Annotated in this window: 44 protein-coding genes (1 of these 44 only partly in view); 16 read left to right on the forward strand and 28 right to left on the reverse strand. The window is 71.2% G+C overall.

Features of this window, described 5'->3' with window-relative positions; genetic code table 11:
• Nucleotides 1-93: 93 nt before the first annotated feature.
• Nucleotides 94-684 (forward strand): sigma-70 family RNA polymerase sigma factor, encoded by a 591-nt coding sequence (locus tag BMZ82_RS13525; protein WP_093775244.1) that lies wholly within the window; start codon nt 94-96, stop codon nt 682-684.
• Complete coding sequence (locus BMZ82_RS13530) at nt 681-1,919, forward strand: maleylpyruvate isomerase N-terminal domain-containing protein (protein WP_107487660.1); 1,239 nt, start codon at nt 681-683, stop codon at nt 1,917-1,919. The genes BMZ82_RS13525 and BMZ82_RS13530 overlap by 4 nt, the downstream gene beginning before the upstream one ends.
• A gap of 49 nt (nt 1,920-1,968) precedes the next feature.
• Here the strand turns inward: BMZ82_RS13530 and BMZ82_RS13535 are convergent, their stop codons facing one another.
• The 7 genes from BMZ82_RS13535 to BMZ82_RS13565 all read right to left on the reverse strand — a co-directional run bounded on the left by BMZ82_RS13535 (nt 1,969) and on the right by BMZ82_RS13565 (nt 15,896).
• The gene (locus BMZ82_RS13535) at nt 1,969-2,376 is read right to left on the reverse strand and encodes a hypothetical protein (protein WP_256251896.1); all 408 of its coding nucleotides are present in this window, start codon (nt 2,374-2,376) and stop codon (nt 1,969-1,971) included.
• 41 nt (nt 2,377-2,417) lie between these two features.
• Nucleotides 2,418-3,014, reverse strand: coding sequence for an RDD family protein (locus tag BMZ82_RS13540; RefSeq protein ID WP_143098852.1), 597 nt, complete (start codon nt 3,012-3,014; stop codon nt 2,418-2,420).
• A 67-nt stretch (nt 3,015-3,081) separates the two neighbouring features.
• Entirely contained in the window at nt 3,082-3,507 is a 426-nt protein-coding gene (locus BMZ82_RS13545) for a hypothetical protein (protein WP_143098853.1), read from the reverse strand.
• Nucleotides 3,500-10,426, reverse strand: coding sequence for a polymorphic toxin-type HINT domain-containing protein (locus tag BMZ82_RS13550; RefSeq protein WP_093775252.1), 6,927 nt, complete (start codon nt 10,424-10,426; stop codon nt 3,500-3,502). Before BMZ82_RS13550 ends, BMZ82_RS13545 begins: the two co-directional genes overlap by 8 nt.
• A 75-nt stretch (nt 10,427-10,501) precedes the next feature.
• Nucleotides 10,502-14,029, reverse strand: a complete 3,528-nt coding sequence (locus tag BMZ82_RS13555; RefSeq protein WP_107487661.1) for a LamG-like jellyroll fold domain-containing protein — start codon at nt 14,027-14,029, stop codon at nt 10,502-10,504.
• Between the two features lie 379 nt (nt 14,030-14,408).
• Entirely contained in the window at nt 14,409-15,293 is an 885-nt protein-coding gene (gene purU / locus BMZ82_RS13560; RefSeq protein ID WP_093775256.1) for a formyltetrahydrofolate deformylase, read from the reverse strand.
• Nucleotides 15,294-15,449: 156 nt separating this feature from the next.
• Nucleotides 15,450-15,896: an SCO4402 family protein gene (locus BMZ82_RS13565; protein WP_093775258.1), complete on the reverse strand. Its 447-nt coding sequence runs from the start codon at nt 15,894-15,896 to the stop codon at nt 15,450-15,452.
• Nucleotides 15,897-16,068: 172 nt separating this feature from the next.
• Here BMZ82_RS13565 and BMZ82_RS13570 point away from each other — a divergent pair, with 172 nt between their 5' ends.
• A complete protein-coding gene (locus BMZ82_RS13570; protein ID WP_093775458.1) occupies nt 16,069-17,403 on the forward strand; it encodes an ABC transporter substrate-binding protein in 1,335 nt (444 codons plus the stop codon).
• A 21-nt stretch (nt 17,404-17,424) separates the two neighbouring features.
• Here the strand turns inward: BMZ82_RS13570 and BMZ82_RS13575 are convergent, their stop codons facing one another.
• Both BMZ82_RS13575 and BMZ82_RS13580 read right to left on the reverse strand, forming a co-directional pair.
• Nucleotides 17,425-19,242: a hypothetical protein gene (locus tag BMZ82_RS13575; protein ID WP_093775260.1), complete on the reverse strand. Its 1,818-nt coding sequence runs from the start codon at nt 19,240-19,242 to the stop codon at nt 17,425-17,427.
• Nucleotides 19,243-19,458: 216 nt separating this feature from the next.
• A complete protein-coding gene (locus BMZ82_RS13580; protein ID WP_093775262.1) occupies nt 19,459-20,844 on the reverse strand; it encodes an NsdA family TPR-like regulatory protein in 1,386 nt (461 codons plus the stop codon).
• A 416-nt stretch (nt 20,845-21,260) separates the two neighbouring features.
• Between BMZ82_RS13580 and BMZ82_RS13585 the strand changes: the two genes are divergently transcribed.
• The 3 genes from BMZ82_RS13585 (at nt 21,261) to BMZ82_RS13595 (ending at nt 24,404) form a co-directional block, all read left to right on the forward strand.
• Nucleotides 21,261-21,923 (forward strand): bifunctional DNA primase/polymerase, encoded by a 663-nt coding sequence (locus BMZ82_RS13585; protein WP_093775264.1) that lies wholly within the window; start codon nt 21,261-21,263, stop codon nt 21,921-21,923.
• A gap of 115 nt (nt 21,924-22,038) precedes the next feature.
• Nucleotides 22,039-22,809, forward strand: coding sequence for an ABC transporter ATP-binding protein (locus BMZ82_RS13590; RefSeq protein WP_093775266.1), 771 nt, complete (start codon nt 22,039-22,041; stop codon nt 22,807-22,809).
• Complete coding sequence (locus BMZ82_RS13595; RefSeq protein WP_093775268.1) at nt 22,806-24,404, forward strand: transporter; 1,599 nt, start codon at nt 22,806-22,808, stop codon at nt 24,402-24,404. The genes BMZ82_RS13590 and BMZ82_RS13595 overlap by 4 nt, the downstream gene beginning before the upstream one ends.
• Before the next feature lie 51 nt (nt 24,405-24,455).
• On the opposite strand, the gene BMZ82_RS13600 is transcribed toward BMZ82_RS13595, so the two are convergent.
• Together BMZ82_RS13600 and BMZ82_RS13605 are read right to left on the reverse strand one after the other, a co-directional pair.
• The gene (locus BMZ82_RS13600; protein ID WP_093775270.1) at nt 24,456-25,457 is read right to left on the reverse strand and encodes an alpha/beta fold hydrolase; all 1,002 of its coding nucleotides are present in this window, start codon (nt 25,455-25,457) and stop codon (nt 24,456-24,458) included.
• Nucleotides 25,458-25,936: 479 nt separating this feature from the next.
• Nucleotides 25,937-26,629: an iron-dependent transcriptional repressor DtxR gene (locus BMZ82_RS13605; protein ID WP_093775272.1), complete on the reverse strand. Its 693-nt coding sequence runs from the start codon at nt 26,627-26,629 to the stop codon at nt 25,937-25,939.
• Nucleotides 26,630-26,907: 278 nt separating this feature from the next.
• On the opposite strand from BMZ82_RS13605, the gene BMZ82_RS13610 reads away from it, so the two are divergent.
• Entirely contained in the window at nt 26,908-27,663 is a 756-nt protein-coding gene (locus tag BMZ82_RS13610) for an SIS domain-containing protein (RefSeq protein WP_093775274.1), read from the forward strand.
• Nucleotides 27,664-27,685: 22 nt separating this feature from the next.
• On the opposite strand, the gene BMZ82_RS13615 is transcribed toward BMZ82_RS13610, so the two are convergent.
• Nucleotides 27,686-29,140 carry a PAS domain-containing protein gene (locus BMZ82_RS13615; protein WP_093775276.1) on the reverse strand — a complete coding sequence of 485 codons (1,455 nt, stop codon included), beginning with the start codon at nt 29,138-29,140 and terminating at the stop codon, nt 27,686-27,688.
• Between the two features lie 98 nt (nt 29,141-29,238).
• Nucleotides 29,239-29,733, reverse strand: coding sequence for a GNAT family N-acetyltransferase (locus BMZ82_RS13620; protein WP_093775460.1), 495 nt, complete (start codon nt 29,731-29,733; stop codon nt 29,239-29,241).
• 630 nt (nt 29,734-30,363) lie between these two features.
• Here BMZ82_RS13620 and BMZ82_RS13625 point away from each other — a divergent pair.
• Nucleotides 30,364-31,380, forward strand: a complete 1,017-nt coding sequence (locus BMZ82_RS13625; protein ID WP_093775278.1) for an isopenicillin N synthase family dioxygenase — start codon at nt 30,364-30,366, stop codon at nt 31,378-31,380.
• Between the two features lie 34 nt (nt 31,381-31,414).
• On the opposite strand, the gene BMZ82_RS13630 is transcribed toward BMZ82_RS13625, so the two are convergent.
• Complete coding sequence (locus tag BMZ82_RS13630) at nt 31,415-32,515, reverse strand: citrate synthase 2 (protein ID WP_093775280.1); 1,101 nt, start codon at nt 32,513-32,515, stop codon at nt 31,415-31,417.
• Nucleotides 32,516-32,862: 347 nt separating this feature from the next.
• Between BMZ82_RS13630 and pdxH the strand changes: the two genes are divergently transcribed.
• Nucleotides 32,863-33,543 (forward strand): pyridoxamine 5'-phosphate oxidase, encoded by a 681-nt coding sequence (gene pdxH / locus BMZ82_RS13635; protein ID WP_093775282.1) that lies wholly within the window; start codon nt 32,863-32,865, stop codon nt 33,541-33,543.
• 27 nt (nt 33,544-33,570) lie between these two features.
• Here pdxH and BMZ82_RS13640 read toward each other — a convergent pair whose 3' ends face one another.
• The 10 genes from BMZ82_RS13640 to BMZ82_RS13685 form a co-directional block, all read right to left on the reverse strand.
• Nucleotides 33,571-34,191, reverse strand: a complete 621-nt coding sequence (locus tag BMZ82_RS13640; RefSeq protein WP_093775284.1) for a TetR/AcrR family transcriptional regulator — start codon at nt 34,189-34,191, stop codon at nt 33,571-33,573.
• On the reverse strand, nt 34,179-34,922 hold the full coding sequence (locus BMZ82_RS13645) for an enoyl-CoA hydratase family protein (protein WP_177244482.1): 744 nt from the start codon (nt 34,920-34,922) through the stop codon (nt 34,179-34,181). The genes BMZ82_RS13640 and BMZ82_RS13645 overlap by 13 nt, the downstream gene beginning before the upstream one ends.
• 66 nt (nt 34,923-34,988) lie before the next feature.
• Complete coding sequence (locus tag BMZ82_RS13650) at nt 34,989-36,116, reverse strand: acyl-CoA dehydrogenase family protein (RefSeq protein WP_093775286.1); 1,128 nt, start codon at nt 36,114-36,116, stop codon at nt 34,989-34,991.
• A gap of 80 nt (nt 36,117-36,196) precedes the next feature.
• Nucleotides 36,197-38,056: an acetyl/propionyl/methylcrotonyl-CoA carboxylase subunit alpha gene (locus BMZ82_RS13655; RefSeq protein WP_093775288.1), complete on the reverse strand. Its 1,860-nt coding sequence runs from the start codon at nt 38,054-38,056 to the stop codon at nt 36,197-36,199.
• 5 nt (nt 38,057-38,061) lie between these two features.
• Nucleotides 38,062-39,678 (reverse strand): acyl-CoA carboxylase subunit beta, encoded by a 1,617-nt coding sequence (locus BMZ82_RS13660; RefSeq protein ID WP_093775290.1) that lies wholly within the window; start codon nt 39,676-39,678, stop codon nt 38,062-38,064.
• Nucleotides 39,675-41,393 carry an acyclic terpene utilization AtuA family protein gene (locus BMZ82_RS13665; protein WP_093775292.1) on the reverse strand — a complete coding sequence of 573 codons (1,719 nt, stop codon included), beginning with the start codon at nt 41,391-41,393 and terminating at the stop codon, nt 39,675-39,677. Before BMZ82_RS13665 ends, BMZ82_RS13660 begins: the two co-directional genes overlap by 4 nt.
• On the reverse strand, nt 41,390-42,205 hold the full coding sequence (locus BMZ82_RS13670; protein ID WP_093775294.1) for a TIGR03084 family metal-binding protein: 816 nt from the start codon (nt 42,203-42,205) through the stop codon (nt 41,390-41,392). Before BMZ82_RS13670 ends, BMZ82_RS13665 begins: the two co-directional genes overlap by 4 nt.
• 118 nt (nt 42,206-42,323) lie before the next feature.
• The gene (locus BMZ82_RS13675) at nt 42,324-43,280 is read right to left on the reverse strand and encodes an EamA family transporter (protein WP_093775296.1); all 957 of its coding nucleotides are present in this window, start codon (nt 43,278-43,280) and stop codon (nt 42,324-42,326) included.
• Between the two features lie 153 nt (nt 43,281-43,433).
• Complete coding sequence (locus tag BMZ82_RS13680) at nt 43,434-44,558, reverse strand: lipid II:glycine glycyltransferase FemX (RefSeq protein ID WP_093775298.1); 1,125 nt, start codon at nt 44,556-44,558, stop codon at nt 43,434-43,436.
• Between the two features lie 92 nt (nt 44,559-44,650).
• Nucleotides 44,651-47,548, reverse strand: a complete 2,898-nt coding sequence (locus tag BMZ82_RS13685) for an FAD-binding and (Fe-S)-binding domain-containing protein (RefSeq protein ID WP_371271210.1) — start codon at nt 47,546-47,548, stop codon at nt 44,651-44,653.
• Between the two features lie 233 nt (nt 47,549-47,781).
• Between BMZ82_RS13685 and serC the strand changes: the two genes are divergently transcribed.
• From serC to BMZ82_RS13705, 3 genes are all read left to right on the forward strand, one after another.
• A complete protein-coding gene (gene serC, locus BMZ82_RS13690; RefSeq protein ID WP_093775302.1) occupies nt 47,782-48,900 on the forward strand; it encodes a phosphoserine transaminase in 1,119 nt (372 codons plus the stop codon).
• A gap of 78 nt (nt 48,901-48,978) precedes the next feature.
• Nucleotides 48,979-49,521 (forward strand): hypothetical protein, encoded by a 543-nt coding sequence (locus BMZ82_RS40210; RefSeq protein ID WP_143098854.1) that lies wholly within the window; start codon nt 48,979-48,981, stop codon nt 49,519-49,521.
• A gap of 177 nt (nt 49,522-49,698) precedes the next feature.
• Nucleotides 49,699-50,190, forward strand: a complete 492-nt coding sequence (locus BMZ82_RS13705; RefSeq protein ID WP_093775308.1) for a hypothetical protein — start codon at nt 49,699-49,701, stop codon at nt 50,188-50,190.
• Between the two features lie 27 nt (nt 50,191-50,217).
• On the opposite strand, the gene BMZ82_RS13710 is transcribed toward BMZ82_RS13705, so the two are convergent.
• Together BMZ82_RS13710 and BMZ82_RS13715 are read right to left on the reverse strand one after the other, a co-directional pair.
• Nucleotides 50,218-51,777, reverse strand: coding sequence for a cellulase family glycosylhydrolase (locus tag BMZ82_RS13710; RefSeq protein ID WP_093775310.1), 1,560 nt, complete (start codon nt 51,775-51,777; stop codon nt 50,218-50,220).
• A 253-nt stretch (nt 51,778-52,030) separates the two neighbouring features.
• Nucleotides 52,031-53,068: a TolB-like translocation protein gene (locus tag BMZ82_RS13715; protein WP_093775312.1), complete on the reverse strand. Its 1,038-nt coding sequence runs from the start codon at nt 53,066-53,068 to the stop codon at nt 52,031-52,033.
• Nucleotides 53,069-53,175: 107 nt separating this feature from the next.
• On the opposite strand from BMZ82_RS13715, the gene BMZ82_RS13720 reads away from it, so the two are divergent.
• Both BMZ82_RS13720 and BMZ82_RS13725 read left to right on the forward strand, forming a co-directional pair.
• Nucleotides 53,176-53,856, forward strand: coding sequence for a GDSL-type esterase/lipase family protein (locus BMZ82_RS13720; RefSeq protein WP_093775314.1), 681 nt, complete (start codon nt 53,176-53,178; stop codon nt 53,854-53,856).
• A gap of 70 nt (nt 53,857-53,926) precedes the next feature.
• Nucleotides 53,927-54,514: a Uma2 family endonuclease gene (locus BMZ82_RS13725; protein ID WP_093775316.1), complete on the forward strand. Its 588-nt coding sequence runs from the start codon at nt 53,927-53,929 to the stop codon at nt 54,512-54,514.
• Between the two features lie 45 nt (nt 54,515-54,559).
• On the opposite strand, the gene BMZ82_RS13730 is transcribed toward BMZ82_RS13725, so the two are convergent.
• Nucleotides 54,560-55,507 (reverse strand): nuclear transport factor 2 family protein, encoded by a 948-nt coding sequence (locus tag BMZ82_RS13730; RefSeq protein ID WP_093775318.1) that lies wholly within the window; start codon nt 55,505-55,507, stop codon nt 54,560-54,562.
• Between the two features lie 123 nt (nt 55,508-55,630).
• Between BMZ82_RS13730 and BMZ82_RS13735 the strand changes: the two genes are divergently transcribed.
• Nucleotides 55,631-56,620: an aldo/keto reductase gene (locus tag BMZ82_RS13735; RefSeq protein ID WP_093775320.1), complete on the forward strand. Its 990-nt coding sequence runs from the start codon at nt 55,631-55,633 to the stop codon at nt 56,618-56,620.
• 163 nt (nt 56,621-56,783) lie between these two features.
• Here the strand turns inward: BMZ82_RS13735 and thpR are convergent, their stop codons facing one another.
• A complete protein-coding gene (gene thpR, locus BMZ82_RS13740) occupies nt 56,784-57,356 on the reverse strand; it encodes an RNA 2',3'-cyclic phosphodiesterase (protein ID WP_093775322.1) in 573 nt (190 codons plus the stop codon).
• Nucleotides 57,357-57,407: 51 nt separating this feature from the next.
• Here thpR and BMZ82_RS13745 point away from each other — a divergent pair, with 51 nt between their 5' ends.
• Nucleotides 57,408-57,671, forward strand: the 5' end (the start) of a protein-coding gene (locus BMZ82_RS13745) for a GNAT family N-acetyltransferase (protein WP_093775464.1). 264 nt of this gene lie beyond the right edge of the window; only the first 264 of its 528 coding nucleotides appear in the window; the start codon lies at nt 57,408-57,410; its stop codon lies off the right edge, out of view.

The following is a 57,671-nucleotide window of genomic DNA, read 5'->3' on the forward strand; positions in this document are numbered from 1 at the left end:
TGGACGCAGTCTGGGCACAAGCACGGACACAGGTACACGCACGGACACAGGTACGGGCACGAGTGCAGGCATGGGCAGGGGTGAGGGGGCCGCATGGCGAAGAAGGACGCACCGCCCCGCTGGGACCGCAAGATGCAGCAGCGACTCGCACGCGGTGAGGCGGCCGCCCTCGGCGAGCTGTACGACCGTTTCGCCTCCCTCGTGCACGGTCTCGCCCACCGCGTGCTCGGAGACGAAGGGGCGGCCGACGGCGTCACCCGCGAGGTCTTCGCCCACGTCTGGGAGAACCCCGACGCCTACGACCCCAAGCAGGGCCCGTTGCGCACCTGGGTCGCCGCGTTGACGCACCGCCTCGCCGTGCAGCGACTGCGCGCCACCGAGACCGCCGCGCTGGCCGAGACCAGCCACGGCTCCGCCGCGGCCACCGAGGAACTGGAGCGCAGGGTGCGCCACGCCTCCGTCGCCGCCCGCGCCGACTACATCGTCCAGGCCATGCCCGCCCCGCTGCGCGCCGCCCTGGAACTGGCCTACTTCCAGCGCCGCGACTACCGCCAGACCGCGGCCGACCTCGGCGTCACCGAGGACGAGGCCCGCCGCCGCCTGCGCCTCGGCCTGCAACTCCTCTCCACGGCCCACGACACCGCGCCCCCAGGGTCACCGCCCGGCTACGGAGGTGCGGCGTGACCGGCCCGACCGACCACGCGCCGCGGCACGACGGCGAGCAGGCGGCGGCCCCGCAACCGCTCCGGCTCGAGCACCCGGTGCTCAAGGCCCTGCTGGGCGCGTGGGCGCTGGCCGCCTGCTCGGCCGAGGAGACGGCGGCCGTCGAGGACCACCTCGGCGACTGCGGAGCCTGCGCCGACGAGGCACGGCGACTGCGCGAGGCGGTCGGCCTGCTCCAGCGCCCGGAAAGCCTCGACCTCGACCCCGGCCTGCGCACCCGCGTCCTGGACTCCTGCCTGGGCCGCCGCCCGCCCCGCATCCCGGTCCCGTCCTGGGCGACGCCGTACGACGCCGAGACCGCCCGGCTCGACGCCCTCCTCCAGGACTTCGGCGACGCCGAGTGGCACGCGCCCGTACGGCTGCGCTGGTTCCGCGGCGACGGCGAGACATACCGCCGCACGACCGTCGCAGGCGTCATCGCCCACCTACTGGCCGTGGACGGCCTGGTAGCGGCGGCCCTGGGCCTGGACGACCCGATGGCAGCCGCAGAAAAACCACAAGACGGAACGCCGGAAGGGACGACGGAACAGACAACTGGACAGGGGGAGGACAGGGAGGACAGGGAGGGCCCGGCGGAACGCACGGAGGCGCTCTGGACGGGCTCGCACTACCCGCCCACCCGCTCCGTGCGCGCCCCCTGGCGCGAACAGACCCACGCCCTCGTCCGCACGGTGTCCTTCACCGGCGACGGCCCCGGCACCCTGCCGGTCTCGTACGGCGACTTCGAACTCCCCCTGCGGGACGCGATGTTGGACCGCGCCTTCGAGTGCTGGGTACACGCCGAGGACATCGCGGACGCGGTCCACTACCCCTACGCGCCGCCCGCCCCGCGCCACCTGCACAGCATGATCGACCTGGCCGCGCGCATGCTGCCGGAAACCCTCGCGGCCCGCCGCCGAGCCGGCCTGGCCACCCCCTCGTCCACCCGCCACCTGGTGACCGCAGGGCGCCCCGGCCGCAGCCTCCGCCTGGAGATCGAGGGCTCGGGCGGCGGCCAGTGGCTGATCCCCCTGGACTCCCCCGGCGCGGTCGGCTCCGCCGCCCACGAGGTGGCCCACGTAGCCCTGGACGACGTCGAATTCTGCCGCCTGGCCGCCGGCCACGTCTCCCCGGAGGAAGCGGCGGCGGGCCAACTCGGAGACCGAGACGCGATCAGAGACGTACTGTTCGCGGCAGCGGCACTGAGCCGGATGTGAGAGCGACGCCGTGCGGCGAAACACGCCGTCACCGACCCCGAGGGGCCCCTCACCCCCGCGCCGCACCGAAGACGAACCGCACCAGCGCGCCGTCCTTCTTCGGAACCGCCACGTCGTACGTCCCGTCGGCCGTGGCCAGTTCATAGCGCTCGAACTTCGGCGCCATGGGCATTTTCTCGCCCGTAGGCTCAAGCCGGAAGGGCGGCCTCAGGGCCACGCTCCGCCCTCCCCGACGATCGGTCCAGACCGGCGCGTCCCCCACGGCAAGACGCAGGTATCCCTGCCGAAGCCGCACGATCTCCTTGCCCCTGCCGATCGAGGCGACGGCCGCCCCGCCGATGCTCTTGGTGAACCCCACAACCTGAAACGGCTGCCCGTTCCTGAAGTCCTCGATGTCCTGCGCGGACGTACGCCGCCGAATCCAGACCCAGCGCAGCAACACATCCACCACAGTCACCGTCCCCACGGAACGCCGAACTGCCTTCACTCCGTCCCCCATCAGTTCCCTCCTGCATACGCCGGCCACCGCACCACAACCGTCCGGGCGGCGCGATCGGACTTGCTCTGGTGATACGCCCCCCGGTCCTTCACCATGTACGCCAGCAGGATCGCGCCGACCAGCAGGTTCAGCACGGGAATCGCGAGGAAGGCACCCCGGTCGAACTCCCGGATGAACGTGTCCTTCCACGACGGCGGAAGAGTCCCGTCCGACCACAGCCGGGCAACCCGCAGCCCGAATATCCGCTTGCCGACGGTCGTGCCCCACCAGTGCACCAGGGGCAGGTAATAGAGCAGCCCACCGGCCACGAACCCCACCGGCAGGAGAACCACGAGCGCGACGCCGTCGGTCGAGGCGGCCTCCACGAAGAAGCCGAGGCACGCGAACACGGTCGCGATCACCGTGTCCACCACGCGTGCCGCGATCCTGCGCCCGTCCGGGGCCAGCACGAGCACCGGATTCCCGGTCGCGCCCGCCACTGCACCCACATCAACGACGTACTCGACCAACGCCCCCTCAGGCCGTACGCCCCGCACCGGATCCATGCCATCCAGATGCTCTCGGTACCAATCCCGCCCCATCGCCCTGGCGACCATGGAGGGGACACCCTCCACGCCCTCGCGATTCACCACTGCCTCAACGCTCACTCTTCCATCCTATTTCTCAGAGTTCATCACCCGGCCAAGCTTCCATGTATTCGACGATCTCGGTAAGTTGCATCACGAAATCCACCTCAGAAATCCTTCCTTCGTCGAAACGAATCCACAGGTCGGGGATCTGCTCTACGGCCGATCCAAAACCTTCGATCAACTCCGCAAGGCGCATGGGGTCCGGGACGCTCTTCCCGACCCTCAGCATCCAAGCCTGAGCAGCCGCATACGCTGCGATACCCCTACCCGCCAGCAAGATAGCGTCCCATCCCAGACGGCCGTCAGAGACCATGTGAACGAAGGGCGCAAAATAGGGAGAACTTTCCTTATTCACTTCGCAAACCTCGATAAAATAATCTGCGCCAGCCGGCTCGGCCGCCGCTGCGTACCAGAGATAAGAACGGGGCGACGGCGCGCCACTGAGCGTCTCATCAGTCATCTCTAAAAGCGGACTGTAGACCGCGCCTTGCCCAAGCAGCAATTCGCACGCCAGTATCCGGGAGGTCTGTTACGCCTCCTTTCTGCAGGACATCACATACGTGGGTCAGGCAGCTGTTGGTCAAGAAATCATACCTCCCTTGCCCAGTTCCGATTTTCTGCGCCTGGAAGGCTCGCGCCGCCCCAGAATTCGGCAGCCTGAACGAGAACGTGCTCGTCCCGGCCAGTCCCTGATAGTCACGGATAGCAGTCTGAGTATGGCCAGCATTGGGCATCAGTTCAGAGTGCGTGATGTTTCCCCCACCGTCCATTACCTCAACAGTGAAGTGGACGTTGTTTCCATCGCCGACGTGAGCATGAACGAGCGCCGTTCCCTCATCCCCGCCGCAATTGTGCACCAGGACCGGTGTCGAGCCGGCCAGCACATAGTACGTATGGTTAACCGAAACAGTCAGATCATGAGTGAGATGCTCCTCGTGCCAGACCTCGACCGAGGAGATCGCGACGGCAAGCCCCGCGGCGGCATGCAGTCGCATCCCAGCTTTGAGGTGGCCGGCGTCGACCCACGCACTCTTGGAATCCACCCAGAACGGATGGGTCACCGTCGCCACGATCTTTGACGACTTGCCGCCGTCGCGGATCGTGATGGTGGCGAAGTCCTTGTCGTCCTTGGTGGTGATCAGTTTTTCGACGGTGCGGGGCTGGCTCTTGCCGGTCTCGGGGTCGGTTGCCCTGACCTTGTCCCCAGCCTTTATGTCCTTGATCTTCTTCTCGTGGCCGTCGGCCATGAGGACCTTGGTCGCGGGCAGGAAGCTGTGGTTGCACTTGGCTGCGCCGCTCCGGGGCGCAGCCGCCTCCGCGCGCTGACCGCCCCTGGCCGCGCCCGCGGCTGCAGTCCCCTCCGCCGCGGTGTCCGCCGCCTTGGCCCCGGACCGGGTCGCCGCCTTGGCCGCGGAGGCTGTTTCGGTTCCCTTCGCGACGGCTGCCGCTCCCGCTCCGGCGATGCCCGCCGCCCCCGCGATGACGGCACCGCCTTCGGCCGCCACCCCCACGGACGCGCCCACCAGAGCTCCGCTGAGGCTGCCCGCTTCCGCACCGGCGGTGAAGCCCTCGGCGCCCGCCGCCAGTACGGCTCCGCAGCCGCCCGCTGTCGCGGCGACGCACGCCACGACGCCCACGACGACGGCCGTGGCCACAACAGCAGCGATCACCGGGTGCTGCTGAACGAGGTGGTAGGCCTTGTGGGCCAGGCCGGACACGTGGCAGGAGAAGGACCAGCCGCAACTGTGATGCGAGCCGCCACCACCACTGTGGTGGGAGCCGCCGCCCCCGCTGTGATGGGTCCCGCCGTCGTTGACCGAGCCGGTGTCGACCAGCGTGGACTTCTGATCGCTCTGTGCGCAACTGGAGCCGGCGCACCCTTGGTCGGCGGGCATCTGCAGACCGGAGGGGTCGCTGCCGCGGACAGGGTTGTCGGCCGCGTACGTGTATCCGTCGATCTGCTGAGCGTCCGTCAGTTCGAGGATCGGGTCGTCCGAGACGAACCGGCCGATCGTCGGGTCGTACTCCCGTGCTCCCAGGTGGGTCAGGCCGCTGGTGGTGTCCTGGATGCCGGCGACGAAGCCCTTGTCGCCGAGCCATGCGGCCGAGGTCGGCTGGGTGCCGCGTGTGTTGCCGAACGGGTCGAGGCGGCGGCGGGTGATCGCCTGCGTGGTGGCGTCGACCGCTGTCTCGGCGGTGTCGTGGGCGTCCGTGACCTGCCACTGCAGGCTGCCCGAGCTGCTGCGGACGGCTATCGTCTGCCCCGCCCAGGCGTAGTACCGCGTGCCCGTGGTCGTCGTCGTGCCCTTGACGAGGTGGACCTCGGTGTCGCCCAGGTAGAGCGTCGTTCCCGAGGCGTCCCGGGAGAGCAGTCGGTTGCCGCCCGCGTCGTACAGGTAGGAGGCCGAGGTGCCGTCCGCGTTGGTGACCTTGGCGAGATGGCCCTCGTCGTCCCAGTCGAGGGTCTGGGTCTTGCCGTTGAGCGTGCGTGTGCGGGTGTTGCCGGACGCGTCGTAGGTGTACGAGTTCGCGGTCGTCGTGCCCGCGGTGACCGTGGTCGAGGAGGTCAGGGTGTGGGCCTGGCCGGTGCCCGGCGTCGGGTAGACGAAGGACGTCGTGCTGTCGTTGCCACCCGTCGTCGTCGCGTGGTCGACCTGCGTCTTGCGGTTGCCGAGGTCGTCGTAGGCGAAGCTCTGCCAGTACGGGGCCGGGCCGCCGAGGACGGCCGTGGACGGGTCGGCGGAGCAGCCGTCGGTGGCGGTCCAGGCCTCGGAGAGGCGGTCGTGGCCGTCGTAGCGGTAGCACTGGACGTCGTCCGTGGCGTCGGCGTGCGTGGCGACCTTGGTGGGGTTGCCGTAGTCGTCGTAGGTGTAGGCGGTGTCCTGGACGGGGGCCGTCTGGGCGTCGTCCGTGACGAGTTCGCGCTTGAGGCGGTGGGTACCGTCCTCATAGGTGTTGGTGATCTGGAGCCACTTGGCGGTGTCTGACGCGGACACCCCCAGCGTCACCTGCCCGATGTCGCTGAGCTTGGTGTAGCTCGTGTCCTGGACGTATCCCGTGGCGCCCTTGAGCGTCGTGGGCATGCTCAGGTCGTTGTAGCCGTAGGTCAGGGACTCGGAGGGCAGTCCGCCGGCCGCCGGGTCGGAGGTCACCTGGACGGTGCCGTCGAGGTTGTAGCCGATCGTCGACGTGTACGAGCCCGCCAGGGCTTCCTCGCCGGTGACCGAGGGGATCGTGACCCGTGTCAGGGTCGGCCGGTACAGGGAGTCGTAGGCGCCGACCTGGCTGATGTACGCCTGGCCCGTACTGCCGCCGACGTAGCGGATCGCCGACGTCGGCTGGCCCTTGGCGATCGAGTCGTACGTCCATCTGGCGAGCTCGTGGGCGGCGTCCTTGGTGGTGCCGTCGTACATGTCGGTCTGACGGCCCAGGACGTCGTAGGAGTAGCTGAGGGTCTTCACCTCGGCGGTGCCCACCGCGGTCGTCGTGGCGGCGACCTGGTCCAGCTCGTTGTACGCGGTGGTCGTCGTGCCGGCGTCCGGGTCTGTCGCGCTGGTCCTGCGGCCCATCAGGTCGTAGCCGTAGGACCAGGTGTTGCCGTCGTCGTCGACGACCGACTTCAGGCGGCTCTTCGCGTCGTACGCGTACTTGATCGACGTGTACGAGCCGGAGGGGCTGCCGCTGTCGTACTGCCGGGTCTCGGTCGTACGGCCGAGGGTGTCTGTCAGGGTTGTGGTGGCGATCCCGCCGTGCGGCGGGGTGACCGTCGTCCGGTCACCGCCGTACGACGTGGTCGTGGTCCACCGCTTGGCGCCGTCGGCGTAGAAGTCGGCCGCCGTGGGACGGCCTGCTCCGTCGTAGGTGGTGAGGGTCTGGGCGGGGACGGCGGAGGTGATGGTGGCGAGGGTGCCGGACGGGTTGGACGTGTCCGTGTAGTCGGCGTCGGCCTCCACTGCCAGGCCTCGGCTGTCGTACTTCGTTTCCGCGATGACGCGGCCGCCGCCCGGTGCGGGGGTCTGCGTCTGGCGGGGGCGCAGCAGGGCGTCGTACAGGGCGTATGTGGTGTCGTAGGTCGTGCCGTCGTTGTTGAGCTTGCCCGTGGAGACCACCGAGGCGGCCGTGTTGGAGACGGCGTAGCTGTAGACGAGGCTCGCGGGCTGGCTCGCGGACTTGGACCTGTTGGCCAGCCACAGTCCGGTGACGCGGCCGAGGCCGTCGTACGCGTAGTCCGTCCGCTTGCTGTTCGGGTCGATGACGGAGGTGGCGATCCCGCGGGCGGGGTCGAAGTTCGTCGTCGTCGCGTAGCTCTTGGCGTCCGTCGTGACCGTGGCGGTCAGCGGGCCGCCGGTGGCGGGGGTGTACTTGGTGGTGCTGACGGTCGCCGCGTTGGTGTCCTTGACCGAGTCGACCCGGCCCTGGCTGTCGTAGTGGCTGGTGGAGACCGTCTGGTAGACGGGGCTGCCGCCGCTGTAGGAGGACAGCCGCTGGGTGGACGTCTCGTCACCGAGCGTCGGCGCGGTGCCGTACGCCTGGCTGTCGTAGAGGGTCCGGACGTCGGAGACGACGTCGTCCGGGCGGGCGGTGGTGGAGTCACAGGCGACGTCGACCGTCTCGACGCGGACCGGGAAAGCCCTCAGCCAGGCGGAGGTGTTGTCGGCGAGGGTGGTGCGGGTGCACTGCTCGTCGCCCGTGACGGCGGCGTCGCCCGAGTCGTCGACCGTGAGCGCCGCGCCGGTCGTGTCGTCGTAGGTCGTGGTGACGGTGGTGTCCCGCGTGCCGCCGGAGGACAGGTCGGTGCGGTCGTGGACGGTCTGCGCGCGAGTGTAGGCGGAGGCGCGGGTGCCGTCCGTGCCGGTCTGGCGGATCCACGGGTCGGTGATCGTGCCCGACACCTCGGCACTGCCGTTGTAGGCGATCGACTCGCGGACGGTGCCGGCGAGCGGATCGGCGTCCGTCACTGCCGTGCCCGTGGAGTCGGTGACCTTGGCGGTGCGCGTGGTGCCGTCGGACTGCTTGTCGCCGTCCATGCCGCGGAAGTACGTCGAGACGGTCTTCGTGCGGGTGGACTGCGCGTCACCCGACGTCGACGTGACGCTGCCGTAGCCGCGCCAGACCGACCAGGTCTTGCGCTTGGCGGGAGAGGTGACGTTGTCGGTGTCGTAGTGCCAGGCCGGGGAGCCGTTGTAGGTGTAGTCGGTCTCCTTCAGCGGGGCGTTGCCGGTCGGGTCCGACTCGGTGACCTGGGTGATGACGTACTTGTGGAACCAGTCCAGTTGGGGATCGGCCGTGAACGGCGGCTGCCAGTACGTGGGGAAGCAGCGCAGGGTGTCCGAGTCCGGGCTGCTCGGCATGGTCGTTCCCGCGACGCACTGCGGGTCGGAGTAGTTGACCGTGAGGACCGAGCCGGTCTCCGAAGTGATGCTGCGGACACGCCACTTGACGAGGGCTGCGATGTCGTCGTGCGTGGTGTCGACCCGGTTGAAGAGCTGGATGCCGTCGAAGGTGACCGGCGGCATGGCCGTGGTCGCGCCGTCCTTGCCGGTGCGGGTGATGGACTTGAGCCACAGTCCGGCGGAGGTGCCGTCCCCGGGGTCGGGGAAGGAGTGCGCGAGCGCCCAGGAGTCGACGTCCCGGTAGGCCGGGGTCGCCAGGCTCGCGTCCCAGATGCTCGTGGTGACGCCGGTGAGGCGCTTGCGGGAGAAGAACGTCGGCCCGGTCGCCTTGCAGACCTTGCCGGAGGCGCAGATCTGGTCGAACGGCACGTCCGGCCAGTGCGCGGCCGTGGTCGAGGTGAGCGAGGAGCAGTCCTCGCCGCTGGTCACCAGGCAGCGTTCGGCGGTCGTGAAGGTGACCTTCTCGGGCGCGGTGCCGAAGACGGTGGCGGACGTGATGCCGTAGTCGATGCGGCTGAGGTAGCCGCCGCGGTCGTACGCCGTGCCGTTGTCGGTCGTGGTGCCGCTCTTGGCGTAGTAGTTGGTCTCCTTGGTGTACCAGTACGACATCGCGTTGCCGTGCGGGTCGACGACGTAGTCCAGGTTCCAGCGCCAGGCCTGGGTGAGGGCGCGGCCGGAGAAGGCGGTGCCCTGGTCGTAGCCGGGTTCGCCGGAGTCGTCGCCGAAGACCGGTGCGGTGTAGGTGGAGTTGGTGACGGCGGCGCCGGTGGTCCAGCCGGGGAGGCGGTTCTTGCCGAAGACGTACTGGGTGCCGTCCTCGGTGGTGACGGTCCAGTACTCGCCGTCGTTGTCGCCGTTCGTGGCGCCGGTGGAGCGGACGACGCGCTCGCCGTCGTCGGTCTTGGGGTGCCAGTCGCCGCTGGTCCTGTCCTTGATGAGCGGGCTGGACTTGCCGCCGAGGACGAGGGTGGCGTTGTCGTTCGCCCAGCACTCGTCGTTCTTGTCCTTCTGCCCGTCGTCGTCGCAGGAGTCGTAGGAACGCTCGATGTAGGACGTCGAGAGGTCGAAGCCCTCGCCGACCCAGGACGGCTGGTTGTTGGTGGAGGGCAGCCGGCCGTCGACGCTCTGCGAGTCGTAGGTGATGGCCAGGTTGGGTGCCGGGCCGCCGTTGGACGGAGGCACGTACAGCGGGTACGACCAGGTGAAGTCACCGCTGGAGCCGCCCGCGTTCCAAGCGGCGGACGGGTTGAGCGAGGTCGCCTGGTAGGAACCGGCGCCCGAGGTGGCAGCAGCGGCGGTCGCGGCGAAGGCCGTGACGGCGGAGGAGTTCACGGGGGCGGTCGTGGTCAGGGTGTGGTGCGCGACGTCGTTCGTCGTGGCGACCGGTGTCGTGGTCCGGCACTTCTTCACGGCCGGGGTGGTGAGCGCGCAGGCCGGGAGACGCACCAGGGTGAGCCGGGAGGCGTAGTCACCGCCGTAGGCGTTCGCGAAACCGGAGTAGTCGAGGGTCAGCCGGGTACTGGCCGCGCCCTTGCGGCCGTCGGCACGGGCCACGGACAACACCGTGCCGTTGATCCCGAGCGCCGTCGCGGTCTGGTGCGCGGCGACCTTGACCGCCACCTTGGCCGGGGCCGCGCCGGTGGCCGGGGCGCTCACCTTGACCGGCAGCTTTCCGACCGAAGTGGCCTTGGCGGGAGTGATCCTGCCCGCCACGGGGAGCGTGGCGGCGGACGCGACGGGCCAGACGACCGGCTTCGCCACCGCCGCCGCCGTACGGGCGGCAGCGGCATTGGCCTGGTTCTTCTTCGCGAACCTCGTGGCCGTGAACGGCACAGCGGTGCCGTTCCTGACGTCGGGCACGTCGGCCGTGTTGTGCCCGTGCCGCTCGGTCGCCCACACGGCCGGGGCCGCGCCCAGTCCCGTGGCCACCAGGGCACTCGCTGTGACGGCGACGACCCACAGCCGTGTCCGCCGTAGCCCACCCATGACTGCACTCCCGATCGTGTGACGTGTGAAAAGTCCGCTGCTGGTCTGTCGCGTACGCCGTTTCGGCGGGCGGTGTTACAGAGGGATGGGCACTTCGTTGACGTACATCTGGTCGATCGCGGTGTCGGACATGACGCCCGTCCACACCCGTACGTCGTCCACGAGGCCTTGCGCGTAGTCGCTGTACGCGCCTGTGCTGGTGCGCCCGCGGCCGATGTTGAAGGTGCCGGTGGCCTGCCAGGGCTGGGTGAAGACGATGCCGTCGCCGGTGTCGTCGCCCGTGCCGGTGTCGCCCTGGGCACCCTGCCGGACCCCGTTGACGTAGAGGAAGAGCTGGTGGTGGGCGCCGTCGTAGACGCCGGTCACGAGGGTCCAGTGACCGGGATCGACCAGTTGGGCGGAGGCGATGTCGGCGGGCACGGTCACGACGGAGCCCCCGGTGGTGTCGGCGGTGGTGCGGCCGAACACCCACATACCCTGCGTGGAGCCTGCGGCCTGGTCGTACCACAGGCCCCAGGAGTCGCGGACACCGCCGGACTGGGTGGCGATCCTCATGTGGTGGGCCACGGACGTGTCGGACAGCGCCGACGCGTCGAGGTCGGCCCAGGCCGCGACCGTGAAGTCGCCCTGCGAGTCGACGATGGGGCCGGTCACGGTGGCATTGGCCGTCGACGTCCCTGCCAGGGAGAGGACGTTGCCTTTGCCTCCGTCGGCGTCGGTGGCCCAGGTGCCGCCGGCGGCGACGGTGGCCAGGTGGCCGTATCCGGAGGAGTCGGCGGCGGTGGTGCCGGACGTCTCCTCTATGCCCCACTCGGCGGCCGGCGCCGGCCGGGCCTGGCCGGTGCTCGCGTCGGTCATGGCCTGGAGATCGGCGATCTCCTCCTCGGACAGGATGCGGTTCCAGACGGTGACCTCGTCGATCTGGCCGGCGAAGTAGTCGGAGAAGCCGCCGCCGTGCTGACCGCGGGCGAACTGCAGGCCGCCGGTGCCCTGCCAGGGGGTGGTGTAGGAGACGGGGACGCCTTGCGGGACGCCGTTGACGAAGAGCTGGATGGTCTGTTCCTGCGCGTCGTACACACCCATCAGGTGCGTCCACACACCGACCACCGGCAGGGCGGTCGAGGTCGAACGGACGATCGTCGGCGCCACGACATCGGATGCGTACCGGTTGAAGACCCAGGCGTTGGCGGCGGCCGAGTAGGACAGGGCGAAGGCGGATCCGTTCGCACCCGCCTGGGCCAGGGCCACGGAATCGTGGGAGTTGCCGGTCAGTCGGACCCACGTGGAGGCGGTGAAGCTCTTGGTCGTGTCCAGTACCGGAGAGGCCGTGGCCGCGTACGACGAAGTGCCGTCGCCCTGCACCGACTTGCCGAGCCTGGCGTGGTCGGACCAGGTGGCCGACCCGAACAGGGCCGCGTTCCTGCCGCCGACCGCGTCGGCCGCCGTGGTGCCGGCACCCTCGTCCATGGACCACTGGGAGAGCGGGCCGGCGCCGGGCGCGACCTTGAAGGTGTAGGTGTAACTGGCCGAGACGTTCCCCGCCGAGTCCCAGGTCTGGACGGTGAGGGTGTTCACGCCGCGCACATCGGGGACCAGGGACAGGGCATAGGAGGTCGTCGCGGTGGTGAAGGTCTTGGTCCGCACCGGGTTGTCGTTCAACTGGTAGGTGTACTTGACCACGTCCGAGGCCCCGTTGGCCTTGAGAGTGAAGGCTGCGGCCGCCCCGACGCCGCCGTAGGCCGTGCAGTCGTCCGGAGTCTCCGGGCTCGCGCACTCCTGGTACGTCGTGGAGTCGACGTCCGGCTGAACGGGAGCCGAGCTGTCGATCCGGAACCAGCAGGCCGGGCTCCAGGCCGAGTACATGAAGCCGGTCGTGCCGTTGAAGGTGTACTTGTACTGGCTGCGGGCGCGGAACCAGTACGTCTGCCCGTTGGTCAGTGCCGGAGTCGTCCACGTCCCGGCTGTACCGGAAGCCGTGTATGCCGACGGGTTTCCCGAGGCGATCAGGGGATCCCCGACCTTCGCGTCGTACCGGTACAGCTCGAAGTTCGGGCGCAGTGTCGACTGCGAACCGTCCGCCGACTTCGGGGCAGCCGTCACCGTGGGCGTCGTGTCCCGGATCACGGCGGCGGTGCCGAGGCCCGCGGCGCACGCCAGGCTAGGGCTGGACGTCTTCACTCCGGTCGGAGCGCTCGGCTTGGAGACGAAGGTCACCGACAGGGTGGGCTTGGTGTCCGACGGCGAGGCGAACTGCTTCCAGGCGAACGCGTCGTCCTCGTTGCCGGGGGCCCGCAGACCGAGCGTCGTCGTCGAGGAGGACTGGCCCGCGGTGTAGGTGACGGCGCTGGTCGCGTCGAAGGAAACGTTTCCGCCAGGGCAGGAGGACGAGTAGCCCTTGGCGGCAGTGACCGAGTCCACCTGCGCGGCCCAGGACGGCTGCGCCGACCACTTCGTCGACGCCGAGATCGCCCCCGTGCGCCACAACTGCACGGCCTTGGCGGTGCAGTTCGCCGACCACACCTCCAACGCGGTGAAAGTCGCCGAGAGGATCTTCTTACCGCCCAGGGTGTGCGTGTCGAACTGGTAGAGGGAGCGGGCCTTCTTGTTGTCGACCCATGCGTCGTAGCCGACGCCGAGCGAGTGCGACGTCTTCCAGAAGGACGTTGAAGGCGAACTCGACCACACCGTCGTCCAGCCCGACAGCGAGGCGCTGGTCGTCTGCGGGTCCAGCACCACGGGGTAGGTGGTGTCAGGGTCGTCGAGGAACGAACGGTCAGGCTTCAGGGTCAGCGCGTCGTCAGAAACCGTCACATCCATGACCTGCGACTTCGACCCCGGGGCCGGACCGTCCAACGCGCCGTCCCCGGAAGCCTCAGCCTGGCCGGATGCAGCGGCCCCCACGACGTACGAAGCCTTCAAGGCGGTAGCCGAGCCCGTTGCCTGTGGGGCCGTGGCGATCGCCGACGAGTCGTACATCAGCGCGGTACCCGTGGTGAACACCGGGCGCCCCTGATCGTCCACGAACGCGGCTCCACCGGCCTGCGTGTCATGCGCGGAGACACCGTCAGCAGAGACGGGGAACGCGATGCTCGAGAGTTTCTCGTTCTGAGCCGCGTCGCGGGACTTGACCACCAGGTTCTCGCTGAAGCCGTCCGGCGTGGCCTGCACCACCAGGTCCGTCCCGGGCATGACATCCGAATACGTCGCGGTGGAACCCGACAGCTTCGGCACCGGCAGCGTCCACGGCGAACCCACGCTGTACGTCTTACCGTCCTGCGTGATGGCGGCAAGGGGGTCGCGTGAGCCGCCCCCGGAGAAGGCGACGTCCACCGCGGCGGCTTTCGGCACGACGTCCCCGGACGAGGTGGTCGCCAGGTCCGTGTCGACGGGAACCCACCCGGACGCCTTCTTCACGCGCACCGGAGTCGGATCGAAGTCGACCGTGAAGGTGCCGTCCGGCTGCGCCGTGACGAGTTGCGTGGGGGTCGTCTCCGCACTTACCTCGACGGGCGAGCCGGACTCCGCGGCTTTCCGCGAGGCCGCCGCTTCGGGTGACAGGTCAGCGGCGTCGGCAGTCGCCGATGAGGCTTCCGACGGCGTCACAGCGACCGCTCGGGCTACTGGGGCACCCAGCATGGGTACGAGCAACCCCGATGCCACCAGCCAGGATCTACGTCCTGGCGCACGCCTGCCCCACCTCATGGCCCTCACCCCGTGTTTACAGACTCCTTACAGTCGGGTGATCAAAGCCCGAGGGGTGCCACGTGTCAATCAGCTACGAGCGCCACTAATTCGACCAAATACACACACAGTTCGCACCGGGTAGGCAAAAGAAACGAACAGGATGCCTCATCGAGGGGCCACCAAAAGGCAAAAGAGAGTCAAAGGAGAAGCCCGAAACACCCAGTACGCCAGAAAGTTCGGCAAGGAGTGGGAAAAATCTGCGCCTACTCTCGACCAAGCGGTAGGCGACGCCGGGTGGCTACGCGAAGACGACTGTTCGGCGGCCGTTGAGGAGGATTCGGCGTTCTGCGTGCCATTTGACTGCTCGGGCCAGGGCCTGGCATTCGACGTCGCGGCCGATGGCGACCAGTTGGTCCGGGGTGACGCCGTGGCCGACGCGTTCGACTTCCTGCTCGATGATCGGGCCCTCGTCGAGGTCGGCCGTCACGTAGTGCGCCGTGGCACCGATCAGCTTCACACCGCGGGCGTGGGCCTGGTGGTACGGCTTGGCGCCCTTGAAGCTCGGGAGGAAGGAGTGGTGGATGTTGATGATCCGGCCGCTGAGCTGCTTGCACAGGTCGTCCGACAGCACCTGCATGTAGCGGGCCAGGACGACCAGTTCGACGTCCTGTTCGCGGACCAGTTCCAGGAGCTGCGCCTCGGCCTGCGCCTTGTTGTCCCGCGTCACCGGGATGTGGTGGAAGGGGGTGTTGTACGAGCCCACCAGCTCGGCGAAGTCGGTGTGGTTGGACACCACGGCCGCGATCTCCACCGGCAGCGCGCCGATGCTGGCGCGGAAGAGCAGGTCGTTCAGGCAGTGCCCGAACTTGCTGACCATGAGGACGATGCGCATCTTCTCGTCGGCGCGGTTGATGTGCCAGTCCATGTGGAAGGAGTCGCCGATCGCCGCGAAGCTCGCGCGCAGCTTGTCCACGGTCACCGGCGGCTCGGCCGAGAAGTGGACGCGCAGGAAGAACAGACCCGTGTCGCGGTCGCCGAACTGCTGACTGTCCTCGATGTTGCAGCCGGTCATGAAGAGGTAGCTCGACACGGCGTGCACGATGCCCTGCTTGTCGGGGCAGGAGAGGGTGAGGACGTACTGGTCGGCGAGGCTCGCCGTCGCTCGGGTGGACTGCTCAGTCATGCGGGACAGGGTCTCATGTCCGTGCAGGGCGAACAGAACGGCGTCCGATACGCGGACCCGGTCATGCCGACCCGGTCACGCCGACCCGGTCACGCCGACCCGGTCACGGCCCGGACATGCTGACCTCGTCATGCCGACCCCGTCATGCCGTTCTCGTCATGCCGTTCTCGTCATGATGCGCAGTACCTCCAGGGTGCGGGGCGGTGCGTCGGGGTCGTCGCCGTCGCTCGCCGCCATCCGCACGTGCGCGTCCCGCGCCGCCCGTACCGCCTCCGGCCAGGCCTGGTGCTCGACGTACGCGGAGACCGGGGCGTCCGGCCCGACCTGGTGCATGATCCGCAGGACGCGCAGTACGGCGGTGTCGACGAGGGCCGCCTCCTGCGAGTCGCGGAAGATCGTGCCGACGTACTTCTCGGCGGACCAGTTGTCGAGCCAGGTGTCCTCGACGAGGCGGTACACGGCGTCGGTGACGTCTCCGTACCCCTCGACGCCGGCCAGCCAGACGTTCTGCTGGAACGCCTGGTCGGAGAGCATGTGCAGCGCGGAGCGCACATTGCTGCGCCAGCGCCACCACGGCATGTCGTTGTGTGGCATGCCGCCCATGGTGGGGGAGCGACGGCCGCGACGGGAAGTGTTCTCCGAACCTTGCACGGTCGCCGATCGTACTTTTCCCCATCACAGGGGCCTCACGCGCCCCTGTAATTCACCTTGCCGTCACTACTCGTCGACCGTAGGTCACCCCGAGGTTGGTGATGTGACGGAATCGTGCATGTCCATGACCGGCAGGCGACGCACGTTCCCGCGAAGCACCTTCCTCCCCAGGTCCTTCCGCTTCACCAGGGCCGTCAGAGCGGCCGCGCTCTCGGCCGCCTGCGCGTCGCTCGCCGTCGGCTGCGGGGTCCTCCCCGGTACCTCGGGGGGTTCCGGGGACGACCCCATCGTCGTCATGACGTGGGCGCCCGAGGGGACGTCCGCGACCAACAAGCCGGGCATGCCCGCCTTCGCCAGCACCTACGCCCGCTGGGTCAACGCCCACGGCGGTCTGAACGGCCGCCAGCTCAAGGTCCTGACCTGCAACGATCACAACGACACGGTGTCCGCAGCGAAGTGCGCCCGGCGCGCCGTCAAGGAGAACGCGGTCGCCGTCGTCGGCTCCTACAGCCAGCACTCCGACGCCTTCTTCCCGTACCTGGAGGGCGACGGCATCGCCTACATCGGCGGTTACGGCGTCACGAACGCGGAGTTCACCAGCCCGTTGTCCTACCCCGTCAACGGCGGCCAGCCCTCGCTGCTGGCCGGCCTCGGCAAGGAGCTGGCCTCGACCTGCGGCCCCGTCACCCTCGTCCGCCCCGACACCCTCGCCGGCGACGCGCTGCCCACGATGCTCAACGCCGGGCTGAAGGCCGGCGGGCACCACGCCGCCGAGGACCAGCGCGCGCCGGAGGACTCCACCGAGTACGCGACGCAGTCCGAAGCCGCCCTGGAGAACTCGACCGGCAGTAAATCCGGAACAGGCGCGGGGAGCCGGGACGGCAAGGGGTGCGTGGTGCCCGCGCTCGGGGACCGCACCAGCACCTTCATGGACTCCTTCCGGCGCGCCCGCACCGACTACCCCGCCGTGAACACCGCCACCGTCCTCGGCAGCGTCGACCAGACGGTCGTCGACGCGGCGGGCGGCGGCTCCGGGCCGTACGAGGGGTCGTACGTCACCGGCTGGTACCCCGTGGCGAGCGACCCCGCGTGGGCCCCGATGAAGAAGGTCATCAGCGAGCAGGCGTTCTCCGACACCCGGATCGACGCCGGCGACACCGGGGTGCAGACCACCTGGATCGCCTACAACGCGTTCCGGCAGGCCGTGGAGTCGCTGGCCGGCGGCGAGGTGACCTCGCGCTCCGTGCGCGGCGCCCTGGACAAGGGGCTGAAGATCGACACCGGCGGGCTCACACCGCCGCTCCGCTGGCAGTTCACCGACCGGCTCGCGTCCATCGGCTTCCCCCGCCTGGTCAACGCCGACGTCACCCTCCAGGCCGTGCAGAAGGGCCGGCTGGTCGCCGCCAAGCAGGGCTTCGTCGACGTGACGAAGACCCTGGAGCAGGCGGACGTGAACTGACCTGCGGGCGGTCGCGGCGGGCTAGAGCTGGGTGGGCTGGCGCTGCGTCAGGCCGTACGTCTTCGCGATCTCGTTCCACAACGTCGCGGCCTTCGTCTTCTGGGCGCTGGCGGTGCCGCTGGCGCGGTTGCCCTGCTGCGTCTCGGAGGTGGTGCGGGCCGAGCCCTTCTTGCAGCTCTTGTTCTTGCTGCCGGCGACCTGGTCGGCCCAGGCCGCGTAGTGCTCGTCGGCGGCCGCGGACGCCTGCCACGCCTTGGTGAGGGCGGTGGTCAGCGCCGCGTGGTCCGGGAGCTGGTCGACCTTCACCGCGGACAGCCTGGTGACCAGGTCGGTGCGCTGTTTCGCCGCGTCCCGCAGGTCGGTGGCGGCCTGCGCGAGGTTGTCGCAGGCCTTCACGTCGGCGACCGCGCTGATCACGCTGGCCCGGCTGCTGCCGCTGTCGGCCAGCAGCTTGTCCAACTCGGTGGCCTGCTGCTCGGCCGCGCCGCCGGACGCCGACGCGGACCCGTCGGCAGCGGGCGCCGACGCGGCGACGGTCCGGTTCTCGCCGCTCTGGCCGCCGCCGCCCCCGCCGGAGAGCAGCGCGCCCGCGCCGACGCCGACGACCGCGAGGGCCACCCCGACCGCCGCGAACAACGGCACCCGCGAGCCGCTACGACCGCCCCGCCCGCCGTCGTCCTCATGCGCCCCGCGCCGCCCGCCCGCCGCCGGGTCACCGGTCGGGGACGGGTAGGCGGGCTGCGGGGAACGCGCCGCGTATCCGGGGGCTCCGGCGTATCCCGGGGCTCCGGTCGTCTGCGGCTCGGCGAAGCGGGGTAGCTGTTGCGTGGATCCGGCCGGGCTCTCGCTGCCCGGCCCGCTGCGGAACAGGTTCTCGAACTCGGCGGGCGGCTGCCGGTCCCCGCCGGGCTGCGCGGGAACGGGCGGGATGTACTGCGTGGCCTCGGCGTCGGAGTGCCCGCCCGGCTGGGCACCGGGGACGGGCATCGGACCCGGCCCGGAAGCGTTGTGCCGCGGGGTCCGGCCCAGGAACTGGGTCGACTCGGCCGGGGACTCGGGCGGCAGCGCGCCCGGCCCGACCGGCGGCAGAAGCTGCGTCGCACCCTCGTCGACGGACGCAGCGGCGGGAACGGGCGGCAGGTACTGGGTAGCGCCCTCGTCGACGGCTACGGCGGCGGGGACGGGCGGTATGTACTGTGTCGCGCCCTCGTCCACCGGCGGCAGCGGTGCGCCCGGCAGGCCCTGGCCGTACGTCGGACCGGCCGGGGCCGGTGCGCCCTCCGGCGGCAGCGGACCCGCGCCCGCGCCCACGCCCGACTGGGCACCGCCGTTCCAGGCCGCCGACTGCGAGCCGTTCCACTGCTGCTGCTGGTCCTGCTGGTACTGCGGCTGCGGCTGGTGGGCCTGGTCGGCGGGGAGCGGCCAGCCTCGGGACGACGACGGCAGCGACTGCTGCTGCTGCTGCGGTGCGGGCGTCTGCTGGTCGGGCCCCCAGGACTGGCCCCAGGTCTGCCCGCCCGCCGACGCCTGCTGTCCGTACCCCGGCTGCGGCTGCGGCTGCCCGTACTGCTGAGTGCCGTACGTCTGCTGCTCGCCGTACTGCTGCTGCCCGTACCCCTGCTCCTGGCCGCCGTACTGCGGAGCGCCGTACTGCTGCGCGCCGTAGTGGCCGGACAAGGGGCCGGGCGGCGGGCCGGACGGTGGGCCCTGGCGGGGGTCCGGGCGGGGTGTGTGTGTCGTCATTCCCGGCAGCAGGGGTTCCCCACCGTCCGAGGGCAGCACGATGCCTTCGCGCGCGGGCTGCGCCGAGGGCTCCTCGCCCTGTCCACTCTGCGTCACCGGGACTCCTACGAATGGGGGACCTTCGGAATCGTCGGTTCACGCTACCGGGTCCCCGGAACCCCGGGCTACGCGCAGCTCAGAACGTGATCTCCCTCCCAGCGCGGACGCCGAGGTCGGCGAGGCCCGCAGTGACGTCGGTAACAGATCCGGAGCGCCGTACGCCCGCGCGTCCACGCATCGGCGCCCCGTCCCTTCCTCTCCTCTCCTTCCGGTTCACGCCGCCGTCTGCAACTCCAGGCGCGCCCCGAACTCCCTCACCACCGACTCGTCCCGGAACGGTTCCAGTCGCTGCTGAAGATCCTCCAGGTACTCCGCGCCCCGGTTCGAGCGGAGCGTCTCCAGCAACTCGACCGCTTTCAGGCCCGTGTTGCAGGCCTGCTCGATCTCGCGCTGCTGCACCTGGGCGGTGGCCAGCAGGACGTACCCGATCGCCCGCCGGCGCGCACGGCTCTGCGGGTGCCCGGCCAGGGACTGTTCGGCGCAGCGCGCCGCCGCCTCGGCCTGGCCCAGGTCGCGGTGGCAGTGCGCCAACTCGTCGGCCAGATAGGCCTCGTCGAAGTGCGCGATCCACGCCGGGTCGTCCCCGGCGGCCGGATCGGCCGTCTCCAGCGCCGCCACCGCCCGCCCGGACGCCGCCTGCGCCCCGCGTACGTCACCCATCAGCGCGTGCCCGCGCGCCTCCGCCGCGAGGAACATCGCCTCCGCGCGCGGGGTCACTCGTCCGCGCGCCCCTTCCTGCGCCGCGCGCGCCAACTGGGCGATCTCGCGCGGGTTTCCGAGCTGGGCCGCGAGGTGGCTCATGGAGGCGGCGAGGACGTATCCGCCGTACCCTCGGTCGCCGGCCGCCTGGGCGAGCCGCAACGCCTGGATGTAGTAGCGCTGGGCGAGGCCCGGTTGGCCGGTGTCGACGGCCATGTACCCGGCGAGTTCCGTCAACCGGGCGACCGCGGCGAACAGTTCGCGGCCCACCGCCTCCCGGTAGGAGCCGGCCAGCAGGCCCGAGACCACACTGTTGAGGTAGTGCACGACGACCGGGCGCACATGCCCGCTGCCGTACTGGTGGTCCAGGTCGACCAGCGCCTGCGTCATCGCCTTGACGGCGGCGACGTCGGACAGGCCCACCCGGGGTCCCACCGCGCGCGCCACCTGGGCGTCGGGTGAGGAGATCAGCCAGTCGCGGCTCGGCTCGACCAGCGCCGAGGCGGCCACGGACGACCCGGAGAGGAAGTCCCGCCGGCCCACGTCGCTGCGCCACAGCTCGCAGACCTGCTCGATGGCCCCCAGCACCGTCGGCGAGAACTGGAGACCCACGCCCGAGGCGAGGTTCTTGCCGTTGGCCATGCCGATCTCGTCGATCGTGACCGTACGGCCGAGCTTGCGGCCCAGTGCCTCGGCGATGATCGCCGGGGCGCGTCCGCGCGGCTGCTGTCCGCGTAGCCAGCGGGCCACGGACGTCTTGTCGTAGCGCAGGTCGAGACCGTGCTCCGCGCCGCACATGTTGACGCGGCGGGCGAGCCCGGCGTTCGAGCACCCCGCCTCCTGGATGAGCGCCTGCAGCCGTTCGTTGGGCTGCCGCGCGACTAGCGGCCTTGCGGCCATTGGCACTACCCCCTGTGGAGTTCCGTACCGAAGAGTCCGAAGAGTCTGAAGAGTCCGAAGGAATCCGTACCGAAGAGTTGCGAAAAGTTCCGGCCGAGCAGATCAATGCCCACCGACATGACGAAAATGCGAGCCATGTGAGATTTGCTAAGGATTGCCGAGGATTGCCGATTATTTCCGGGTTGCCGACGGGAGCCCGCCCCGCTCCCGCCCGTCCCCCGTCCGGCTCCGGGCCCTCGCCCGCCCTGCTCCTGGTGCCTCTGCGGCTCCCTCCCCCATCCCCTTCCGTGACTACCCGCTACCGCGCCCGTTCCTCCCGCGCGCCCCCGCACATGCACCCATGCGCCCCGGACGCCGAATCGATGCTCCTCGCCCGCGCAGATGGGCATGCGTAACCCCTGGTGGCAGCTAGAGTTGTGTTCATCGTGGAAGAGACCATCGCGGGCGCCGACGCCACTCAAATCCCGAAGCAGCGCGGGGAATCGCTGCTCGAGACCGCTGTTCGCTATGCCGAGGAACGCCATTGGGACGTGTTCCCCGGCACCTGGCTCGACACCGTCGACGGAATGCAGCGTTGCTCATGTGGCGACGTGACATGCGACGCGCCTGGTGCGCACCCTGCGCGCCCCGACTGGGCGACGCAGGCCACCGGCAGTGCGACGGTCGCGCGCCGGATGTGGCAGAAGCAGCCGACCGCCTCCATCCTGCTGCCGACGGGCCGTACGTTCGACGCGATCTCCGTGCCGGAGACGGCCGGGTTCCTGGCGTTGGCGCGGATGGAGCGCATGCAATTGACGCTCGGTCCCGTCACGTTGACGCCGGACCGGCGCATGCAGTTCTTCGTGCTGACGGGGGCTTCGGCGAAGGTGCCGGACCTGGTGCGCAGGCTCGGGTGGTCGCTGGGGGCACTCGATCTGGTGACGCTGGGCGAGGGTTCGTACGTGGCCGCGCCGCCTACGCGGTTCGGGTCGCGGGGGGCCGTGCAGTGGGCCTGCCGGCCGACTGCCGCCAATCGGTGGTTGCCGGATGCCGAGGAGTTGATCTCGCCGCTTGCTTATGCGTGCGGTCGGGATCGTTAACGGCGCCTTCTGTCCTGCGTGATCTGTGTTGAGTGGCGAGTGCGGCTACATCGTGGTTGCTCGCGCAGTTCCCCGCGCCCCTTCGGTGCGCTTGTCGTCGCCGTAGGGTTTGTGCATGACGTCCTTACGTGTGCGTGGGCTCTGGAAACGGTTTGGGCAGCAGGTCGCGGTCGCTGGGATTGATCTCGATCTGCCCGCCGGGAAGTTCATCGGGCTGGTCGGGCCCAACGGGGCGGGGAAGACGACCACTCTGTCGATGGTGACCGGGTTGCTGCGGCCCGATCAGGGAACCGTCGAGGTCGCCGGGCACGACGTGTGGCGGGATCCCGTGGCGGTGAAGGCGCGGATCGGGGTGCTGCCGGAGGGGCTGCGGCTGTTCGAGCGGCTGTCGGGGCGTGAACTGCTCGGCTACAGCGGGCGGTTGCGGGGGCTGCCCGGTGCCGAGGTCGACAAGCGGGCCACGCAACTGCTCGACGTCCTCGACCTGGCCGGCGCGCAGCACAAGCTCGTCGTCGACTACTCGACCGGCATGCGCAAGAAGATCGGGCTCGCCGCCGCGCTGCTCCACAACCCCGAAGTGCTGTTCCTCGACGAGCCGTTCGAGGGCGTCGATCCGGTGTCCGCGCAGATCATCCGAGGGGTGCTGGAGCGGTACACGGCGTCCGGGGCGACGGTCGTCTTCTCCTCCCACGTCATGGAACTCGTCGAGTCGCTGTGCGACTGGGTGGCGGTGATGGCGGCGGGCCGGATCCGGGCGCACGGCACACTGGCGGAGGTGCGAGGGGCCGCGCCCTCCTTGCAGCAGGCGTTCCTCGAACTCGTCGGGGCGCAGGGCCGGGACACCGGTTCCGACCTCGACTGGCTCGGCGGCGGGGCCGCCCGATGAGCGGCGTGACCTCCACCCTCGTCCGGCTGAAGCTGTCGCTGCTGCGCAACGGGCTGAAGCAGTCGGGCGGTCGGCGGGCCGCGTTCGTCGCTTCCGCCGTCGTCGCGCTGGCGCTCGCCGTGTTGCAGTTGCTCGGGCTGATCGCGTTGCGCGGGCACGAGCACGCCGTGTCGCTGGTGGTGCTCCTGGTGGCGGTGCTGGGGCTGGGGTGGGCGGTGATGCCGTTGTTCTTCCCCAGCGGCGACGAGACCCTGGACCCGACCCGGCTGGTGATGCTGCCGTTGCGGCCCCGGCCGCTGGTGCGGGCGCTGCTGGCGGCCTCGCTGGTGGGCATCGGGCCGCTGTTCACGCTGCTGTTGCTGGTGGGGTCGGTGGTGTCCGTGGCGCACGGGGCGGCGGCCTGGGCGGTGGCCGTCCTCGCCGTCGTGCTCGGGCTGCTGGTGTGCGTGGCGCTCGCGCGGGCCGTGGCCGCCGCCAACATCCGGCTGCTGAGCAGCCGCAAGGGGCGTGATCTGGCGGTGCTGAGCGGGCTGGTGATCGCGGTCGGCGTGCAGGTCGTCAACTTCGGGGTGCAGCGGCTCGGGGCGTCCGGTCTCGGGCAGCTCGATCCGGCGACGGCCGTGCTGCGCTGGCTGCCGCCCGCCTCGGCGGTCGGCGCGGTCGACTCGGTGAGCAAGGGGGCGTACGGGGTCGGCGTCGCGCAACTCGCCGTCAGCGCCGCCGGTTTGGGGCTGCTGATCGCGGCGTGGGCGCGGAGCCTGACGCGGTTGATGACCTCGCCCGACGGCTCCACCCTCCAGGCCGCCGAACCGGCCGCGCGGGACCGGCGCAGCCCGGCGGGGCCGACCGGCCTGGCGCGGCTGCTGCCCGGCGGGCGCACCGGCACCGTGATGGACCGCAGCCTGCGCTACATCTGGCGCGACCCGAAGACGAAGGCCGCCTGGGTGACCTCGCTGGCCATCGGGCTGATCGTGCCCGTCATCAACGCGGTGCAGGGCACCGGCTCGATCTACTTCGCGTGCTTCGCCGCCGGGATGCTCGGCGTCCAGATGTACAACCAGTTCGGGCAGGACACGTCGGCGTTCTGGATGGTCGCGCTGACCATCTCCTCGCCCCGGGACGCGTACGTGGAGCTGCGGGCGCGGGCGCTGGCCCTGCTGCTGATCACCCTGCCGTACGCGACGCTGGTCACCGTGGTGACGACGGCGCTGCTCGACGACTGGCCGAAGCTGCCCGAGGCGCTGGGGCTGTCCCTCGCGCTGCTCGGCGCGATGCTGGCGACGGGCGCGTGGACCTCGGCCCGCTTCCCCTACTCGATCCCGTCCGAGGGCCACAAGAACGTCGCCCCCGGGCAGGCCGGTCTCGCCTGGATCGCGATCTTCGGCGGGATGGTCGCGGCGGCCCTGCTGTGCGCCCCCGTCATCGCGCTGACGATCTGGCTGAACGTCAGCGCCGGCGGCGACTCCTGGACCTGGCTGCTCCTACCGGTGGGCGCGGTGTACGGCACGGCCATCACCGTACTGGGCCTACGCCTCGCGGCACCCAGCACGGCCCAGCGCCTGCCGGAGATCCTTACGGCGGTGAGCAAGGGGTGAGGTGAGGGTGGACGGCGGAGGGGACTGCGGTTCTCCGGGGGGTCCGGGACGTCAGTGAGTCCCGGGGCCTTCGGGAGTTCCGGGGGTTTCTGGGGTCAGGGCGGTGTCGAGGAAGGGTTCGATGGCTGTGCGCCAGCCTGTCGGCTGGTCGTAGTGGACGAGGTGGCCGGCGTCGGCGACCTCCGCGTACTCGCCGCGTGGCAGGACGCGGACCATCTCCTGGGCCTCGGCCCGGCCCAGTTCGCCGTCGAGGCCTCGGACGACCAGGGCCGGGCACTGGACCTGGGTCAGTTCCTCCCAGTGCGCGTCGTAGACCCATGTCTCGCGGGACTTCAGCATCTGTTCGGGCTCGAAGACGGGCCGCCAGCCGTCGGGCGACTCGTGCATGACCTCGGCGTAGAACTCGCCTCGGGAGGGGTTCGGGCGCTCCACCCAGGGGTCGTCCTCGCCGAACCACTTGCGGACGTCGGCGAGGGTGGCGAAGGGGACGGGCCAGGACTTGAACCAGTCGCCCCACTCGCGCTGCGAGGCCGCGCCGAGCGCGGAGGCCCGCATGTCGCAGACGATCAGGCCGCGCACCAGGTCGGGACGCTTGGCGGCGAGCTGCCACGCCGTCAGCGCGCCCATGGCGTGGCCGATGAGGACGGCGGGGGCGAGGCCGAGCTGCTCCAGGGCGGCTTCCGCGTCCTCGACGTAGGCCTCGCGGGTGAAGGCGGCTTCGGGGGGCTTCTCGCTCTGGCCGTGGCCGCGCTGGTCGAGGGCGACCGCACGGTGCCGCTCGGAGAGCCAGCGGGCGGTGGACGCCCAGTGCGAGGCCCGGCCCATCAGACCGTGCAGTAACAGGACACCCGAGGACGACGACGGGGACGCCGACCCGTTCTCCCCGTCCCCGGCCCTGGCCCCGACTCCGGCTCCGCCCCCTTCGGCTTCCGCTTCGGCTTCTGCTTCCGCTGCTCGTGCGGACTGTGCCGGGATCACCTTGGGCGGGTCCCCGAACTCCCAGGCCGCCAGACGTACGCCGCCCGCCCCGGTCACGTCGATGCGTCGCGCCACAGTTCCTGGCACCCCCCTGGCCCTCGTACCGTTGTGCTGCCGTCAGACTTCGAAAGACTTCGGATCACACGCAGGCTATCGAATACCCATTCGAGATATGTACTCTCCGCGAGCAACACCCCTCGTTCGAGTGACCTGGTTCAAGGAATGATCGCCGCTGCCGAGGGGAGACCTTCTGCGGGAGGCGGACCGTTCGGGGAAACCGGTCCGAGGGGGACGACCTTGAGAGCTCGGGGCTCCGGGTCGAAACAGGGGAGGACAGGCCCCGGTGCCGCACGGCACCGGGGCCTTCCGCTGCGCTGCGGCACACCATCCCGCCCCCTCAGGTCATATGCCTCACGCGACAGCCTGGCACGTGAAGCGGCGGAGCGCTGCGATTCGACGCAGGCAATCTCCGATTCGACGACTTCGACGGGACGCCACAACTACCCCCTGCGCCCCGGGAGTTGAACAATGCTCAGGGTTTGCTCTGCGTTTGCTCAGCGCTTGGCGACGAACACGTGGGACGCGACGTCCGACGCCAGCTCGGCGGCCTCGCCGCCGCTGCCGACCAGCACCCCGCCCGCCGACTCCGTCACGCTCACCACCGAACCGGGCTGCACGCCCGCGCGGCGCAGCGTGTACATCAACTGCGCGTCCGTCTGGATCGGCTCGCCGATGCGGCGTACGACGACCGTCTTGCCCTCGGCGCCGGGGTCGAGGTCGGCGAGCGAGACCATGCCCTCGTCCAGGAAGGGGTCGGCGCCGTCCTTCTCGCCCAGCTCCTCCAGGCCCGGGATCGGGTTGCCGTACGGCGACTCGGTGGGGTGGCGCAGCAGCTCCAGCACGCGGCGCTCGACGGCCTCGCTCATCACGTGCTCCCAGCGGCACGCCTCCGCGTGGACCTGCTCCCACTCCAGGCCGATCACGTCGACGAGGAGGCACTCGGCGAGGCGGTGCTTGCGCATCACGCGCGTGGCCAGCCGGCGGCCCTCGTCGGTGAGCTCCAGGTGCCGGTCGCTGGCCACGGAGACCAGGCCGTCGCGCTCCATGCGCGCCACCGTCTGGCTGACCGTCGGACCGCTCTGGTCGAGCCGCTCGGCGATCCGGGCGCGCATGGGGACCACACCTTCCTCTTCCAGCTCGAGGATGGTGCGGAGATACATCTCCGTGGTGTCGATCAGTCCGGACATTTGTAGCCCCTTGATTAGCTCTGCCGAAGGCTGGACGGCTCTCCGGCGCGTGCGCTGGCCCTGGAGTCAATTCTGCCGGATACCACTGACAAGCGTGCCGCGCCGGTGGAACCATGCGGTTACAGCGGTTGCATCGAGGGGGGCGAGTCCCCTCGGCTTGCCCTCTGCTTGCCGTATTGACAGCGTGCTGGTCCGGACCGCACGGTGATCCGCGACACCTGATCACGGACACCGATTACGCGATCACGGACACCCGATACGGCAAAGGGGCCCCTCGGATGAGCGACCGCAAGCTCGCCGCGCAGTTCTTCGACGCCGCGATCGCCCTGTTGCAGCGGGCCCGCGACGAGGAGGCCGAGGCCGTCGAGGCCGCCGGGGCGCTGCTCGCCGACACCGTGGCCGACGGCGGCCGGCTCTTCGCCTTCGGCGCCGGTCACTCCTCGCTCGCCGCCCAGGACGTCGTCTACCGCGCGGGCGGCCTCGCCCTGATGAACCTGCTCGTGGTGCCGGGTGTCGTCGGCGTCGACGTCAGGCCCGCCACCCTCGGCTCCGCCCTGGAGCGCGTCGACGGTCTCGCCGGCGCCGTCCTGGGCGCCTCGCCGCTGCGCGCGGGCGACGCCCTCGTCATCGTCTCGCTCTCCGGCCGCAACGCCCTGCCCGTGGAGATGGCCCTCGGCGCCCGCGCCCTGGGCGTCAAGGTGATCGGCGTGACCTCGGTGGCGTACACCTCAGGGACGACGTCGCGGCACTCCTCAGGGACGTTCCTCAAGGACCACTGCGACGTCGTACTCGACTCGAAGATCGCGGTCGGCGACGCCGAGCTCACCCTCGACACCGTCCCCGCGCCCTTCGCCCCCGCCTCCACGGTCGTCACCAGCGCCCTCCTCCAGGCGGTCATGGCCACCGCGGCCGGCGCCCTCGCCGACCGCGGCATCGAGCCCCCGCTGCTGCGCTCCGGCAACGTCGACGGCGGCCACGACTGGAACGGGCGGCTCATGGAGGAGTACCGCGACCGGATCTTCTACCACCACTGAGCGCCTGGTGACTGCCTGGTGGCTAGCGGCTGGTGGCCGTCAGGTCGGCCAGGTCCAGCGCGGTCGCGATGCGGACGGCGACGTCCTCGGCGTAGATCGCGTCGGAGCGTTCGAAGGCGGTGCGGCCGGCGCCCCGTAGGAACGTCACGACGCCCAGGGTGCGGCCACGGCTGCGCAGCACCGCGCACAGGGCGTACACCGTGTCCTCGGGCCACTGGCGCGCCCGCGCCCACTCCCGGGCCTCGTCGGCCGCGACGGAGCCGAAGCCGGCCCGCACCGAACCGGCCCGCGCGACGCACTGGAGCGCCGGATGCGCGTCGCCGTAGCGGACGGGCAGGCCCGCGTGGCCGGTGAGCGCGCTGGGGCCCGGACCGCCGGACGGGGTGGCCGCGACCCGCATCAGCCGGGCCGGACCGGCCCCTTCCACATCGGCCGCCGTGCCGCCCATCACCCGGTCGACCAGGGCGTGGTCGGCGAAACCGGCGAGCGCGAAGTCGAGGTGGACGGTGGCGGCCTCGGCCGGGTCCTCGCACTCGACGGCCGCGCGGGCGGCCCGGTGCAGTTGGTTGGCGCGGAAGCGCAGCAGGGAGGCCTCCTGCTCGCCCTGCTTGGCCTCGGTGACGTCCTGGAAGAGCCAGCCGACGCCGAGCGGCACGGGTTCCTCGGCGAGCGGCGACGCCAGCCGCAGGAAGCCGCTGCGCCAGCAGCGCCGCTTCTCGCCCTCCGGGGTGCGCACCCCGACCCACAGCTCGGCGGGGGCGGGCGGCGCGCCCTCGGCGAGGACGTGCGCCAGCGCGTTCTCCAGCTCCTCGACGCCCCGGGTGAGCAAGTCCCCCAGCGGACGCCCCAGGACGGCCGTACGGCCCGTGCCGAGGGCGCGGGCGGCGTGTGCGTTGACGACGGCGGGGCGCAGGTCGGCGTCGACCAGGACCACACCCCAGGAGGCGTCGTCGAAGAGGGCCTCGCTGAGCGCGATGGAGCGCTCCAGGTCGATCTGGGTGTGCACCTCGCTGAAGGCGCAGTACAGGCCGGCGGGCTTGCCGTCGGGCCCGCGTACGGCGGCGGACTGCGTGCGGACGAGCACCCGGCCGCCGTCCTTGGTGAGCAGCGCGAACTCGTGCACCTGGCGGCCCGGCGCGTGCATGGCGGCCATCAGCCGCCCCTCGATCTCCTCGGCGTCGGCCTCCCGCACGGCCCAGCCGGCGAAGCCGTGCCGGCCGACGGCCTCGGCCGCGCTCCAGCCGAGGATGCGCTCGGCCTCGCGGTTCCAGTGGGTGACCACTCCGTCGCCGTCGAAGGCGCACAGGGCCGCGTCCATGCCGTCGAGCAGCGCGGCGAGCAGATCGGTGCCGTCCGGCCCCACCGGGCCGTCCACGCCGGCCACACCCTCCGGACCGTCCTCGCCCGACCGCTCGGGGTGCTCGGGCTCGTCCGGCCCCAGCTCGTCGGTGGTCCCACTACGCCGGGAAGCACTCACCTGGACCCCCTACAGGTTCGCTCACTTGCCCTCATTCAACTCGAACGTGACGCAGCCCACACCTGATTCCCGCAGATTGCAGAGGAATCGTTGTTCCGCTACGTCCTGCCGTCCCCGGGCCCCGACCTCAGGCCAAGCCTCAGATCGACCCATTCCACCGTCCCACCGCCCAGGACATACCGCTCGACCTCGACGAACCCACGCGCCCGCGCGAACCGCAGACCGTCCTCGTTGGCGGCCAGCACACACGTCTCGACCGCCCGGGCACCGAGCACGCGCGCGTGGGCGAGACCGTTGTCGTACAGGGCGGCCCCGTAGCCGCGCCTCCGGTACGCGGGCAGCACGCGCGCGATGACGGTCGCCACCGCGTCCCCGTCTTCGCCCTCACCCTCGTCCTGCGGCGGCCGCACGGTCGAGCAGCCGACGAGGACGTCACCGACGTAAGCGTTTTCGAGCCGGTAACGGAGGGCCCGGTCCCGCACCTCGTCGAGGGACAGCGCGGCCGGCGGCACGATCACGTTGTGGACGTACCGCCACTGCTCCAGGGCAGTGTCGCCCGCGACGGGCTCGGTGCGGAGTCGAAGATCAGTCACCCCGGCAGCGAAGCGCGTGCGCACCCGCGCGTCAACGCGTTTGCGCGCCCCCCGCGCCCCCGCGCCCCGCCTCGCGGAACTTCCCGGAAAAACACTTGAGGGATCGGGGAGGGGGTTTTTAGAGTGGGCGTACGAGGAAAGGAGGTGGTTCGGAACATGTATGGACACCGGACGTCGGAGGTGGCTGCGGGCTAGTGGCCCGTCGCCCACTCAGTGCGGTGCCGGACCCGCGTGCACGAGATGTACGCAGCCGGCCAATCCAACGCAGTCACCCGACCCGCGAGTCGCCGGTACGTCCGGCCGGCCCCTCCTCAGGGAGGACCAGACTCGCGGGTCGTCTGCGTTTCCCATGGCCGCCTCGGGAAACCTTGCGGTGCGTGATCTTCGCCACGTACGGATCTTTCGTCACGCAGTACTCTGAGCGCATGCTTTTGCTTGTTCGACGCCGCCATGTGGACTTCGTCCGCGTCACGAGCATGGGCTGTCGACGCTCCGTCTGAGCCCCGTCCAGCCTCCCGCGCGGTCCATCACCGCCGGTGTTCGCGCTTTCCTCTCTCCCCCGCTCACCTGGCACCCGTGCGCCGTCCCACCCGACGCCGGCCTCGGGCCCCGTACACCCACGGACGCACCATGACGAACCCGTCGTACCGCCAACTGCCGATCATCGATCTCTCCGCCGTCGACGGCGGGCCCCAGGCGCGGGCGCTGTTGCACGCGCAGTTGCACAGTGCCGCGCATGACGTGGGGTTCTTCCAGCTCGTCGGGCACGGGGTGAGCGCGCGGGAGACGGATGCGCTGCTCTCCGCCATGCGGCGGTTCTTCGCGCTGCCCGAGGAGCAGCGGCTCGCGATCGACAACGTGAACTCGCCGCACTTCCGGGGCTACACGCGCACCGGCGACGAGCGGACCGGCGGCCGGCAGGACTGGCGGGACCAGCTCGACATAGGGGCGGAGCGGGTCGCGCGGGTGCCGGGGCCGGGCGAGCCCGCGTACTGGTGGCTGGAGGGGCCCAACCAGTGGCCCGCCGGCCTTCCCGAGCTGCGCAGCGCCGCGCTCGCGTGGATCGAGCGGCTCAGCGCCGTCGCCGAGAAGCTGCTGCACGAGCTGCTGGCCGCGATCGGGGCGCCCGTCGACTTCTACGACGCGGTGTTCGGGGAGCGGGCGCATCCGCAGCTCAAGCTCGTGCGGTATCCGGGGAGCGCGGGCGACGGGACCGGTCAGGGGGTGGGCGCTCACAAGGACTACGGGTTCCTGACGCTGCTGCTCCAGGACCGGGTCGGCGGGCTCCAGGTGCAGCGGGAGGACGGGCTGTTCCACGATGTGCCGCCGCTGGACGGGGCGTTCGTCGTCAACCTCGGTGAGCTGCTGGAGGTGGCGACCAACGGGTATCTCCTCGCCACCAACCACCGGGTCGTGTCGCCGCCGAGTGCCGTCGAGCGGTTCTCCGTGCCCTTCTTCTACAACCCCCGGCTGGACGCCCGCGTCGAGCCGCTGCCCTTCCCGCACGCCTCCACCGCCCCCGGCGTGACCGACGACCCGGCCAACCCGCTCTTCGCCGACTACGGCTTCAACGAGCTGAAGGGCAAGCTGCGCGCCCACCCGCTGGTGGCCCGGCGGCATCACGCGGAGCTGCTCAGCCCCGCGTGACACCGCATGTCATGTACGTCGGCTCGTACGTCGGCTAGTTCGCGATGCCGCCGTAGCCCTCGATCTCCTGGGGGTTGCGGGAGGCGGGGCCGATGTAGCGGGCCGACGGGCGGACCAGGCGGCCGGTGCGCTTCTGTTCCAGGATGTGCGCCGACCAGCCGGCCGTGCGCGCGCAGGTGAACATCGACGTGAACATGTGCGCCGGGACCTCCGCGAAGTCCAGGACGATCGCCGCCCAGAACTCGACGTTCGTCGCCAGAACCCGGTCCGGGCGGCGGGCGTGGAGTTCGGCGAGGGCCGCCTTCTCCAGGGCTTCGGCGATCTCGAAGCGGGGCGCGCCCAGCTCACGGGCGGTGCGGCGCAGCACGCGCGCGCGTGGGTCCTCGGCGCGGTAGACGCGGTGGCCGAAGCCCATCAGGCGCTCGCCCTGGTCGAGGGCCTTCTTGACGTAGGCGTCGGCGTCGCCGGTCCGCTCGATCTCCTCGATCATGCCGAGGACGCGGGAGGGCGCGCCGCCGTGCAGCGGGCCCGACATGGCCCCTACGGCTCCGGAGAGCGCCGCTGCGACATCGGCGCCGGTGGACGCGATGACGCGCGCCGTGAAGGTGGACGCGTTCATGCCGTGTTCGGCCGCCGACGTCCAGTAGGCGTCGACCGCCGCCACGTGCTTGGGGTCCGGCTCGCCGCGCCAGCGGATCATGAACCGCTCGACGACGGACTGGGCCTTGTCGATCTCCCGCTGCGGGACCATCGGCCGGCCCTGGCCGCGCGCGGACTGGGCGACGTAGGAGAGGGCCATGACGGCGGCGCGGGCGAGGTCCGCGCGGGCCTGCTCGGCGTCGATGTCGAGGAGGGGCTTGAGGCCCCAGACGGGCGCGAGCATGGCGAGCGCGGACTGCACGTCGACGCGGATGTCGCCGGAGTGGACGGGGATGGGGAACGGTTCGGCGGGCGGCAGGCCGGGGTTGAAGGCGCCGTCGACGAGCAGGCCCCAGACGTTGCCGAAGGAGACATGGCCGACCAGGTCCTCGATGTCGACGCCCCGGTACCGCAGGGCGCCACCCTCCTTGTCCGGTTCGGCGATCTCCGTCTCGAACGCGACGACTCCTTCGAGTCCGGGTACGAAGTCGGACATCAGGCGGCTCCTCGTGATGTGTACGACAGGATGACGTGTGCGACAGGATGGGTGCGATGGGATGAGTGGGGCAACAGGTGCGTGACGGGTGAGACGGGTGAGACCGATGGGCGCCTGTGGTTCCGCGGTCCTGGGGGACTCGCGGTCCTCGGCGGTCGTCCCAGTGATGCCCCGTGCGACGGGCGGCCCACCGGGACGGCTTCTACACCTCTGCACCATATCCCCGAGTGTCACCTTTGGGGAGGGTCTGCGGCACTCAGTGCCACCCGCGGTGGAGCGAAGGAGTGCGGAGAAGTACGGAGGAGTGCGGATGAGTGCGGGCTGGGCCCGTACGGCAGGATGACCTCGTGACCGACGCAGACGCCGTCTCTCCCGGCCCCGTCCCCGATCCCGCCGCCATGCGCAAGCAGTACCGGGCCGAGGGTCTCGACGAGGCCGAGCTGGCCGCGACGCCCGTGGAGCAGTTCGCCCGCTGGTTCAAGGACGCGGCCGTCGAGGCCCACCTCTTCGAGCCGAACGCCATGGTCGTCGCCACCGCGGACGCCGAGGGGCGGCCCAGCTCCCGTACGGTGCTGCTGAAGCAGTTCGACGAGCGGGGCTTCGTCTTCTTCACCAACTACGGCTCCCGCAAGGCCCGCGATCTCGCCGAGAACCCGTACGTCTCGCTGCTGTTCCCGTGGCATCCGATGGCCCGGCAGGTCATCGTGCGGGGCGTGGCCCGGCGCACCGGGCGGGACGAGACCGTCGCGTACTTCCGGACCCGGCCGCACGGCTCCCAGCTCGGCGCGTGGGCCAGCGCCCAGTCCTCGGTGGTCGCCTCCCGGGCCGACCTCGACGCCTCGTACGCCGAGCTGGCGGCCCGCTATCCGGAGGGTGAGCAGGTGCCGGTGCCGCCGCACTGGGGCGGTTTCCGGGTGGCGCCGGAGTCGGTGGAGTTCTGGCAGGGCCGCCTGAACCGGCTGCACGACCGGCTGCGGTACGTGGCGGAGGCGGACGGAAGCTGGCGGGTGGAGCGGCTGAGCCCGTGACGGGACAGCTTCCAGGGGCCGCGGTCCTCACCTGAGCGCCTCCTCCAGCAGTACGGCCCACTGCGCCACCACCCGTTCGCGGCGCGCCGCGTCGTCGGTGAGGAGGGTGGCGAGGCCGAGGCCGCGGGCCATGTCCAGCAGGCCCTGGACGGTTTCGCGGACGCCGGGTCCTGACTCGTCCGCGCCCAGCAGCGCCACGGCCGTGCGGTGCGCGTCGCGGCCCACGCGGGCCTCCAACTCCGTGACGCGCGGGCGTAGTTGGTCCTCGTTGGAGGCGGCCACCCACAGGTGCAGGGCGGCGCGGAAGAGGGGGCCGGTGTAGAGGCCGACGAGGGCGGTGACGACCGCGCGGCGGTCGCCGGTCGCGCCCTGGGGGAACAGTGCGCGCAACGCGCCGGAGCGTTCCTCGGCGACGTACTCGACGGCTGCGGTGAACAGGTCCTCGCGGGTGGGGAAGTGGTGCTGGGCCGCGCCCCGGGAGACGCCCGCGCGTTCGGCGACGGCGGAGACCGTGGAGCCCGCCCAGCCGTGTTCGGCGAGGCAGGCGACGGCGGCCTCCAGCAGCCGCTGCCGGGTGGCCCGGCTGCGGTCCTGCTTGGGGGCGCGGTCGCCGACCGGGGTGTGTTCGGGCGGGGTCACAACACCCATGGGGGATCCCGTCGTTCGAGGAAGGCCGTCATTCCCTCGCGGGCGTCGGGGCTTGCGAACAGCGAGGCCGAGAGGCTGGTCATCGCGTCCGCGTCCTCGGCGAAGGCCTCCAGCACTTTAGCCGTGAGCAGCTCCTTCGTCCTGGCCAGGGCTCTGGGCGAGGCCCGCCGCAGGCCGTCGAGGACGGGGGCGAGGGCCTCGTCCAGGTCGGTGTCGCCGGCGGCGTGGGTGACGAGGCCGATACGGGCGGCTTCGGCGGCGTCGAAGGTCTCACCGGTGAGGCAGTAGCGGGTGAGGGCGCGCGGGTCGACGCGGGGCAGCAGCGGCAGCGAGATGACGGCGGGCGCGACGCCGACGCGCACCTCCGTGAACGCGAAGGTCGCCGCCTCGGACGCGACCGCGATGTCGCACGCGCCGAGCACCCCCAGACCGCCCGCCCGCGCATGCCCGGCGACCCGGGCCACCACGGGCTTGCGCAGCTCCAGGATCCGCCGGAGCAGCCCGGTCACCGCCCTGGGGGACGACGGGTCCTTCAGGTCGGCGCCCGCGCTGAAGGTGGTGCCGGTGTGGGTGAGGACGACGGCACGTACGTCGTCGTCCTTGTCGCACCGGTCGAGCGCGTCGGTCAGTTCGGCGACGAGGGCGTGCGAGAGGGCGTTGCGGGTGGCGGGCGTATCGAGGCTGAGGGTCTCGACGCCCCGGACGCGGGTACGGCCGATCAGGTCCTCCACGACGGTTCCTCCAAGACGGTTTCCTCCATCACGGTTTCGTCCAACATGGCTTCGTCCGAGGGTGGTTCAGTACGACTTGGGCAGGCCCAGGGTCTGGTGGGAGACGTAGTTGAGGATCATCTCCCTGCTGACGGGGGCTATTCGGGCCACCCGCGAGGCCGTGATCAGCCGGGCGATCCCGAACTCGCTCGTGAGGCCGTTGCCCCCGAGGGTCTGCACCGCCTGGTCGACCGCCCGCACACAGGCCTCCGCCGCCGCGTACTTCGCCATGTTGGCGGCCTCGCCCGCGCCCGTGTCGTCCCCCGCGTCGTACAGGTGGGCCGCCTTCTGCATCATCAGGCGGGCCAGTTCGAGTTCGATGTGGGCCTGGGCGAGGGGGTGTGCGATGGCCTGGTGGGCGCCTATCGGGGTGTTCCAGACGGTGCGTTCGCGCGCGTACGCGACCGCTTTCGCCAGGGCGTGCCGGCCCATGCCGATCGCGAACGCGGCCGTCATGATCCGCTCGGGGTTCAGGCCGGCGAAGAGCTGGAGCAGACCGGCGTCCTCGTCGCCGACGAGCGCCTCCGCCGGGAGCCTCACGTCGTCCAGGATCAGCTCGAACTGCTTCTCCGCGCCGTGCAGTTCCATGTCGATCTTGCGGTGGGTGAAGCCGGGGGTGTCGCGCGGGACGATGAAGAGGGAGGGCTTGAGACGGCCGGTGCGGGCGTCTGCCGTGCGGCCGACGATCAGGGTGGCGGCCGCGATGTCCACGCCGGAGACGAAGACCTTGCGGCCGGTGAGGAGCCAGTCGCCGCCGTCCTTGCGGGCCGTGGTGGTGATGCGGTGGCTGTTGGAGCCGGCGTCGGGCTCGGTGATGCCGAAGGCCATGAGGCGGGTGCCGGTGGCCAGGGCGGGGAGCCACTCCTGCTTCTGGCTTTCCGTGCCGAAGCGGGCGATGACCGTGCCGCAGATCGCCGGGGAGACGATCATCATGAGGAGGGGGGTGCCTGCGGCGCACAGCTCTTCGAGGATCAGGGAGAGTTCTGTGATGCCGGCGCCTCCTCCGCCGTATGCCTCTGGCAGGTTGGCCGCGATGTAGCCGAGGTTGGCGGCTTCTTGCCAGAGGGTCTGGGAGTCGTGCGGGTGGGTCTTGGCGAAGGAGTTGACCGCTTCTCGGAGTGCTTTGTGCTCGTCGGGTTCGATTTGGGGGGTCATGGTCGCTCCTTTGGCTGCGGGTTCGCTGTGGCTGGGCGCGCTCACGCGGCGGAGCCGCATATCGATACAGCCCCGCGCCCCTAGGTTTCTTGCACCACCGCCAGCAATGCGTTGACCTGTACCTGTTGTCCCGGCTCCACTGCCAGGTGTGTCACCGTCCCTGCCGTCGGCGCTGAAATGACGTGTTGCATCTTCATCGCTTCCAGCCACACGAGCGGTTCGCCCTTTCCGACACTCGATCCGGTGATGAGGCCGGGTGCGAGCTTGACGACTGTGCCGGGCATCGGGGCCAGGAGGGAGCCGGGGGCGTGGTGGGGCTGTGGGGTGGGGAAGCGGGGCAGGGCGGTGAGGGTGGTGTTGTTGACGTGGACCTGGTCGCCGTAGCGGGAGATGTCGAAGCGGTGTCGTACGCCGGATATCTCCAGGACGACGAGGGCGGGGTCGGCGTGCACGACGTGGACGCCGTCGGCCGTCAGGCCGGTGCGTCCGTGCGTGTAGCTGACCTCGGTCGCGGTCTCCGCTCCCCCTGTCCCCACCCCGTACCGCTTCGTCTGCGGCTGGGACGGCAGGTTGCGCCAGCCGCCGAAGCGGGAAGCCGTGCCTGCCTGGGCCAGTGCGGCGGCCAGCGGGGCGTACGGGTCGGGGGGCGAGGTGGTCAGTTCGGGCAGGTGGCGGTCATAGAAGGCCGTGGTCATGCGGGCCGACGTGAACTGCTCGTGCCGCAGGGAGCGGACCAGGAGGTCTCGGTTGGTGGTCGGGCCGTGGACCGTGGCCCGCTCCAGGGCTCCCGCCAGCTTGCGCAGCGCCTCCGCGCGCGTGGGGGCGTGGGCGACGACCTTGGCGAGCATCGGGTCGTAGTGGACGCCGATCTCGTCGCCGCCCTCGTACCCGGTGTCCAGGCGGACGCCCGCCGGGACGGTCAGGCGGTGCAGGGTGCCGGTCTGCGGGGTCCAGTCGTGCGCCGGGTCCTCGGCGTAGAGGCGGGCCTCGACGGCGTGGCCACGCGCGCGTGGCGGTGCGGGGGACAGCCTCGCGCCCTCCGCGACGCGGATCTGCTCCGCCACCAGGTCGAGGCCGAAGACCGCCTCCGTGACGGGGTGTTCGACCTGGAGGCGGGTGTTCATCTCCAGGAAGTGCGCCCGGCCGCCGGCGACGAGGAACTCGACCGTGCCCGCGCCGACGTAGTCCACGGCCCGCGCGGCGCGTACGGCGAGCGCCGTCAGTTCCTCCTCCAGCGGCTCGGAGAGGCCGGGGGCCGGGGCCTCCTCGATCACCTTCTGGTGCCGCCGCTGGAGGGAGCAGTCGCGGGTGCCCAGTGCCCACACCGTGCCGTGCGTGTCGGCGAGGATCTGCACCTCGACGTGGCGGCCGTCGTCGATGTACGGCTCGACGAACACCTCGCCGTCGCCGAAGGCGCTCATGGCCTCGGCGCGGGCGCTCTCCAGGGCGGCGTCCAGCTCTGCCAGGCGGCGTACGACGCGCATGCCTCGGCCGCCGCCGCCCGCCGCCGCCTTCACCAGCACCGGAAGGTCGGATTCCGTCACGTCCCGCGCGGACAGGGGCGTCAGGCCCATCAGCTCCTTCGCGCGCGTCTTGGACGCCATGGCCTCGATCGCGGCGGGCGGCGGGCCGATCCAGACCAGGCCCGCGGCCAGGACGGCGCGCGCGAAGTCGGCGTTCTCGGACAGGAAGCCGTAGCCGGGGTGGACGGCGTCCGCGCGCGCGGCGACGGCCGCCCTCACGACGAGGTCGGCGCGCAGGTAGGTGTCGGCGGGGGCCGCGCCCGGCAGTCGTACGGCCGTGTCGGCCACGCGCGCGTGGAGGGCGTTCTCGTCGGCGTCCGAGTGCACGGCGACCGTCCGGATTCCCAACTCACCGCAGGTGCGGAAGACGCGGCAGGCGATCTCGCCGCGGTTCGCCACCAGAACTGACGTAATCATGACCCTCACATCCGGAAGACGCCGAAGCCGCCGCGCGCACCCTCGTACGGCGCCGTGTGGATGGCCGACAGGCACAGCCCGAGGACCGTGCGGGTGTCGCGCGGGTCGATGACGCCGTCGTCGTAGAGCCGCCCCGACAGGAACATCGGCAGCGACTCCGACTCGATCTGCTGCTCGACCATGGCGCGCAGCGCGGCGTCGGCGTCCTCGTCGTAGGGCAGGCCCTTGGCCGTCGCCGACTGCCGGGCGACGATCGAGAGGACGCCGGCGAGCTGCTGCGGGCCCATGACGGCCGACTTGGCGCTCGGCCACGCGAAGAGGAAACGGGGGTCGTAGGCGCGCCCGCACATGCCGTAGTGGCCCGCGCCGTACGACGCGCCCATGAGGACGGAGAGGTGGGGGACCTTCGAGTTGGCGACCGCGTTGATCATCATCGCGCCGTGCTTGATGATGCCGCCCTGCTCGTACTCCCGGCCGACCATGTAGCCGGTGGTGTTGTGCAGGAAGAGCAGCGGGATGTCGCGCTGGTTGGCGAGTTGGATGAACTGGGCGGCCTTCTGGGACTCCTGGCTGAACAGCACGCCCTGGGCGTTGGCCAGCACGCCCAGGGGATAGCCGTGCAGGGTCGCCCAGCCGGTGACGAGGCTCGTCCCGTAGAGGGGCTTGAACTCGTCGAAGTCGGAGGCGTCGACGATCCGGGCGATCACCTCGCGCGGGTCGAAGGGGGTGCGCAGATCGCCCGGGACGATCCCTAGGAGCTCGTCCTCGTCATACCTGGGAGGGATGGCCGGGCCGGGATCCGCGTACGCCTTGCGGTGGTTGAGGCGGGCCACCACGCGGCGGGTCTGGCGCAGCGCGTCCCGCTCGTCGACGGCGAAGTGGTCGGCGAGACCCGACACGCGCGCGTGCATCTCCGCGCCGCCCAGGGACTCGTCGTCGCTCTCCTCCCCGGTGGCCATCTTGACGAGCGGCGGGCCGCCGAGGAACACCTTCGCCCGCTCCTTGACCATGATCACGTGGTCGGACATGCCGGGGATGTACGCGCCCCCGGCGGTCGAGTTCCCGAAGACGACGGCGATGGTCGGGATCCCTGCGGCGGACAGCCGCGTCAGGTCGCGGAAGACGGCCCCGCCCGGGACGAAGATCTCCTTCTGCGACGGCAGGTCGGCCCCGCCGGACTCCACCAGGCTGATGCAGGGCAGCCGGTTGGCGAGGGCGATGTCGTTGGCGCGCAGGGCCTTCTTCAGGGACCACGGGTTGCTGGCGCCGCCGCGCACGGTCGGATCGTTGGCCGTGATCAGACACTCCACGCCCTCGACCACCCCGATCCCGGTCACGAGCGACGCGCCGACCGCGTACTCGCTCCCCCAGCCGGCCAGCGGCGACAGCTCCAGGAAGGGTGTGTCGGGGTCGAGGAGCAGTTCGACGCGCTCGCGCGCGAGGAGCTTGCCGCGTGCGCGGTGCCGGGCGACGTACTTCTCGCCGCCGCCCGCCAGCGCCTTCGCGTGCTCGGCGGCCAGGTCGTCGAGCTTGGCGAGCATCGCCTCACGGTGCGCGAGGTAGGCGCGGTGGTCGGGGTGGTCGGGGCCGGTCGTGTCCAGCGCCGACGGCAGGACGGTCACAGGAGGGCCTCCGGAATGTCCAGGTGACGGGAGCGCAGCCATTCGCCGAGCGCCTTGGCCTGCGGGTCGAAGCGGGCCTGCGAGGCGACGCCGGCGCCGAGGATGCCCTCGACGACGAAGTTCAGGGCGCGCAGGTGCGGCAGTACATGCCGGGTGACCGTCAACTCGCGGGTTTCCGGGAGCAGTTCGCGGAAGCGGTCGACGGTGAGCGTGTGGGCCAGCCAGCGCCACGCCTCGTCCGTGCGCACCCACACCCCGACGTTGGCGTCCCCGCCCTTGTCGCCGCTGCGGGCACCGGCGACGAGTCCGAGGGGGGCACGCCGCACGGGCCGCTCGTCGGAGAAGAGGTCCGGCAAGGGGTCGGGAAGCGGGGGGTCCGGTACGGCGTCGAGTACGCGGGTGTCGGTGGCCGGGGGCACGGGGATGCGGCGCCCGTCGGTGAGGACGGCCACGTGCGCGACCTCGTCCCGGGGGACGGACCCGGCCTCGAAGATGCCGTACGGGGAGCCCTTGCCGGGTGGGGCGAGGACGTGGAAGCCGGGGTAGCTCGCGAGGGCCAGCTCGATCGCCGCGCCGCTCAACACCCGCCCGACGGCGGCCTGTTCGGGGTCGCGGACGACGAGCCGGAGTAACGCGCTCGCGGTCTCCTCGGTGTCGGCGTCGGGCCGGTCGGTGCGGACCAACTCCCAGCGGGCGTCGGCGACTTCACCGACCGCCGTCGCCAACTGCTTGCGCACGAGCGCCGCCTTGGCCTCGATGTCGAGGCCGGTGAGCACGAAGACGACCTCGTTGCGGTAGCCGCCGAGGCGGGTGCGGCCGACCTTGAGGGTCGGCGGCGGGGGCTCGCCGCGCACACCGTGGATCCGTACCCGGTCCGGCCCTTCGTCGTCCTGGGTGAGCCGTACGGTGTCCAGGCGGGCGGTGACGTCGGGTCCCGCGTACCGGGCCGGGCCGGTCTCGTACAGGAGTTGGGCGGTCACCGTGCCGACGTCGACGAAGCCGCCGGTGCCGGGGTGCTTGGTGATGACGCTGCTGCCGTCCTCGTGCAGCTCGGCGATCGGGAAGCCGGGGTGGCGCACGTCCCGGCCCTTGAACCAGGCGTAGTTGCCGCCGGTGGCCTGCGTCCCGCACTCCAGGACGTGCCCGGCGACGACCGCGCCCGCGAGCCGGTCGTAGTCCTTCGACCCCCAGCCGAAGTGGGCGGCGGCGGGCCCGGTGACCAGGGCCGCGTCCGTCACCCGCCCGGTGACGACGACGTCCGCGCCCGCCCGCAGACACGCGGCGATGCCGAAGCCGCCGAGGTAGGCGTGCGCGGTGAGACTCCCGGGGTGACGGTGCGTCAGGTCGTCGCCCTCGACGTGGGCGACGCGTACCGGGATGCCGAGGCGGTCCGCCAACCGCCGTACGGCGTCGGCGAGTCCGGCCGGGTTCAGGCCGCCGGCGTTGGCGACGATGCGCACCCGGCGGTCGTGGGCGAGGCCGAGGCACTCCTCCAACTGGCCCAGGAACGTGCGGGCGTAGCCGGCGGCCGGGTCCTTGAGCCGGTCCCGGCCCAGGATGAGCATCGTCAGCTCGGCGAGGTAGTCGCCGGTGAGGATGTCGAGTCGGCCGCCGGGGCCGCCGCTTGGTCCGCCGCCGGTGAGCATCTCGCGCATCGCGTCGAAACGGTCGCCGTAGAAGCCGGAGGCGTTGCCGATGCGCAGCGCCCGCGTCACTCCGCCGCCCCCTCGGGCGCGTCCCCCTTGTCTGTGGGTGCGCGGCCCTCGCCGGGCGGGCCCGCGAACGCCTGGGCGACGTCCAGCCAGCGGTCCGCGTCCGGGCCCACGGCGGTCAGGGCGAGGTCGGCGCGGTGGGCGCGCTGGGTGATCAGGCGGCAGAAGTCGAGCGCCGGGCCGGTGACACGGTCGTCGGCGTCCTCGGGGCCGTACGTCCACAACTCGCCGGACGGGCCGGTGAGTTCGACGCGGAACTCCTCGAACGGCACGGGCAGTCCGTGCATGCCGAGGGCGAAGTCGCGGGTGCGGACGCCGAGATGGACGATGTGCCGCAGGCGGTCGGTGGGGGTGCGGACGACGCCGAGCGCGTCGGCGATGTCCAGGCCGTGCGCCCAGGTCTCCATGAGGCGGGCGGTGGCCATGGAGGTGACGGACATGGGCGGGCCGTACCAGGGGAAACGCGCCCCCGTCCGGGCCGCGCGCAGAGCGCCCTGGAGGGCCTCGCGGTCGGACCGCCAGTCCGCGAGCAACTGCGCGGACGGCTTCCCGGCGCCCTCCTCGGCAGCGCCGTCCACGAAGTCCCCGGGCGCGGTCAGCGCCTTCTCGACCTCACGGGAGAAGGCGTCCTGATCGGTCACGGCCAGCACGGAGGAACGGTCGGTCCAGGCGAGGTGGGCGATCTGGTGAGCGACGGTCCAGCCGGGGGCGGGGGTCGGCAGCGCCCACTGCTCGGGCCCCAACTCGGCCACCAGCCGGTCGAGTTCGGCGCTTTCGGCACGGAGGTCGTCGAGTACGGGGGTGGGGTCGGCCATGGGGTGGAGCATGGCAGCGGGACAGAAAACAATCAAGCATGCTTGTTATTGATTTGCGCGGGCCGAAGCCCCGCTGAAGCCCCCCTCGGACCTTCCTAAGCCCCCCCTCGGGCCTTCCTCAGGCCTCCGGGAGCGTCGCCTTGTCCCGTCGCCGTCCCACCTGGGTCCGTACCGCCCCCATGCTCGCCACGATGACCAGCGCGATGGCCGCCGCCTGGAGGGTGGAGAGGGCCTGGCCGAGGATGAGGAAGCCGGCGGTGGCCGCGATCGCGGGTTCCAGGCTCATCAGGATCGCGAAGGTGGAGGCGGGCAGGCGGCGCAGGGCGAGGAGTTCGAGGGTGTAGGGCAGGACCGAGGAGAGGACGGCCACCGCCGCGCCGAGGCCCAGCGCCACCGGGTCGAGCAGCTTCGTGCCCGCCTCGGCGATCCCCAGCGGCAGGAACAGCAGCGCGCCCACCGCCATCGCCAGCGCCAGCCCGTCCGCCTGCGGGAAGCGGCGGCCGGTACGGGCGCTGAAGACGATGTACGCCGCCCACATCGCACCCGCGCCCAGCGCGAACGCGACGCCCACGAGGTCGAGTTCACCGAAGCCACCGCCGCCGCCATCGCCCTCGCCGCCCCCTGCCCCGCTGAGCAGGAAGATGCCGGCGAGGGCGAGTCCGGCCCAGACCAGGTTGAGTGCGCGGCGCGAGGCGACGACCGACAGGGCGAGGGGGCCGAGCACCTCCAGGGTGACGGCCAGGCCCAGCGGGATGCGGTCCACCGCCTGGTAGAACAGGCCGTTCATGGCGGCCAGCGTCACGCCGAAGACGACGACCGTGCCCCAGTCCGCGCGCGAGTGACCGCGCAGGCGCGGCCGGCAGACGGCCATCAGCACCAGCGCCGCCACCAGCAGCCGCAGCGCCACCACGCCCAGCGCGCCCACCCTCGGCATCAGCGTCACCGCCAGCGCCGCGCCGAACTGCACCGAGACCCCACCGGCGAGCACCAGGCCGACCGGGCCGAACGCGCCGAAACGGCCCGGAGCGGGAGCCGAGACCTGCGGTGCGGTGGCGGCTGTGTCGAGGGTGGTCACGGGCGGTCCAGGTGCTCGGGTTTCGACTTCGGCGCGTTCATCTTGATGTACTAACCAGTCCAGGTTAGTAGACCTCGTCAGGTGTGTGAACTCATCTAGCCTCTGTCTTGAGCCGTGAGACGGCTTGGGGCTGCTTGAGATGGCTCGAGACGGCTACCTGCGCGCCATGTACAGGTCCAGCGCCCTGTGCAGCAGCTTGTTGAGCGGGAAGTCCCACTCGCCCAGGTACTCCACCGCCTCGCCGCCCGTACCCACCTTGAAGCGGAGCAGGCCGAGCAGGTGGTTGGACTCCTCCAGGGTGTCGGTGATGCCGCGCAGGTCGTAGACGGCCGCGCCCAGCTCGTGGGCGTCGGCCATCATGCGCCACTGCATGGCGTTGTTGGGCTGGACCTCGCGCTTACGGCCGGTGGAAGCGCCGTACGAGTACCAGACGTGCTCCCCGACGGTCAGCATGGTGGCCGCCGCGAGCACCTCGCCGTCGTGATGGGCGAGGTAGAGCCGCATGCGGTCGGGGTGTTCGTCGTTCAGGGCGTTCCACATCCGCTGGAAGTAGGGCAGCGGGCGCGGGAGGAAACGGTCCCGCTCGGCGGTCTCGGTGTAGAGCGTGTAGAAGGCCGCCAGGTCCTCGTAGCCGCCCCGGACGACCTTCACGCCCGCCTTCTCCGCCTTCTTGATGTTGCGCCGCCACTGCTGGTTGAGGCACCCGTGGACCTCCTCCAGGGTCCGTCCGGCGAACGGGATCTGGAAGACGTACCGGGGCTGACCGGCCGCGAAGCCGTCCTCGCCGCCCGGCTCGGTCTGCTCCCAGCCGGCCCGGCGCAGCCGGTCGGCGATGTCGAAGGCGCGCGGCTCGTACGCACTCGCCTCGGCGTCCCGCAGCCGCCGGGCGCCCGGGTCGGCGATGGCCGCCTTGACGGCGTCGGCGCTCCAGCGTCGTACGACGACGGGCGGGCCCATCTTCACCGAGAACGCGCCCCGCGCCTTCAGGTGCGCGAGCATCGGCGTCAGCCAGCGCTCCACCAGGTCGGGCGCGTGCCAGTCGAGGACCGGTCCCTCGGGCAGGTAGGCCAGGTACTTCTTCAGCTTCGGCAGCGGCCGCAGCAGCACCAGCCCCACCCCGGCGAGCCGGCCCTCCTCGTCGAACCAGCCCAGGCTCTCCGCCCGCCAGTCCGGCTTCACGTCGCCCCACGAGGGGATCTGCATATGGCTGGCGGACGGGCGGGCCGCGACGAACGCCAGATGCTCGGCACGGCTGATGGACTGGACACGCACACTCATGCGCGGGCTCCTCGAACGGTCGGAAGGTCGAATGGAGGAATGAGAGGAATGAAAAGGAATGAAGGGGGATGGGGCTACGGGTGTCACGGGTGTCACGGGTGGTCGTGGTGGCGGTGTTCTCCCTGGTGCTCCTGTTCCCCGTCCGGCTCGCCGTCCAGCGCCTCGGCCAGTACCTCCGCCAGATGCCGCCCCCGTACCCCCGCCAGTTGGTCCAGTTGGGTCCGGCAGGAGAAGCCGTCCGCCAGGACCACCGACCCCTCCGGGGCATCCCTTACGGCAGGCAGCAGTCGTTCCTCCGCGCAGGCCGACGACACCTCGAAGTGGCCTGCCTCGAAGCCGAAGTTTCCGGCGAGGCCGCAGCACCCGCCCGTCAGGTCGCCGGTGAGCCCCGCGGCCTCGCGCAGCCGCCGCTCGGCCGCGTCGCCCAGCACCGCGTGCTGGTGGCAGTGGGTCTGGCCGACCGCCGGACGGTCCAGGCGCGGCGGGGTCCAGCCGGGGGCGTACCGCTCCAGGGCCTCCGCGAAGGTGAGGACGCGGGCGGCGAGGCGACCCGCGCGCGGGTCGTCGTGCAGCAGCTCGGGCAGGTCGGTGCGCAGGGCCGCCGCGCAGCTCGGCTCCAGGACGACGACCGGGGCGGCCGTCTCCAGCACCGGCTGCATCAGGTCGAGCGTGCGGCGCAGCACCACGCGCGCGTGGTCGAGCTGGCCGGTGGAGACGTACGTCAGCCCGCAGCAGACCCGGCCCCGGCGGGCGGTCAGCAGCGCGACCGGGGACCTGGACCGGCCGTCGCCCACCGGCCGCCGCCCCCCGCGCGTCCGCAGGGTCGGCGGCAGCGCCACCCGCAGCCCCGCCGCCTCCAGGACGCGAACGGCCGCCCGGCCCACGGACGGCGCGAGGTGCTCGGTGAACGTGTCGGGCCACAGGACGACCACCTCACCCCTACTGGCCGACCCGCCCGGGTCAGGGGCCTGCTTGTCGACAGGCCTGCGCCGCCACCACCCGCTGAACGTCTCCCCCGCCAGTCGCGGAATCCCCCGCTCCGGGGCGATGCCGCCGAGCCGCTTGGCGAGGTGGGCCAGCGGGCCGACGGCGGCCAGCGTGTTGAGTACGGCGGTCGCCCGCGTCCGGCTGGCCCAGCGCAGCCACACCGGCAGCCACCCCATGCTGTAGTGCGCGGCCGGTCGCCGTCGCCCCTCGTAGTGGTGGTGCAGGAACTCCGCCTTGTAGGTGGCCATGTCGACCTCTACGGGGCAGTCGGAGCGGCAGCCCTTGCAGGACAGGCACAGGTCCAGCGCGTCCCGGACCTCCGTGGAACGCCAGCCGTCGGTCACCAGCTCACCGGCCAGCATCTCGTGCAGCAGCCGGGCCCGCCCGCGCGTGGAGTGCTCCTCCCGGCCCGTGACCCGGAACGAGGGGCACATCACGCCGTCCCCCGTCGCCTCCGTCGTACGGCACTTCGCGACGCCCACACAGCGCCGTACCGCCGCCGAGAAGTCGCCGCCGTCGGACGGGTAGCCGAAGGCCACGTCGACCGGTTCGCGGGGCAGGACGGCGAAGCGCAGGTTGCTGTCGAGGGGGGCCGGGCGGACCAGCATGCCCGGGTTGAGCAGGTCGTCCGGGTCCCAGACGCCCTTGGCGCGCTCGAAGAGGGCGACCAGCTCGGGCCCGTACATCCTGGGCAGCAGTTCGGCCCGCGCCTGTCCGTCGCCGTGCTCGCCGGAGAGCGAGCCGCCGTGCGCGACGACCAGGTCGGCCAGCTCCTCCGAGAAGCGGCGGAAGCGGCCGATACCCGCCTCCGTGAGGAGGTCGAAGTCGATGCGGACGTGGATACAGCCGTCCCCGAAATGGCCGTACGGCGTCCCGCGCAGGTCGTGCGCGGTGAGCAGGGTGCGGAAGTCGCGCAGGTACGCGCCGAGCCGGGCGGGCGGCACCGCGCAGTCCTCCCAGCCGGGCCAGGCCTCGGACCCTCCCACAGCCCCAGGGGGCTGGGAGGTGCCCCCAGGCATCCGGGTCGCCGTCCCGCTCGCGTCCTCCCGGATCCGCCACAGCGCCCGCTGCCCGGCGGGGTCGGTCACCACGCGCGCGTCGACGACGTCGGCCGCGCGGACGATCGCCTGCGCACGCGCGCGTGCCTGCGCTGCCGTCTCCCCGCCGGTCTCCACGAACAGCCAGGCACCGCCCCTGGGCAGCCCGGCCGCCGCGCCCGGCGGCACCAGGTCGGCCGCCATGCCCTCCACGGTCAGCGGCCCGTACGGCAGCAGCCCGGCCGCGGCTTCGGCGGCGTCGCCCTCGGCGGCGTAGCCGAGCACCGCGAGCACACGCGCGCGTGGTGCCTCGACGAGCCGTACGACCGCCTCCGTGAGGACCCCTAGGGTGCCTTCGGAGCCGCAGAAAGACCGGGCGACGTCGACGCCGTTCTCCGGCAGCAGCGCGTCCAGCGCGTACCCGGAGATGCGGCGCGGCAGCTCGGGGTAGCCGGTGCGCAGCCGCGCCAGTTCGCCGTCCACCAGCGCCCGCAGCCCGTCCGGCGCCCCGTCCCAGCCCTGCCCGAGCCGCAGCCGCTGCCCGCGCGCGGTGACGACCGCCAGCTCGCGCACGCTGTCCGCGGTCGTCCCCCAGGCCACCGAGTGGGAGCCGCACGAGTTGTTGCCGATCATCCCGCCGAGCGTGCAGCGGCTGTGCGTGGACGGGTCGGGCCCGAAGCGCAACCCGTAGGGGGCGGCGGCCTCCTGGAGCCGGTCGAGGACGAGCCCCGGCTGCACGACGGCCGTCCGCGCCTCCGGATCCAGGGTGACCAACCGGTTCATATGCCGGGTGAAGTCCAGCACCACACCGGTGCCGGTGGCCTGCCCGGCGATGGACGTCCCGCCGCCGCGCGCGACGACCGGCACGCCGTGCGCCCGGCACACCTCCAGTACGGCGCTCACGTCGTCGGCGTCACGCGGCGCGACGACCCCTACGGGGACCCGCCGGTAGTTCGACGCGTCCATGGTGACCAGCGCCCGGGCCGTCACCCCGAACTCCACGTCCCCACCGACGACCCGCCGCAACGCACCTTCGAGCCCCGCAGCACCCCTGCTACCTGCCGTACCCGCAGCCCCGGCAGCACTCGCTCGACCGTCGACACCCTCGTGTTTCGTCACGGGTCCAGGAAACCAAAGACGTGTCTCAGCCGACGGACCAGGTTTCACCGGGGTTTCCCGGAGCGGCTAATCTCACTTCCGTGGCTGAGATCCAGATTCCTGCTGACATCAAGCCCGCCGACGGTCGTTTCGGCGCGGGCCCCTCCAAGGTGCGGGTGGAGGCGCTGGACGCCCTGGCCGCCACCGGTACGTCCCTCCTCGGCACCTCCCACCGCCAGGCCCCGGTCAAGAACCTGGTCGGCCAGGTGCGCGAGAGCATCTCCGAGCTGTTCTCCCTCCCCGAGGGCTACGAGGTCGTCCTCGGCAACGGCGGCTCGACGGCCTTCTGGGACGTCGCGACGCACGGCCTGATCGAGAACAAGTCGCAGCACCTCACGTTCGGCGAGTTCAGCTCCAAGTTCGCGAAGGCGGCCAAGCTCGCCCCGTGGCTGGCCGGGCCCACCGTCATCTCCTCCGACCCGGGCACGCACCCCGAGCCGGCGGCCGAGGCGGGCGTGGACGCCTACGCGTTCACCCACAACGAGACCTCCACCGGTGTCGCGGCCCCCCTCGCGCGCGTGCGGGGCGCCGACGAGGGCGCGCTCGTCCTGGTCGACGCCACGTCCGGCGCGGGCGGCCTCCCGGTCGACATCGCCGAGACGGACGTCTACTACTTCGCCCCGCAGAAGTCCTTCGCCTCCGAGGGCGGCCTGTGGATCGGCGTGTTCTCCCCGGCCGCGATCGAGCGCGCCGAGCGGATCCACGCGTCCGGCCGGCACATCCCGGAGTTCTTCTCGCTCCCCACCGCGATCGACAACTCGCGCAAGAACCAGACGTACAACACCCCGGCCCTCTCCACCCTCTTCCTCCTGAACCAGCAGTTGGAGTGGATCAACGGCCAGGGCGGCCTGGACTGGTCGGTCGGCCGCACCGCCGCCTCCGCGCGCACGCTCTACGGCTGGGCCGAGGACGTCAAGTACGCGAACCCCTTCGTCACCGACCCGGCGAAGCGCTCGCAGGTCATCGGCACGATCGACTTCACCGACGACGTGGACGCCGCCGCCGTCGCCAAGACCCTGCGCGCCAACGGCATCGTCGACACCGAGCCCTACCGCAAGCTCGGCCGCAACCAACTGCGCGTCGCGATGTTCCCGGCGATCGACCCGGCGGACGTCGCGGCCCTGACGAAGTGCATCGACTACGTGATCGAGAACCTCTGATCTTCTCCGTAGGGCTCAGTACGACGCACTACGACGACTGAGGGCGTCCGGCACATCACGTGCCGGGCGCCCTTTGTCGTGCCGGGAACCCACGCGGGCATGCTGCTCGCCCTCGCGGGCGTCATGGCCACCGACACCGGCACCGCGGTCGCCGCGCCGCCGCCCGGCGCCTGCACCCAGTGGTGCAACAACCCGCCGGCGGGCGTGACCCAGCAGAACTGGAACTGGGCGGTCGAGGCGGCGGACTTCTGGGCCAACCACTGGGCGGACACCACCACCTCCTCCTGGTACGGCGGGCGCTCCTACTACCGCCTCGACCAGTGGGCCGGCCGCGGCTGGCCCGGCCAGACCTTCGGAAACCGCTGGTACGCCTTCCTCGACTGCCTCCGCGACACCACGCCGACCGTCGCCCCCCCCAATCCCCCGGCGACCGCCCCGCACCGCCCACGGCGGTCGTCGTCCGGGAGGCCGGTGACCTCCTCGCCGACGAGCCGGACAACGTGCTGGGCGTCCTCGCCCTCGTCCTCGCCGACGCCGCCGACGCGGGCGGCGACACACCACGACTGCTGCTCCTCCTCGACGACACCCCGGCCCGCCTGGCCGACCTGTCCCACCGCATGACCCGGGCGGGAGGCCCGCCCATCCCCTCCCCCGCATCTCCCTGACAGCGCCCCTGATCCCCGCCCGGCATGCTCAAGGCAAAGGTTTCCGGGGCCCGTTGAGTCCCTTACGTCCCTCGTCGACACTGTGATCACGTGGCTCACAACGGGCCGTACGACGTGAGGGGGGCGGAGCGGTATGAACCGACCGATACCAGGGACCGTGCAGGTCGCGGTGCGGCACATTCTCAGCGACCAGGTCTCCGGCGGGATCTTCCGGCCGAGGACGCGCACCATCACCTGGCGCGACAGTCCGTTCCGGGTCCGGCGTCCGCAGTCGGGCCGGCACACCGTGGAACTCACCTGCCCGGTCTGCGACACCTCCCTGCTGGCCGAGGTGGCCGACCAGGCCAGGACCCGCCGGACGGCGGTCCTGTGCCTCGTCCTCGCGGCGGTCTGCGCGGTCGTGCTGGTCGCCGCCCTCGGCTACGCCTTCCACGAGGGCGGGCGGACCCTCCCCGAGGGCCAGTCGCTGCCCGTCCTCTTCCCGGTCAGCGTGATCGCCGTGTTCGTGACGTTCGTGGCCGGTCCCGTGCTCTACCTCGCCGGCCGCAACCACAACGGCGTCAGCCTGCTCGGCCCGTGGCGCGAGCGCCGGGTGCACCAGATCAAACCGGTGCGGGGCGGCTGACCGGCGGCCGGCACACCCCGCCGACGGTCACGCCGCCGTACAGCTCACACTCGGCGCACCCCCGCCCCCGGGCGCGCCCCCGAACCCGAAGCTCGCCGAACCGCCCGCCGGAACAGCCCCGTTGTGCGAGGCGTTCACGGCGGTCACGGTCGAGCCGGTCTGGGTGTACGAGGCGTTCCACATGGACGTGACCTGCTGGGAGCCGCTGAAGGTCCAGGTGACCTTCCAGGACGAGAGGGCGCTCGTCCCGGTGTTGGTCACCTTCACGTCGGCGTTGAAGCCGCCGCCCCAGTCGCTGCTGACGGTGTAGGCGGCGGTACAGGCAGCCGTACTCCCGCCGCCACCACTGCCACCGCCGTCGTCTCCGCCGCCGGTGCTCGGGAAGCCGGCCGCCTTGACGGTCGCCAGATACCCGTCCTTCACCGTGTCCACGGTCTGCCAGTCGTCCTTCAGGATCCCCCCGGTGTCACCGGAGTTGGGGTTCCAGGACCAGAAGGTCCAGGAGAACGAGTCCGCGCCGTACGTCGATGTCGGCCGGAGGTAACTCACCAGCGCCGCAAGCCACTTCTGGTCCACCGTCGACGCCAGCGTGGTGCCGAACTCGCCCACCCACACCGGCGCGATGTTCTGCTTGAAGATGTAGCCCCAGTACTTGTCCCAGATCCCCGGCATGTTCGCGGGGAACGTCGGATCGCTGAACCAGCTCTGCTGGGCGACGCTCGTGGCGTAGTCGTGGGCGGAGTACACGACCCGGTTCGCCACGTCGAGTTGCACCGGGTACTGCGCGACCCCCATCAGGTTGCCGCCCCACCAGCCGGAGACGCCGTTGAAGGACTGCACGCCCTCGACGAAGATCAGCAGGGCGGAGTTGACGGACAGGACCGCGTTGCCGGCCCGCTGCGCGGCCAGCCGCCAGTCCGTGGCCGTGTCCCCGCAGCCCCAACAGGCGGGATCGTGGGGCTCGTTGTGCAGGTCGATGCCGACGACCGTGTCCTGGCCCTTGTAACGGGCCGCGAGGGACTTGAGGTTGGCGATCCACGTCGACTCCGGGACCGCCGCCGTGTACCAGAGCGCGGACTGACCGCCCGAGTCCGGACGGTGCCGGTCGAGGATGACCTTCAGGCCGTCCTGACCCGCGTACGCCACCAACTTGTCCAGTACGCCGAGTGAGTTGAGGCCTTGCAGATCGGCGTTCTTGCCGCTGCTGAAGTCGATGCTGTTGGGGACGGTCGAGCTCTTGAAGATGTCGTCGCTGTAGGGGATGCGGATCGTGTTGTAGCCCAGCGACTTCATCTGGTCGATCATGCTCTTGTAGTCGCGCGACCAGAGGCCGTGGACGACGTAGTTGCCGGTCTCGAAGCCGAACCAGTTGATCCCGGCGACCCGGACCGGCTGCCCGGCCGCGTCCAGGATCTGCCGGCCACTGGTGTGCCAGTAACCGGCCCCGGCCGCGTCCGCCGCGACCGCCTTCGTCGTACCGGTGGCCTTCGTGGTGTCGGTCGCCTGGGCCGTCTGCGCGACGGCCCCCAGCGGTATCAGGAGCGCGGCGGCAACCGCGCACAGCGCTCTTCGCAAGCTGCGGAACATCTCGCTGCTTCCTCTCGGGGGGGGGCGAGGGGGGAGGCGCGGGGCCCGGAACAAACGTGGGAGCGCTCCCACACGCCGCGCTCCCCCAGGAAACCGACACACCATGACCACGTCAAGGAGGCTGACAAAGGAGGCTTGCAGGGGATGCAAGAGGAAGCCCGGTGGAAGGCGGGAGGAAGCCCGGTGGAAGGCCGGAGGAAGCCCGGTGGAAGGCCGGTGGAAGGCCAGAGGAAGGCCGGTGGAAGGGCCCGGCTCAGCTTCGGCGTGTGCGGCGGCGCAGGCCGAAGACGGCGGCCGCGACCCCGGCGACGGCGAGCGCCCCGAACGTGACGCCCCCGCCGGACGAGGAGCCGCCACCCCCGCCCGAAGCACTCGAACTCCCGCCCCCCGAAGGCGACTTGGCAGCGCCCGACGAAGCCGCCCCGGCAGGCGCGTCCTCCGCCACCACCGCACTCCCGGCGCCCTCGCTGCCGTACATGAGCTTGGTGCCGTCGGCCGAGTAGCTGACGGACTCCCCCTGCCCCTGCAACGGCACCTGGAGCCGCCCCGCGCGCTTGATCTTCCCGCCGTTCCAGTCGTAGGAGATGCCGCCGAAGTAGCCGCGCACGGCGAGTTGGCTGCCGTCCGGGGAGAACGCGGCGTCGGTGGCCCACAGGTCGACGGCGGCGACGGGCCGGAAGACGTTCGTCCCGGAGGCGGAGAGGGTGGCCGGGCCTTCGTAGAGGTGCCCGCCCTCCTCCTTCTTGTCGATGATGTAGACGCGCCCGGTCTTGGGGTGCACGAGGAGCGACTCGGCGTCGCGCGCGCCGTCGGAGTACTTGACGACGTACTGCGTGGCCTTGATCGTCTGGTCGACGAGTTTCTTCGGCTCGGGCAGCCGGTAGATCCACACGTACTTCCAGGTCCCGCCGAGGTTGTCGCCGATGTCGCCGACCCAGATCTCGTTGTCCGGGCCGATCGAGATGGCCTCGACGTCGCGCGGGGTGCCGATGCCGGTGAGGGTGAGCCGGGCGACGGTCTTCCCGGTCGCGCTGTCGACGGCGTACAGGTAGGGGCCGTCGTCGCTGTCGTTGTGCGTCCAGTAGACGCCCGGGTGCAGGCGCGAGGCGGCGAGCCCGCTGGACTCGGTGATGCGCGGATCCGCGATGGTGAACCCCTTGTCGCCGTCGGCCGCGACCGCGACGGACGCGGCGGGCCCGACGAGCACGGCGAGCACTCCCGAGAGAACGCCTCCCGAGAGAACGGCTGCGGTGAGGAGGGCTCCGGCTCGGACGGCGAAAGGTCGGCGCATGCCCTCAAGCGTGCCATCCCGCCCGGCGGTTCACGTGCTCATGCCCGTGGCCGGTCTCACACGCCCCCGATCGCGGTGATCGTTTCCCGATCCCGCATCATGAGCGGATGCTCAGGTTCATGCCCGTAGGCGACTCGATGACGATCGGCAGCACGGGCGACCACACCTGGCGTCACCGCATGTGGCAACACCTGTGCGGGACGTACGGCGGCCCGTTCACCCTCGTCGGCCCCCGCGAGACGCTCTACGACAAGACGACGGACACCGCCACCTCGTACGCGTACGCCGACCCCGACTTCCCGCGCGGCCATCTGGCCGGCTGGGGCGAGGGCTGGCAGCACATGGTCCCGCTGATCGGCGAGGCGGCCCGCAGGTCGAAGGCGGACATCCTGCTGGTCTCCCTTGGCCTGATCGACCTGGGCTTCTACACCAACGCCGAGCAGACGGCGGCGAACGCCCGCGCCTTCGTGGCGGAGGCCCGCGCGGCGCGGCCGCGGATACGGATGGTGTGGCTCCCGGTGATCCCGAACATCCGCGCCGCGAACGACGAGCCCTTCGCCACCGAGGTCGCCCGCTTCAACGAGCTGCTCGCGAAGACGGCCGCCGACCTGGACGAACCGGCCTCCCCCATCCTCCTGGCCTCGATCCCGCAGACCTGGGACATCGACACCGACACCTACGACGGCACCCACCCGAACGCCGCCGGCGAACACCAACTGGCGGGTGCCTTCGCGGCGGCCATGTACCAGGGGTGGGAGCTGGGCGGGGAGTACGAGCGCCCGGCGTGACCCTGTCGCCGTGCGTATCGTTGTACTGCGTGGCCGCACTCGTGCGAGGCGGCCGGGGAGGAGCGCCAGGATGACCGGCCTCGAAGACAGGATCGCGATGGCCGACGCCAATACCCAGCGCCTGGACGAGTGGTTCGCGCGGCTGGAGCGGATGCCCGTCCCCGAAGGATTCAGGGTCGAGATCGTCGGGGGCAACGTCCACATGACACCGCAGCGGGACACGCACTGGTGCATCATCCGCCGGATCGTACGGCCCATCGAAGACAGGTTCGGAATGGATGTCCGGGTCTTCTCGGACGTCCGCATCGACTTCCCGGGCCATGAGAACGGCTTCTGCCCGGACGTCGCCAAGCTCAGCGACTCGGCGAAGAAGGACGACGAAGGCCGCTGGCGGTACCAGGACGTCGAGTTCGTCGCCGAGGTCATCTCCGAGGGCACCGCCGCCAACGACTACGGCCCGAAGAAGACCGCCTACGCCGTCGCCGAGGTCCCCGTCTATGTCATCGCCGATCCCTACCAGGGGCGGTGCTACGTCCACACCGAGCCCAAGGACGGCGACTACCTCAGCAGGAAGCGCGTCGACTTCGGCACCGACATCGACCTCACCGCCACCGTCGTCGGCCTCACCCTCAAGACCGACGACTTCCCCCGCGACTGACAGTCAGCCTGCCGCCGTCAGGCCTGCTGACCGTCAGGCCGTGGCTCAGAACATCGTGTTGTCGTTCGCCGACGTCGCCGGGACGTCCTGGAGCACGTCCCAGTGTTCGACGATCTTGCCGTCGCGGACACGGAAGAGGTCGACGACCGCCTGGCCGCGCTCGCCCGGCGCGTTGACGTAGTGGCTGTGGACGGCGACCAGGTCGCCCTCGGCGATGACGCGCTTGGGGGAGACCGACAGGTGGGGGAACGCCTCGAAGTAGCCGCCGAGTCCCGCCTTCACGCCCGCCACGCCGTCGGCGATGGTGGGGTTGTGCTGGTGGTACTCGGCGCCCCAGTAGCGGTCCACCGCTGACAGGTCCTTGCGCACCAGGAGCTGGTCGAAGGCCTTGGTGACCAGCTCCTTGTTGTACGCGGTGAGCCAGGCGGGGCCGGGCCGGGAGGTCTGCGGGCTGCTGACCGTGGAGAACATGTCGTTGCCGTTGGCGGAGGTGGCCGGGACGTCCTGGCCGGCGTCCCAGTGCTCGGCGATCTTCCCGCCCTGGAACCGGAAGATGTCGAAGACGGCCTGGCCGCGGGTCCCTGGCGTGACCACGACGTTCGAGTGGACGAGGACCAGGTCGCCCTCGGAGATGAGCCGCTTGACGTCGTACTTCGCGTCGGGGAACTGCTGGTGCAGGCCCACGCCCAGTTGCTTCAGGGTCTCCGAGCCGTTCGGGGCGAGCGGGTTGTGCTGGATGTAGTCGGGCCGGACGAAGTCGTCGACGACCTTGGTGTCACCCTGCTCGAACACGCCCTTGAGGACCCGTACGGCCACGGCCTTCTGGTAGGCGAGGCGCACGCCGTCGCCGTAGCCGTGGCCCACGGCACGAGGTGCGGAGTGGGGGGTGGTCGGAGCGGCGGCCACGGCGGCGGGTACGGCCGCCGTGCCCAGCAGGGCGGTCGCGGCGAGCGCGGCCAGGAGGACTCGGCGTGCGGGCGTGGTGGGGGTCACGGTGTTCCTGTCTCCAGAATCTTGAGAGTTCAAGCTTTCACTTCCCACAGGAAAGCACTAACTTTGAGTTAGCGTCAAGAAATTGTTGCTTGGAGCGCACTCCACGGCGTTGGCTTGGGAGTCATGGAGTACACGCAGCTCGGACGTACCGGACTCAAGGTCAGCCGCCTCGTCCTCGGCACCATGAACTTCGGCCCGCAGACCGACGAGGCCGACAGCCACGCGATCATGGACGCGGCGCTCGGCGCGGGCATCAACTTCTTCGACACGGCCAATGTCTACGGCTGGGGTGAGAACAAGGGCCGTACCGAGGAGATCATCGGGAACTGGTTCGCGAAGGGCGGCGAGCGGCGCGACAAGGTCGTCCTCGCCACCAAGGTGTACGCCAACATGGCCGCCGAGGGCGATGCCTGGCCGAACCACGACAAGCTCTCCGCCGTCAACATCCGGCGCGCGGTCGACGCGTCGCTGAAGCGGCTGCGCACCGACCACATCGACCTCTACCAGTTCCACCACATCGACCGCGCCACGCCCTTCGAGGAGATCTGGCAGGCGGTCGACACCCTCGTCCAGCAGGGCAAGATCCTGTACGCCGGGTCGTCCAACTTCCCCGGCTACAAGATCGCCCAGGCCAACGAGGTCGCCGCCAGGCGCGGGACGTTCGGCCTGGTCAGCGAGCAGTGCCTGTACAACCTGGCCGAGCGGCGCGCCGAGATGGAGATCATCCCGGCCGCGCAGGAGTACGGCCTCGGGGTCATCCCCTGGTCGCCGCTGCACGGCGGTCTGCTGGGCGGCGTCATCAAGAAGGAGATCGAGGGCGGGCGCCGGGCGAGCGGCCGGGCCGCCGACACCCTCGCCGACCCCGCCGCACGGGCCCGGATCCAGGCCTACGAGGACCTCCTCGACAAGCACGGCATCGAGCCCGGCGAAGCCGCCCTGGCCTGGCTGCTGACCCGGCCCGGCGTCACCGGCCCGATCGTCGGCCCGCGCACCGCCGAGCAGCTCGACTCCGCCCTGCGGGCCGTGGAGCTGAAGCTGTCGGACGAGCTGCTGACCGGCCTCGACGAGATCTTCCCCGGCCCGGGCCCGTCCCCGGAGGCCTTCGCCTGGTAGGCCACTGGGCCACCAAGGCGCAGCTCAGCACGGTGGGGCGCGGTGGCGGGCGGGGGGCGTCGGGTTATTTCCCGGCCACCGCCGCCACCGCGACCACCACGAACATCAGCACTAGCGCACCGGCCATGATCCGGTTCCGGGTCTTCGGGTCCACACGTCGAGACTAACGGGCCCCGCCGAGCGCCCAACGCCCGACCGGCTCGTAACGCGGCTGCTCCCCCGCGACCCCGGACCTCGGCAGGTTGCTGCGGACCAGCACCAGTTCCCCGACCGTCCAGGTGCGGCCCTCGAAGGCGGCCAGCGCCTCGACGTACGACCGCACGTCCGCCGCTTCCCGGCTGCGGGCCAGCGTCAGGTGGGCCTGGTAGCGGCGGTGCTCCCCGGTCTCCAGGCCCGCCTTGCGCGCCGCCGCCTCCGCGCGGTCGGCCAGCAGCCGCAGGGCGGGCACGTCCCCGGCCGCCCCGGCCCACAGCGCCCGCCCGTGCCCGAACTGTCCCCCGCCCCGCACCGCCAGCGCGAAGGGCGCGTGCCGGTGCGCGGCCCGCTCCAGCCGCGCCGACAGCTCCGGTACGAGGTCGTCGTCGACCTCTCCGTAGAAGGCGAGGGTGAAGTGCCAGCCGGGCCGGCCGGTCCAGCGCAGCCCGTCCGCACCGGGCAGCTTGCGCAACTCCGTTACCGCGGCGGTGAGTTCATGGGCGACGTCCTCCGGGGGCAGTACGGCGGCGAAGAGTCTCATACCCCCGATTTTCCCGGCAGGCGGAGCCGGGCGCCCGGCATTATGGGCGGCATGCGGATCACCGAGATCACGATCAGGGACGGCGGGCCCGACGACATCCCCCTGATACTCGCCATGCTCGACAGCAGCGTGGAGTGGCTGGTCGCGCAGGGGCGCACCCGGCAGTGGGGGACGAAGCCGCTGTCGGAGCACGCGAGGACGGTGGAGTCGGTCGGCCGGTACATGGCGGAGGGCGACGTGTTCATCGCCGAGGCCGACGGCGTGCCGGCCGCCACCCTCACCCTCACCGACGCGCCCGGCGCCTACCTCGCCCAC

It is taken from the genome of Streptomyces sp. yr375 (assembly GCF_900110755.1).
Lineage (GTDB): Bacteria > Actinomycetota > Actinomycetes > Streptomycetales > Streptomycetaceae > Streptomyces.

Bases quoted from the DNA above. Each gene is read 5' to 3' on its own strand.
- BMZ82_RS13720 (WP_093775314.1), top strand. From the start codon at position 53,176: ATGCTCAGGTTCATGCCCGTAGGCGACTCGATGACGATCGGCAGCACG.
- BMZ82_RS13595 (WP_093775268.1), top strand. From the start codon at position 22,806: ATGAGCGGCGTGACCTCCACCCTCGTCCGGCTGAAGCTGTCGCTGCTG.
- BMZ82_RS13570 (WP_093775458.1), top strand. From the start codon at position 16,069: ATGACCGGCAGGCGACGCACGTTCCCGCGAAGCACCTTCCTCCCCAGG.
- BMZ82_RS13685 (WP_371271210.1), bottom strand. From the start codon at position 47,548: ATGGACGCGTCGAACTACCGGCGGGTCCCCGTAGGGGTCGTCGCGCCG.
- BMZ82_RS13710 (WP_093775310.1), bottom strand. From the start codon at position 51,777: ATGTTCCGCAGCTTGCGAAGAGCGCTGTGCGCGGTTGCCGCCGCGCTC.
- BMZ82_RS13680 (WP_093775298.1), bottom strand. From the start codon at position 44,558: ATGAGTGTGCGTGTCCAGTCCATCAGCCGTGCCGAGCATCTGGCGTTC.
- BMZ82_RS13670 (WP_093775294.1), bottom strand. From the start codon at position 42,205: ATGGCCGACCCCACCCCCGTACTCGACGACCTCCGTGCCGAAAGCGCC.
- BMZ82_RS13525 (WP_093775244.1), top strand. From the start codon at position 94: ATGGCGAAGAAGGACGCACCGCCCCGCTGGGACCGCAAGATGCAGCAG.
- BMZ82_RS13630 (WP_093775280.1), bottom strand. From the start codon at position 32,515: ATGTCCGACTTCGTACCCGGACTCGAAGGAGTCGTCGCGTTCGAGACG.
- BMZ82_RS13545 (WP_143098853.1), bottom strand. From the start codon at position 3,507: ATGACTGATGAGACGCTCAGTGGCGCGCCGTCGCCCCGTTCTTATCTC.
- BMZ82_RS13565 (WP_093775258.1), bottom strand. From the start codon at position 15,896: ATGGGCGGCATGCCACACAACGACATGCCGTGGTGGCGCTGGCGCAGC.
- BMZ82_RS13550 (WP_093775252.1), bottom strand. From the start codon at position 10,426: ATGGGTGGGCTACGGCGGACACGGCTGTGGGTCGTCGCCGTCACAGCG.
- BMZ82_RS13540 (WP_143098852.1), bottom strand. From the start codon at position 3,014: ATGGTCGCCAGGGCGATGGGGCGGGATTGGTACCGAGAGCATCTGGAT.
- BMZ82_RS13625 (WP_093775278.1), top strand. From the start codon at position 30,364: ATGACGAACCCGTCGTACCGCCAACTGCCGATCATCGATCTCTCCGCC.
- purU (WP_093775256.1), bottom strand. From the start codon at position 15,293: ATGACTGAGCAGTCCACCCGAGCGACGGCGAGCCTCGCCGACCAGTAC.
- BMZ82_RS13610 (WP_093775274.1), top strand. From the start codon at position 26,908: ATGAGCGACCGCAAGCTCGCCGCGCAGTTCTTCGACGCCGCGATCGCC.
- BMZ82_RS13725 (WP_093775316.1), top strand. From the start codon at position 53,927: ATGACCGGCCTCGAAGACAGGATCGCGATGGCCGACGCCAATACCCAG.
- BMZ82_RS13705 (WP_093775308.1), top strand. From the start codon at position 49,699: ATGAACCGACCGATACCAGGGACCGTGCAGGTCGCGGTGCGGCACATT.
- BMZ82_RS13650 (WP_093775286.1), bottom strand. From the start codon at position 36,116: ATGACCCCCCAAATCGAACCCGACGAGCACAAAGCACTCCGAGAAGCG.
- BMZ82_RS13580 (WP_093775262.1), bottom strand. From the start codon at position 20,844: ATGGCCGCAAGGCCGCTAGTCGCGCGGCAGCCCAACGAACGGCTGCAG.
- BMZ82_RS13655 (WP_093775288.1), bottom strand. From the start codon at position 38,056: ATGATTACGTCAGTTCTGGTGGCGAACCGCGGCGAGATCGCCTGCCGC.
- BMZ82_RS13605 (WP_093775272.1), bottom strand. From the start codon at position 26,629: ATGTCCGGACTGATCGACACCACGGAGATGTATCTCCGCACCATCCTC.
- BMZ82_RS13715 (WP_093775312.1), bottom strand. From the start codon at position 53,068: ATGCGCCGACCTTTCGCCGTCCGAGCCGGAGCCCTCCTCACCGCAGCC.
- thpR (WP_093775322.1), bottom strand. From the start codon at position 57,356: ATGAGACTCTTCGCCGCCGTACTGCCCCCGGAGGACGTCGCCCATGAA.
- BMZ82_RS13735 (WP_093775320.1), top strand. From the start codon at position 55,631: ATGGAGTACACGCAGCTCGGACGTACCGGACTCAAGGTCAGCCGCCTC.
- BMZ82_RS13640 (WP_093775284.1), bottom strand. From the start codon at position 34,191: ATGGGTGTTGTGACCCCGCCCGAACACACCCCGGTCGGCGACCGCGCC.
- BMZ82_RS13590 (WP_093775266.1), top strand. From the start codon at position 22,039: ATGACGTCCTTACGTGTGCGTGGGCTCTGGAAACGGTTTGGGCAGCAG.